Consider the following 57,671-nt stretch of genomic DNA (forward strand, 5'->3'; position numbering starts at 1 on the left):
CGCTCGGCGATGCGGCGCTGCTCGGCGAGGGGCGGCACGGGGATCAGGTACCTCTTCACCGTCTCTTGCGCAAGCTCCTTCTGCTTCGTTGAACCGCTCGCCTGATCCTCGATAACGGATTGGACCGACGGGCCCGCAAAGTAGAGGAACGCATATTCGTAGCGCAACCAGTCGGGCACGGTCCTGATGACCGTAACGTGGCTGTCGGCAACCGCCCACCCGTAAGGGTTTTGGTTCGAATCGTAGACGGCCATGCGGCCAAGGGTGCCCAGCCCCGTCGAGTTCCAGAGCAGGTCGCCGTCAACGAGCAGCCTCTCCTCGGCATACGATGCAACGCTGTTCGGGTCGACGAACTTCGCCCTCTCCAGCGAGAACCCTGACCATTGATTGCATTTCTGAGCGACAACGGGATATTTTTTTTCGAGTGAGTACTTTGGCGATTTGCCGCGCTGTATGTAGGTGGTAATGCCCTCCAGCCTTGCCCACTCCCAGCCTTCAGGGATATCGAACGGGATCTCGTCGTCGATGCAGACGGGCTCGCCCTTGCTGCGCTTCTCATAGCGGGACCCATCGGAAGTGCTTCGGCAAGAATAACGAAACTAACAGGTCAAATGCCCCTATGGGTACCAACGAGCTTAGCTGGGTACTAAATGGGTGCCAAACAAAATGCGACCTTGGCTAAATCAAGACCCTATATCGAAACTGGCTACGCGATAATTGCAGCATATAGAGAACGCACCTTGATAAAGAAATATCCTGATATTCGGTGTAATCCCAGTTCATGACGACCATAAACTCAAACGGCTTGCTGCAGAAAACCGATATGGTACAAAAAGAAAAGTGTCTCTTGATGCCACGAGGCACTACTGATAAGTAATACTCTTTTGAACGGAATCACTCGCACTCGATGAATGCATTTGCACGTTGCATATCAGTATGTGTCATCAAGTATCACCTCGTGCTACTACGTCCGAATCAATCGCGAATCAAACGTTGATTCATTTCTGTCGGGATGATGATACCGCATTTCCCGCCAAGGAGAAGCCCGTACAATCACTCCCTGTCTCTCCTGCGGGAGTAGTTGCGGGTGGCTTTGCGAACGTTCCTCTTTTCCGAATCGGTGCACGATGGAGCAGGGCGGTGCAGATTGCGCCGATATTACATAGAAACCAAGATAATCAGCTATTAACTAGTCTTGAATTTCCGTCTTATTCAGGCGATCGATGAAAGCTCTAATTTTCTCCTCGCGTTCTTTTGCAGTAGATAATTTGCCCGCTTCGTCTTGCTGCTTCTCCCGACGTTGAACGAAATCGATTAAGAACTCAGCGTATCTGCGTGCTTTCGCGCTCTTATCGTCATCCAATCCCTCTTCGATCGTAAAGCAATCTTCATTAAGATTTACATCGCTCGAGGGAGAAGTGACTTTTAGTAAGAAGTCTGAGTAATCCTTAGACACGTTCAGGTCGTAGGACAGATCATCAAGGGAAATGATTACATGCCCGTCCTTGTTAATCGTTACCATTCTGTTCTCCGATCTTGAAATTGTATTTGTTAAGCCTCATCTTCAGATAGCGCTCACCGCCATCAAGCACATCGGCGATTGACTGCTTGGTGTGCTTATCGTTTAACACTCCGCATCTATACGAAATATTGTCGTCATCGTTGTTGCATACAACTACAGTCCTTGCGTCACCGTTGACGATAATCGGAGCAGAATGGCTCACGACGAAAAACTGAACATCCAGCTTGAGCTTCTTCAGTCTATCGATAAGGAACTCTTTTATGGTTGCGACATCAAGATTGTCCTCAGGTTGATCCAAAACTATGTATACCCATTTTCCTGCTGACACTTGATCGTTGAGGAATAGCTTTAGTAACGCCTGCGCTTTCATGCCGGGGGACATGTCGTCAATCTTCTTACCAGCAATAACCACGCAGCTTTTTAGTTCAATCGAATCGCTTGCCAACTTTTCAAGTAAGTCGAAGTAATGGTTGTAGTAGGAAAGCAAGCCTTGGTTTTTTACACTCCGAAATTTTGTTCCATTAAACAATTTATGCATATCGGTCTTGTTTGATCGTTCAAGAAAAGCGTGAGCAAGAGCGTTTATTCCTGTGGGAACAAGCGCTCTAACGAGATCATTGAACGCTGCGCAATCATCGTGGACTAAGCTAACGACAATCTGCTCACCGTCATTTGTCAGTTCTACCGGCTGAATTGGATCGAGCATCTGCTCATATGCTTTTTGAGCTTCGTTGTTCAGGTGTTCGAGAGACTCCCGCAGTTCGAAAAGTTCATCGTAGAACGTATTTGCGGCCTTCGTTTTCTCGTCGTATTGATGGCGTTTGGTTGACCCGCTGGAGTTGTTGCATTCATGGAGCATTTCAAAAAACAGAGTCACGTTTTGCTCACGTTGGCTAAACCACGCCTCGTCTATTTCGCCAAGAAGCGATATGAATCCACTGACTCTTGTCGAGAGAACTTTGATGTCGCTCTCAATAGCGCGCGATTCCCTCTCCAACTCATCAAAAAGAGATCTATCTTCTGGATAATCGTCACTGAATTTGATGAGCTTGCTCTTGTCTTCCAGAGCTTCTGTCGCTTCAGATATCTCCCTAAGATGCTTGATGGCGTTTTCCACTTGCGGAAAAGCCTTGACTGGAGTTGTCGGCGCAGTAAGAGTTATGCCGGACGGCATCTCCTCCTCAAGATGGTCGATATGAACTGGGCCGGAATCATACTTTTTCTCAAACGCTGCAAGTAGGTCCTTCTCAAGTCTGAGGACGTCTTTATACCGCTGCTTTGCCGCATCGATTGACTTTGCTGCGTTCTCCTTTAATGGCGAAATTATTTCACCGAGAAAAGGAATCTCTTCGTATCTGCCATCCGCATATATATTTTCGAGCTCGCCTTGGCTAAGGTACAAGCATGGTGGACGGTCTTTTGTGGGAATGCCGCCATGGGTTAAAAATCGGACGGAATCAGAATCGACGAATGCCGCATATGTATCCAGTCCCTTGTCTGCCAATAAGCTTGCCAATAGGGTCTTTCCGCTTCCTCTTGACCCAACTATGCCGTTGTACCCAGGGCTGAAAGGCAGTGTGATTGTTTCGCTATTTTGCCTACCACCGTCTGTCCATACATTAAAGCTGACTGATTCTAAGAATTTTGTAGTGTTTGATTGTGGAAGGATGGAGCATGCGTCAGAAGTTCGAATGCGACTTTCTGGATCGCTGATTGCCAACAGGAGAGAATCGAGATCGCAATCAAAATCTATCCAGGTGTACTTTTTCCCGATATCGCCGATTTTCCCCGCATCGCTGAAAAGGAAGGCTGCCACGGTGGTATTCAGTTCTGAAGCTAGGCCGTCCGATATATATTTCCGACTCTTTTCACCGCCTTCAACCGCCATTGCATGGCTGTAATAAAACAGCCTGTCTTTATAATCCAGGTTCTTTTTCGACCTATTTGGTAGGTACTCTGACAGACTCTTGTCTTTATTCTCATGTGGAACAAAGAAATGCGGTATCGCCGCTGCCCTTTCTTGAAATTCTTCGAGATAGATCGCAGTTGCTTCCGCTGCTTTGGAGAACGATTTACAATCAAGCAATTCCAGATTTTGTATTTTTTCAGCTTTGCCGTCATCGTCGCTGTCAATGAGTTCGTTCTTGATAATCGCCGAGATGAAAAGTTCTCTTACGATAGCTGCCATCTCTTCGGCATGATTCATCGAAAACCATACGATGGCATGGAAGCGACCTTTCCCACCGGTTTCTAAGCCGTAGGCTTTGATCGTTTCGTCCTTTAGCATGACGTCTATCTCGACGCCTCCAAAGAGGACTTTCCCTTTACCCTTCATTTGGCTCTGTAGATCGGTCAGCAGTTCAACATCTATGCTGTTGTGATCCGTTATTGCAAGGACATCTAATTCGCTCTTGAGTACAGCCCGAAAAAAAGTAGCTTTGTCATATCTCCTGCTAAAGCACGAGCTTGAATGCACATGCATATCACATTTTTTGAAAGTATTGATAGTAAGGCCAGCATCACGCATTTATGCTCCTCCTACTCTTCGCTGGCATCCAGCGGCATCTCGAAGGAGAGCTCGCTGGCATCGATCTCGCAGATATCGAAGACGCATTTCAGCAAGTCGATTTTTGCCGCAGTGCTGGATGCGGTGCGAGCGTAGACTCCGTTCGCGATCTTCGAATGCCCTGCGGATTCTGTGCTGCAAAATGCCGTTCCAGGATAGTTCGATCCGTCGACGAGCGAGTGTATCTTCGCCGGCTCCAGTTCATATACCAGTTGCAGGACTTTCGCCATCATGTCGTTCCACTGCGTCGCAATATATCGAACCCCTATGAAGCTGAAAGCGGCGATCCTCCTGCCGGTGAATTCGGTGTCGGAATCGAGCTCGGCAACCTCGGGAAGAGCCTTCGAGGGCTCGTACGAGGACTCAGGCAGTGGCCAGGTCTCGAGGAACTGCTCTTCCAGCATCCTCTCGCGCACTCTGAGCTGCTCTTCGCCCCAGGTTTCCTGCTGGCCGATCCAGTGGTTCATCCTGAATCCGCTGGACCTGAAGCCGTCCCTCATATCTCGCTTCTGCTCAAAAGGCCTGTTGCTGTAGTCTGAGTTGTACGCGGTGACGGTGAGGTTGGCCATCTTGTGGCACCACTCCTCGTGGATGCGCTCCCAGTCATCGCCCAGGGTCTCCTTCCATTGGGCGTTCAGCGTCTGGGGCATGACGTGCTCGACGGAGAAGCTGCCCTCCTCGAGACCTTTGACGACAGAGACGCGCTCCTCGCTCGAACCGTTCTCGAGCCTGTCGTAGAGGTAGAGCTTGCGGTTCTGGATGCGGTAGAAGTCGCGCGTGTCGAGTGCGTAGAGGAACTCCTCGTTGTCGGGGAAGCGCCCAGTGCCGCTCTTATGGGTCAGGACGTATTTGACCACCTCGGCGTAATCGGCTCCATCGGAAACGCCCTTCAGCACGTCTCCGTGCAGCGTCTCGAACACCTTGTTCAAGGCGTTGGCAGGCACGCCGCACACCCATCTCCTGAACAGGTACGAGTCAATCATCCACAGCACCGCGGAGACCGAATCGTCGTCGATGTCGCCTTGGGCTCGGTACTCGAGCAGGTTGAGAAGGTAGGGTCTGGTGACCGACGCGTCGAAGACCCTGATGGCCTCGAGGGCGGAATCGATGCTCTTCACGCCTGTATTTGGGTGAATGCAGGTTTTGTAATGCTTCGAATAGTTCAGAAGCTCTTCGAACAGGGCCTTCGTGTCGAGGCTGAGCACTCCGCCGTCGGGATCGTGGAACTTCTTAGTTGTATACGTCCTAAACGCCGGATACACCTTCTTGATAGCGGGGGTCTTCGCCTCCATAGCAGAAAGGTAGAAGCGGATGTAGTCGCTCACCTTGTAGTCGGTGTTGCGTTCGACCGGATTCCAATAATCGTCGTAGTAAATCTCCTGAAGTTCTGGGTCGAGATTCATGAGGACGAAGTTTCTGATCTTGTCGGCCTCGGAAAGGTCGAGTCCCGTCGAGTTCAGGCTCTCGAAGATCAGCTGGGCATCGTCTTTGGGGTCGAGGGTGATGTCGATAACGCAAAGGGACTTGATAGCTTCGTAGAGCTCGTTGACGGAGATGTCCATCTTTTCGATGCGGTCGAGAAAGTACAAGTAGTTCTGGGTCACGTTCGAGCCCTGGATATATGCGTCGTCCTTGCCATCGAGAATGGCCCCGAACGCCTCGCTGTCGTTCTTCACTAGCTTCAGGCGTAGCTTGCGCTCTTTCTTGTGCCTCGCGTCGATGAGGTAATACTCGGCGATGTCTTCGGCGAGATCCTCTTCCTGCGATTTGACGACGCCTTTCTCGACCTGGGTCCTGATGGCGGCAAAGAGTAGGAATACCGTGGTGATACGCTGCTGGCCGTCGATGACGACGCGCTCTCCGCGCGGCGTCTGGGATACGATGCTGCCGAAGAAATGCTCCTCGCGTCCGGTCTTGGAGACCTCCACCAGATCGTCGAACAGCCTTCCGCATTGCTCCGGCTTCCAGTCGTAGTTTCGCTGGTAAACGGGTATGACGAAACGCGTTTTCTTGCCCTCGATGATGTCGCTCAGATATTCCTTATGGCCGTCCATTCATGACCCTTTCTTCGGTCCCGTTCTTCTGTGGTGCATCATTTTGCATTCCCTATGCGAACGATGAGATCGTTGACCCAATCGATTGCAGAATCGACGTCATCGAGAACGGGAAGGTCGGATGCCTGCTCTGCGTAGAGCTCGTCCCAGCCAGCTTTCTTCGACACGATCGGAGGCCATTCCTGAGCCTTTCTGTAAGAGAAGAGCCGCTCGCAGATCCTTCGCGTCGCGACAAGGTCGACTTCCGACCTGTGCATGATGAGTTGCAAGTCGACGAGGTCGCGGGCTCGGTCGCCCGCGCCTGATACCGCATGCAGCTTTTGGGTAACTTGGTGGTCTAGTGGCATGAGCGGCGCCTTTCCGGGAGGCGGGAATCCAATTCCCTCGAACAACTCCGCGACATCTGGCATGTCCGACCACTCGATGGTGTCAGCATCGCCGATCTCGTTGAATCCGACTTCGAGCGGAACCGTGCACCACGGTTTGCCGAGGTACGAGAGCTTCACCTCGCAGGGCTGCATGACATATTCCTCGGGAACGTCCTTCGGCGAGGCCGGATCCTTGCGGACGACGCGTCCCGTGAAGCCCTCCCAGCCTTGGCGGAGGCGGTCGTTGAGCCTTTCCATGTTGAGGTCGGCGTCCATGGCCGTCGCCATGTCCAGGTCTGTAGTGAACCTCGTCGCCGCGTCGCCGTAGCGCATCTTGATCGAGCTTCCGCCCTTCACCACGCCGTCGGGGAGCATCTGAGCGACGATGGCGTTGGCCATGCGCGTGCGCAATCTCATGTAATCCTGCGCAGCGCCTCCGCACGAGCGCCTGATCGCGTCGTCCAGGTGGCGCATGCCGTTCGGCTTCTTCGTCATCTTTCGATCTTTTCCTCGATTTCCTTCTTCTCGCCTGCGTTCAGATATCCCATGCGCAGCGCCTCGGAAGCAGCCTCGAGTGCCCTGTCGGCGCCCATGGTCTGCGCGGCGCAGGCTATCGCGGCAGCAAGCGGCTGGCAGGGAACGCCGTCGATCCAAGTCGGCTCGGCATCTGATCTGACGATCCTGACGCCTTTCCCTAGGTCCCGCCGGACGCGGTTCGGCGTGGCGACCCACATCTTGGATGGGTCCGTGGGTGCCAGCTGGAGTAGGGCGACGACGGACTCTCCGTAGAGGAAGGCCCCGACGCCTGCCGCCTTCACTGCGATCGCGAAGGGGGCTTGGGGCTGGGATGGCCAGACGGGCATACGGTACACCCCGCGCGCAACGCGGACGAGCTTTCCCGCTTTCGCCTGCTGGACGAGCTCGGCGTTGGACATCCCGAGCTTCGCCGCCTCGGATGAGGTGATGAGCCCGAAATCGTCGACTCCCTCGTATATGTCATCGATTTTTGCCATGTCAGAAGTATAGCGTATTTACTATACTTTTGACATTTGAAAATCGACTAGCATGGTTGCAAGTGCCAATGCGACCACATGGGTCAAATCAGTACCAGATTTGGGGGTATTTTGACAACATGCGAGCCTCGCCGCACGAGCCGTGCCAATCTCGGCACTCAAGGAGCCGGGAAGGAAGCATTTGATTCCCAGACGCGAAACGCGGTCATTTTGCGTCTAGTAATCAAACCGGTGACATTTGTCTCCATGGCGTCACCGCTTCCTGCATGAACCATCTGAGTACGGCTCAAAAAGCAAGGGAAAGAACACGAGAGGTGCTGATCATGCGCTGCATCCAGGCCGAAGCTCGGCACGCGGAAATGGAGTTCGACCTGGTCTAAGGTACCATCTCGCACGTCTATCCGAACTATTGCCCCGCAGCGGTCGTGGGTTTCTTCCTGAGCCTGCACAGCTGCGAAGCCATCGTCGAAGACATCGGGTGCGGCAGGGTGGGCATCCTGGTCGACGGCAACCACATCACGCGGGTCTTCGTCAAGGACGACCGCCGGGGAGAGGGTCTCGGGTGTATCGCCATGGGCATTCTCGAGAAACGGGTCTTCGAGGGGCACCCCTGCGCGAAGGTAGACTCCTCACTGCCGGAGACGCGCTTCTAAGAAAGGCGCGGGTACGTTACTGCTGGCCGCGAATCCTACAGTCTCCCCGAAGGCGCGGTCCTCGTATGGGAACTCATGGAGAAGAAGCGATAAGCTTCTCAATCGCCTAAAAATACGGGTAGTGCCAGCATGCAAACGAACTTGAATTTGATTCGAATCAAGGTGGAGACGATTGGAGCGGCAAAAGGGAGTGAACGCCGGCGGCTTTGCCGAATGCCAACGACCGCCATCGTGGCGCAAGTGTGTCCAACGACATGCAGCTTTGGGAAACCCGAAGAATGATTCGCAATCAAAATCGCAGGCGATATGCATAAAAATCACCCCCGAAACATCAACATTTCGGGGGTGATTCGCAACTGTCATTCATCAGTTTTGCAGGTGGCTTGGAGCGCATTGAACCACCTTGCGCCTCAATGCGTCGCCATGAATGATTGCAGGTGGCTTTACGCTTTTGACCTCGGATTATTCCCACTCAATCGTAGTTTTGCCCGCTAGATGTACAAAATGTGCCAAATCATGCCATGTCGTCCAACTCGTATCATTGCGTTCACCTGGTTAAACTTATTAACAGTATCGTTTTGTACTCACCCGAAATCACCGATTTACACAATCTGAAAAGGGAATAAATACGGCGCTGCAATAAAGCGCCTGCGAGCAGGTGATTTTCTCTTATTTCGATAATGCTGAGTACAAAAATGCCTAGATCCCGATTGCTTGGTCTGCAAATTTATTACCAGGAATATCTCAGGAATAAATTTGACATAGGGGTGTAAAAGCCCGAACAGGGAATATGCGAAATCCTGAGTACAAAGTGAGTTCCAAGTGAGTACAACGCCCTGTGGCCTTCTTAACGTCCAATCTGGTGGAAGAAAGCAGCACGATCACTCCACTGTGACAATTTGTCACAGTGGATTTGAACTGCCCTTTTGGGGGTCTCGCGCACCCTGCCAGCACGCGTCGCACAGGAGGCGAATCGACCCGACGGCGTCCGTCCACGCGATCGAGGAGGCATAGGGGTTCGATAGGCCGTAGGACCGCCATCTCTCCGCCATGGTCGCGCTGCCCTCTGTCTCGGCCAACGTCTGAGCGTAGCTGGATGCACTGACGCCGCTGCCCCTCTTCTCGATGGTGGCGTCAAGCGCCGCTCTCAGGTTGGACGGCTTCAGGCCCTCGTCCAGCTCGCGGAGCATGTAGACGTCGTAGAAGTCCCTCATCCTCGTGTTGAGGGTCCCCCTCGCGAGGGCGGTCTCGATCTTCTCCGCGAGCACGGTCTCCACCGGGTACGCCCATATGCCGATGTCGCGGTCCTCGAACATGAGGCGGTATCTGTGCATGACCTCAGCCGGGGTGATCGCATCCCCCGTCGATATGTCGATCTTCAGGGGAATGCGGGTCTTCTCCATGCGGGCCGTGAGCGCAATCCTCACGCCGCCGTACTCGGAGTCCTCCATGATCTCTCCCGCGCCGCCGACCTGGAACTCCATGCCGTCGTCGAGCTCGACGACGGCGATCTCCTCCACGACCTTGATGGCGTTGCCCGTATCGAGCGTCAATCCCTTGACGGTCGCGTCAATGTCCATCGTGCTGCGCTGGTCCACGCCCACGAGCGAGGACATCAGCATGCCGCCCTTGAGCACGAAGTTGTCCCGGTATGGGGAGTTCGCGAGCCTCTCCAGGAACCGCTCCATAGCGTAGTGGCGCAAGAGCGCCTGGGACCTGCTGCTGTCCCCTTCGGCCTTGTTGCGGATCAGGTCCTTCACCCTGCGCGCGCCCTTGATCACAGAAGCACCTCCATCGCCTGCTGCACCTGCCTCTCGACCCCCATCTCCCTGGCGTAGCGCCCGAGCTTGGCGAGGTCCTTCCCCCTGCTCGCCGCGTATCTGCGGAGGGCGTACCCGTAGGCGGCGGGGTCCATGGCCGCCTTCCTGCGCACGACGTCGCAGACGGTGCGCTCCCTGTCGTAGGCCCTCACGACATGGCCGCCCGGCGACTCCGCCTCGGAGATCCCGAGGCCGTACCACTCCGGCTTCACGTAGAAGATCCTCACGCCCCGGTCCTTGAGGGACCCCGAGTGGTAGCCCGACTCCACCGTGAGGGCGATGGGGACGGGCTCGCGCTCGGCCATGTCGTGGAGGTAGAGGGCCGTCTCGTGCGAGAACACGACCTTGGGGTAGCGCGCCTGGAGCAGGTAGAGCTCGTCGGGGAACACATCGGCGTCCACGAAGATGCCCGGGGACGCCTTCTCCAGCCCGCGTGACCTCGCGAAGTCGTAGACCGCGTTCCTCGGGATCCCCGAGCCTATCGCCTCCGAGGCGATGAGGACGCCGTTGTTCTCGTCGAGCAGTCGCTCGATCCTCTGTTCGCTTCTATTCGCCATAAACAATCACACTGACATAATAGCATAGATTCAGTGCAAATGTTTGCGCCATGCCGCCACGGCGAGCAGACCCGGACCGCCAGCGATCCGAAGCCTGCTCGTCGATTGCCGCCACTTCTCCCTGTAGATCCGAAGCACGCGGGAATACGGGTCGGTCCCGATCAGCTCGTCCACCATATCGTTGAACCTCTCGACGAGCACCGGCTTCGAATTGGCGGAAGTCCTCTTCAGCTCGCGCTCGACGTAATCGCAGGCCGCAGCCCCGCCGAATATCGCACGGCCCGTGAGCTCCTGGTTGAGCCAGTAGATGGCGCTGAGCAGCTCCCTGCGCGTGAGCTCGGAGGGATCGACTATATCCTCCCCGCGCGTCGCGAAGATGTGGTTTCCGTTCATGTGCCTGTCCTTTCTGCAGGGGGCGCGGCTTGGCCGCGCCCGTGGTCGTTGCGGAGCTGGAGGCTTCTACTCGCGAGGGGCGATGCGGCAGGTGCCGGCGTCGATGTAGTTGTTGCCGTTCCAGGAGTAGTCGCCGTCGTGGTCGTAGCGGTTGACGAAGGGAATACCCTTGAAGCCCCTGGGGGCATCGTCTGCGCCGAAGCCAACGACCTCGAAGAGCTCGGGGTTGGACTCGTACGCGCTCGTCCAAACCTTGTCGCCCAGGCGGACATCGGACACCGGCACCTCTTCGGCGTCCAGGAAGGCACCGAGCCTCAGGTTCTCGGGCATCGCCTCATCGAAGGCGTGAAGCATCTCGTCGAAGTCGTATCCGCTCTGCTCGGCGGAAGGGTCGATGTGCCTGAGGCCGATGGCGTTCCAGCCCTCGTCGTAATCCGTGGCGTAGCGATCGACCATCTTCCAACCGTCGATGACGTATACGCCGTTGTCGCCCTGGCCGCCAAGGTTTCGGTACCGGTCTATGCCCACCGAGAGCGACCCGCCGAAGAAGTTCCCGACCACCTGGGCCATCCGCGCCCATCCGTAGCAGTCCTGGCTCGGAGGACGGTAGCCCTGAAGCTCGCAGTACTTGAGCAGCGGCTCGACCGTGTCGCGGCCGCCGTTCCAGTGGAGGTAGAGCGCCAGGTTCTTGTCCGGCGTGGTGATGACTGCTCGATTTCCCATTTTGAAGACCTCCTTGTCTTTCGGCGGTCGCCCTGTGCCACCGCCTCGTGATCCGGGGTCGTGCGCGGGTTCCGCCTGCGCTGCAAGGAGGAAAGCGGGCTTCTTCGCAAAGGACGCACGTCCGCAACCTGCACATGCGGCAGTCAAAGGTGCGGGATGCGCATGTGCGGGTTTTGCGCAGGAAGGGCGCGCCTTGCGGCGCACATGGCGGGTTCCGTGCGAGCGTGCCTGGATAAGAGGCGGGGCAGGGCGCACCTGAGGCGACGGAGGCCACGGGAAAGAGCGCATCAGCCCAACGGATGGGAACGGCCCCGCACTCACTGTGACAAATTGTCACAGTGGCTCTGAGCTGGCGTTTTGCTCGAGAAATGCGAATTTCTAGGCGGACATGCCGTCCTTGACGACCTCTTCCACGAACCAGCGCGGATCCTCGTAGAACAGGTAGGTGACGTTGTTGCCGATTCGGACGGTGTAGCAGATGCCGTCTCCGCCCACCTTGCGCGACGAGGCACGGCGCACGTCCTTGACCTCATCGATCGGATAGGTCTTGCCGTCGTACCACTGAATGGAAAGAGGCCGCACGCGACCGTCCTCGTCCATGCGCGCCGTGACGCTGACGTACCGCTTGACCCTTCCCGAGATGCCTTCGACCATGACGCCCGCCTACCTGAGGAACCCTACGGGGTGGACGGTATTGTCGCGCTTGATGTCGAGGCCGGACATGACCTCGTCGGTAAGTTCGGCCGCCCGCTTCACGCAGGTGTTGCCGAAGCGCCCCCTCAGCGCGTCGATGGCGAGGTCCAGCCTCTCAAGGCGCTCCGTCTCCTCGGCGTCCCCGAAGAGCTCGCACTGCACGGGCACGTCCATGGGAACGAGGTTGGTCACGCGCACGTGCACGGCCCTGAGCGCATGCTCCTTGTCGAGCGGCTGGTTCGAGCGCAGAAGCCCCATGGCGACGTTCGCGACGTCCCTCGTGAGGCAGGTCGGGGTCCTCAGCGTCCTCTGCCTTGAGTAGCCGGAAAGATCGCGTGCGAACCGCGCCCCCACGGACACCGTACGGCAGCGAAACCGGGACTCGCGCATCCTCTGCGCAACGGATTCGGAGAGGAGCCAGACGAGGGCCTTCACGTCGGAGTCGCATTCGAGGTCGTGCGGGGCGGTGAGGCCGTTGCCGATTCCCTTCACAACATAGTCCACATCGGCCTTCGAGGGATCCATGGCCTTCACGGGACTCGCGTCCTCGCCTCTCGCGAACGCGCGCAGCATGATGCCGATCTTGCCGAAGCGCCTCTTCAGAAAGTGGTCCCCGGCATGTGCGAGGTCCCCTATGGTCTCGTATCCGGCTGAGTGGAGCTTGCGCATGGTGGCAGGACCGACGTAGACCATCTCGGAAGCGGCCATGGGCCATGCGACGTCGCGGAAGTTCTCGCGCGTTATGGGGACGATTCCGTCGCCCAGATCGGTGTCGCTCCCGAGCTTGGCGAAGACCTTGTTCCACGAGACGCCGATAGACACGGTGAGCCCGATCTCGGACTTCACGCGCTCCGATATCTCCCTCGCCACGAGCATGGCGTCGCCGCCGAACAGCTGTAGCGATCCGGTGACGTCGATCCACGACTCATCGAGGCCGAATGGCTCGACTAAATCGGTGTAGCCGTAGTAGATCATGCGCGCCAGTCGCGAGTAGCGTTTGTAGGCGGCGTAGTCGGGCGGCACGACTATGAGGTCCGGGCACTTCTGCTTGGCCTGCCAGATCGCCTCGGCCGTCTTCACGCCGCAGGCCTTCGCCTCCCGGGACTTCGCGAGGATGATACCGTTCCTGCGCTCCGGGTCGCCCGCCACAGCCACGGCTTTGCCCCTCAGCCCGGGATCGAGATGCTGGGCGACGCTCGCATAGAAGGCGTTCATGTCGATATGCATGATGACCCTGTCGCCCATGGCACCTCCTCGCTATATAATGGGAACATGTGTTCGATTATCGTGAATCCCTATGATGCACCCGATCGCTTATTCAGTCAATCGAACAGACTGTGGATTTTCCGAAGCGGAAAGGACGGGACTCGGAAGGAGGTTTCGCCCAAACCCGCTGCGACAAATTGTCACAGTGGCGCTGACCTGCGAACATTCGCAAGTAATCACGGCATCAACGATTTTCCCTTCGGGTCGAAGCTGCACTGATGCGAAAGCGCTGGGCGAAAATACGGGCTTGATCGAGATCCTCTCTTCTCCCGGAGACCACCTGCTCGCACGCGAGCTCCGAGACGAAGTAGCCGGAGTTCAGCCTGACAACAGTGCTGTCTGGAACCTCTAGGACGTCGCACTTCGTCGGCCCCGCGCCGGAATAGACTACCGCGAGTGTGGAGGACAGCGGAAGCGTGAGGTCGTCGATGTGGTACTTCCCATCTTTCCAAAGTGTCGTGTTGAAATGCGGAGGGAGGGAAGAGGTGATGAAGCGAGCCTCCCCCTGCGGCCTGATGAAGTGGCAGCGCAGTCTTTCGAGGTCGCTCTTGGCGAAATACGTGGGACTCCCCTTGCATCGCCAAAGCGCGAGCACCATCTGGTTCGCACCATGAGCCAGCACCTCGATCTCGTCGGCCATTCCCGCCTGGGCCAAAACCTCACAGCCCCATCTCACTTCAGGATCGCTGTACATTGCATCGTAACCTGGCTCATAGTTCGCAAGCATTGCAGGGTGCCTTGCTATCAAATGTCCGACCAGCCACGAAAGCGCCCTTCGCTCCTTTTCATGAACGCGCCCGGCATCAATCTGGATATCTATCTTGCGCAGGAGAGCCGATTGCTCACCCTCTATCTGGGAGAGCTTCTTCTCGATCTTCCCGGGAAGGAGATGACGCCCGTGCCAGCTCCTCTGGCATCTCGCCTCCATCTCATAGTGATAGTTCCGCTCGCACACATCTTCCGATCTGCTCTTGTAGGTCTTGCCCGTTTTGCGGTTGTAAACCCAGAGGCTGTCGCAATCATCCGAGAAGCGCCTCAGGTAGTACTGGGGCACGTAGTGCTGCTTCTTCGGGGTGTTTTCCTCTGCCAACCTACTCATCTCTCTTCCGCTAAACTCAACCGACCTCTCGAGCGATGACGTCGAATTGTTACAGCATGTCAACATCGCATATTACATCATCGCAATCAAGATGGGTGTCCCTTTTTGGAACAACTGTCTCTCGATATCGGGTTTATTATCAACGCAAGAAGTGTTTCAAACGGGCGTTTGCCCGAAACTGGTTCCAAGCGTCCGACGCAACAGCGCCGACAAGACCGGGAAGGAGGACCGGCATGAGAGCCGAGAGATACACGATCATGGCCAGTTCGCCGTCGGACACGAAGAAGCCAGATATGTCACCAAGAACCTCGCGCTGATTCAAGGTGCCACGATAAGCCCCAACAAACGTCGGGGCTTTTTTGTCCGAAAGAACAGACAGATGGGCCACCTCGAATCAGGCAGCTGTGTGGGTTTAGCGAATTTGTGACTATGCGGGACTGTGCGGGACTGTGCGCAGAAATCACGAAGCACCAACCCGGAAAACCTGCAATCATCGCCGCCATCAAGAAAAGTCGAGAGCATTCGACAGAAGTTGAAGAAACGAGCACAAAGAAGGCGGGATACAAATGCCAAAAGATATCAGGGAAATGAAGCGCGAGGAGCCGGTGCCCAACCAGACCAACGACATGAAGTCTCCCCGGCTCCTAAGCGTAGGAGAAGTCGCCGAGAGCCTCGGCGTCTCGACAGCGAAAGTCTACCAGCTGATCCGCAAGGGCGAGCTTGAGGCAGTGAACCTCGGCCGCCTCTACAGGGTGACGCCATCGGCGATCGAGCGGATGCTCGATCGCCTATCGGGCTCAGGCCAGCAAGGGTCTTGAGAGCCTCGGGCTGTCTGTTCGAACGAAGAACAGGAGAGTATATGCCCGAGATCTTTGACGATTCATCGAAGCAGCCGGTGCCCGTGCAGGACATCTACAACGCCTACGAGGTAGCCCGGCTCTTAGGCATAAGCAAGAACAAGGTATGGGAGCTCTCGAAGAGGGGCAACGACCCCCTGCCACTGAGGCGCATGGAGGGCCAGAAGAAGGGTTCGATCGCGTTCAGGGCCGAGCTGCTCGACTGGGCCATGCGCAACTTCTCGAAAATCGGCGTCGGGTAGGCGATGCCGATGCATGCGAAGAGAGAACCTGCGCGCCCGCGCGACGGCGACGCCTTCCTGGTCCTGCGCCCCTTCATGTGGAAGGAGCTCGGGCTCAAGGGCACAGCGCTGCTCGTGTTCGCGCGCATCTACGGATTCTGCAAGGACGGCGGGACGTTCTACGAGAGCCGCAAGAGGACCTCAACCTACCTCGGCGTGTCCGAGCGCTCCGTCATCAGGGCAGTGTCCGAGCTGGAGCAGAGAGGACTTATCGCCGAGACCGGAGGCGAATGGGCAAGGGACGGGATGACAACGAGGAGCTACGTGCTCGGCCATCGCGCGAAGAGGACGTCCTGCGCACCTGACAAGTTGTCACTCCCTGACAAATCGTCCGCTTCCAAGCATGGAGGGGATGACAGGATGTCGCCTGAGGGGGTGCCAAATTGGCACCTTAAAAGCAAAGAAGAATACAAAGAAGAAGGATAGGAAAGGAGCTGCGCGATGGCAGATGAGGAGAGCCGCATCATCACCCTGGCATCGGCCGAGGAGCGCGGCCTGGAATACGAGGAGCCCGCAGAGCGCAGATGCGAATGGTGCGGGAACCTCCTCGACCCCATCGGACTCCTCGGCTTCAACGGCAAGGTCATCTGGATCGGGGCCAAGGAATGCGAATGCGACGGCGCTTGCGAGGAGCGAGCGCTCGCAGAGGAGGCCGAGAGGAAGCGAAGGGCCAAAGCCGAGGCCGAGGCGCTAAGGCGGTGCGGCGTGAAGCCCCGATTCGCCCATGCCAAGGTCGACAGGCGAGAGATCGCCGAGTACCTGGACGCCTTCGATATGAGATCGGGCGTGGGACTCTACATCACGGGCCCCTCCCGCGCGGGCAAGTCGCACTGCGCCACTGCGCTCGCCAAGGCGTTCTTCGCGAGCGGGTACAGCGTGCTCATGACGTCGTCCCTCTCCATGCTCGACGAGATCAAGGCGAGCTACGACGCCCCATCCAAGCAGGGCGTCGAGCGCTATGCGGGATACGACGTGCTCATCATCGACGACTTCGGCAAGGAGAACGCGAACTCCTGGGTCATGGGCACGCTCTTCCAGATCATCAACGACCGCTACGAGAACATGAAGCCGACCGTGGTCACGTCGCAGTACGCGCCCGACGCCCTCAAGTCGCGCATGGGGCGCAGCGGGGAGCGCGAGAGCGCCGAGGCGATAGTCGAGAGGCTCAAGGAGACATGCCGACTGGTCGTGCTCCCGCCGAGGAAAAATGTGGGTTTGATGGATAAGTGACTATCCGTGACCATGCGGGACTGTGCGAAAAATCCCCGTCCCATCAGGGAATCGACCACGCTATAACCGTTGCAGGGCGGCGAGGAGAAGCGGGTCAGCCGAAACACTCTCACAAACGCAACCGGGCGAGGACGACTTACGGCGCCTCGCCGCCGAACCACCGAACCGAGGGGAGCCGACATGCGTCGGCTCCCGAGGAGGAGACGGAAATGTACAACATGGTGCCGGTCACGGCAGAGGAACAGGAAAGCCTTAAGGCGATCTGCCAGAAGAACGGCTGGGTCAAGCGCGGCGGATACGCTTGGCAGGACGACCCCTATCTGGAGGAGTACCCCTACGAGTTCGACCGCTGCTTCTCGCTTGAGGACCTCTCCGACTTCTTCAAGGCCGGGAACTGGGCCATCAGGCAGGGAGTCGTCTACGGCGACCTCGCGTTCATCCAGCAGGTGGACGGGGGCGACGAGTGGTGGACGCTCAAGCAGGACGGGAAGACCTGGGTTCCCTTCGAGTCCCTCAGCTTCAAGAGGATCGCGGGAGACATCTCGGAGCTCACCCGCTACGTCGCGGGGATGCGCCTCGCCACGGTCGATGAGTGCAAGCACCTGGACTACCTTCCCCCCAAATCCGACATGCAGTGGACAGGCAACGCCTTCCCCTATCACGACGACGGCTGGGTGGCCGCGAGGAACGACGACTTCAGGATCCACGTGGCGCTCAGCCACATGGGCAAGCTCCTAACCGTCAACGCCCCGACCGAGGACTACATGGTCGACCAGACGCAGGAGGGAACGTCCCTTCTCGACGTGATCAAGTCCCAGGTGGAGAGGGCGGAGCAGTACAAGGCCGAGAGGACGACGGAGAGCTTAGCTGACCGCACGCAGGCGGCGCTGCGCGCATCCGAGAACCAGCAGCGCGCCGACCGCGCAAGCGAGGCGCGCGAGACGATCCGATAGAAGAGAAGAGGAGGGCGACATGGCAAGCGACTTCGGAGACGAGAGCGGAGAGAAGCTCTTCGACTGGATGCTCAGGATGGGCCAGGACGCGAGCCAGGATGCTATCCGGGCGAGCGCCGAGAGGCTCAAGAGCGCCATCAGGAACCTGAGGGGCCAGATCGAGGAACCCGCTGCGGAAGCCGAGCGAGAGGGCGTTCGCGAGTACGCACGGCTCAACCTCTCGGAGTTCGAGGAGCTCCCCGACTACGCGACCTTGAGGGAGATCATCGGCGAGAGGCTCACAGAAGCCGCCATCGAGCACGACTTCGTCGTTGTCGAGGGGCGCGACCACCTGGTGTTCAGAGTGGCCGACGCCCCCGAGGTCGACGAGGTGTTCGGAAACCTTGAGCACGACGTCGACGCGGCGGCGGAGCGCGCCTGCGAGACGCGCGAGCGCGAGCTTTCTGAGGAGCGCGACCAGGAGCCGCTGGAGAGGAAGGCCGAGGCCGCGAAGGCCGCATCCAAGGCGGCGCACGAGGCCAAGGAGGCGACGAGGCAGATCGAGAAGGTCGAGGTGAAGACCCGATGAAGTCGGAGCTCATCCTCATCGCGGCGCTATCGGGCGCAGCCCTGCTTGTCGGCAACGCCGCCACGGCAGCCGTCATGGCCGCAGGAAGCTCCGAGGCCGACCTCGTCTCAACGGCGATGGACCTCGCGGCGAAAGGGGCGATCCCGTCGATGGATCCGCTGCCGCTCGCGATCGGATGCGCCTGCGCGTGCGCCGTCTGGCTCGTATGGGTCAGATGGTGGGAGCGCAGGGGGCGCTATCGCAAGGGCGAGGAGCACGGCAGCGCGCGCTGGGCGACGGCGAAGGAGATCGAGGCGTACTCCGATCGGAAGGACGCCGACAACAACATCATCCTCACCAAGCAGGCGAGCATTCGCCTGATTGACACCACCCATGACCAGAGGACCGAGACGAACGACAACGTGCTCGTCATAGGCGGCCCCGGCACGGGAAAGACGCGCTACTTCGTGAAGCCGAACCTCATGCAGGGAAACGCCAACTACTTCATCACCGACCCCAAGGGCACGCTCATCCACGACATGGGCCACGTCCTCGAAGGGCTCGGCTACGAGATCAAGACATTCGACACCATAGATTTCGCAAGCTCCATGCACTTCAACCCCATCGCATACATCGACGGCGAGGCGGCGACGCTGCGCTTCGTGGAGTGCCTCATCAAGAACACCACCGGCGACAAGGACCATGCAGGGGATCCGTTCTGGGAGAACGCCGAGAAGCTCCTCTACACGGCCCTCGTCTCCTACCTCCTTCTGCACTGCCCGGAGGAGGACAGGAACGTGCCGGGGCTCCTGTCGCTGCTCTCTCTCGCGGATGCCCGCGAGGACGACGAGGACTACCTGAGCCCGCTCGACATGCTCTTCAACGAGCTTGAGACCGGGGAGAGGCTCGTGAGGAGCCCATCGGCCAAGAAGTACGACCGGGCGTCCCGCGCGTTCGACAACGGCACCGGGGGCTTCGAATGGGTCAAGGTGGCAGCCCCCGTGCGCCCCGAGGACGACTTCGCGCTATCGAGCTACAAGCAGTTCAAGGTGGCGGCGGGAAAGACGCTTAAGTCCATCATGGTCTCCTGCAACGTGCGCATGAAGCCGTTCGACATCGCCGAGATGAGAGAGCTCCTTCGCTACGACGAGATGGAGCTCGAGCATATGGGCGACGCGCACAGGAAGGTGGCTCTCTTCTGCTCGATGTCGGACACCGACTCGACCTTCGACTTCGTGTTCGCGCTTCTCATGCAGCAGTCGCTCGACTCGCTCTGCGAGACGGCGCTCTCGCGCTTCTCGGGAAGGCTGCCCAGATGCGTCCACTTCATGTTCGACGAGTTCGCGAACATCGGCACCATCCCCGACTTCGAGCGCATGATCACCGTCACGCGAAGCCGCAACATCGCGGTCTCGATGATCCTGCAGTCCCTCTCCCAGCTTGAGGAGTCATACGGGGAGAACAACGCCAAGACCATCATGAACGCCTGCGACACGCTGTTGTTCCTCGGGGGCAAGTCGGCAGACACCAACCAGAAGATCGCCGACATGATCGGCAAGCAGACCGTCGCCAACGTCTCCGTGAACGACTCGCGGGGCGCGAACCCCACCTACACGCACAACTACGGCCTCATAGAGCGGGAGCTCATGCAGGCCTCCGAGGTGGCGAGGCTGCCGCGCGACGAGGCGCTCGTGCTCATCAACGGCGCGCAGGCGTTCAAGGACAAGAAGTACCCGCTTGAGGCGCACCCGAGGCACGGGGCGCTCAAGGCCGCAGAGGACGCGGGGGCGTTCGACTTCAGGGCGTATCGGGCGAGAAGGGAGGGAGCGCTTATGGAAGCGTGAGTAATGGCTGCGACAGGTGCCTAGACCCAAGGGCCGGGGCAGAACCTCCAAGTACCGCGACCGGCCGTCGCAGCCGAGATGCAAGGGAGCACGCACGTGCCCCTCGATCCGAAATTCTACCATCAGCCCGCCGCCTGGAACCTCCAAGTACCGCAGGCGCGGGCGAATCGAGATGCAAAGGAACACCCACATGCTCGCAAACATCATCAGCCTCGTATCGGGCTGCGTGACCTTCCTCGGCGGCTTCCTGGTCGTCTGGGGCGCGGTCTCGCTCGGCCTCGCCATACGAGAGCAGCAGGGAGGCAGTCAGATAGCCTCCGCCATATCCACCATCGCTGGCGGCGCGATCATCATCGCCGCAGCGGTCTACTTCGGGATGCTCGACACGTCCTGGCTGCCCGCCTAAGGCAGGTGACAGGCCATGTCGCTTCAGATCCCCGTTCAGAAGGACATCGGCGAGTACGAGGAGAAGATCGTCGGGAAGCTCTCCTTCCGCACGCTCGCATGCGTTGCGGGCGGCTTCGGGTCGGCGATCCTCGTGGCGGCGATATGCCACTTCTGGGTCGGCATAGAGGTCGCCGACGCGGCGTTCCCAGTCATGTGCGCCTCCATTCCCTTCTGGCTCGCCGGGTTCTGGCGGCCGTTCGGGATGCGCGCCGAGAAGTTCGCGCCCCTTCTGATCAACCACCACCTGAAAGACCAGAGGCTCCTCTACGAGAGCCCGGCAGACAAGTCCCTCCCGCGCATCGAGGCGGGAAGGCCCACGCGCAGGGCGAAGAGGATCGCAAGACGAAAAGGAGCGGAGGCCAATGAGCCAACGAGAGAATGCGAAAAGCGCAAGGAAAGAGAGAGCGAGCGACAAGGAGAAGCTCAAGGCTGAGAAGAGGCTCGCGAAGGAGCGCATAAGATCCGAGCGCGCGGCGCGTGCGAAGGCCAAGCGCGAGAGGTCGGGCTCGTCTAGCTTCGTAAAGCAGCTGATGGGCTCGGCCAGCAAGTCGGGCCGATCCAAGAAGGCCCACGAGGAGAAGCTCAAGCGACAGAAGAAGGCGCGCGCCCAGGCAGGCGAGATCGCCTCATACATCGGCTACGACGCCATCTACAAGGACGGCATCGCGCAGGTAGAGGAAGGCCTCTTCTCGCAGACGATCGAGTTCTCGGACATCTCCTACCAGTCGGCACGGCGCGAGAACCAGCAGAACATCTTCACCGTGCTCTCATCGCTCTACAACTACTTCGGCGCGGACTCCTGCGTCCAGCTCACCATCGCCAACGTCCCCATCCCAGACGAGGAGATCGGCAAGAAGCGCTTCTTCAAGGCGTCCGACCCCGACACGGAGAGGTACGCCGAGGAGTACAACCGGATCCTCAACGACAAGATGCGAGAGGGGGTCTCCAACCTCACGCGCCACCGCTACCTCACCTACATGGTGGGCGCTGACGACGTCTGGGAGGCGGTGCCGAAGCTATCGCGCATAAAGGGCGACGTCATCGACACGCTCTCGCGAATCCGCTGCGAGGCGCACGCCCTGAACGGCACCGAGCGCATCGAGGCGATCCAGTCGCAGCTGTGCCCGAAGTCCCCCTTCACGTTTGACTGGGAAAAGGTGAGCCCCGTCTCCAGCACAAGGACAAAAGACCTCATAGCGCCAGCGCTCATCGACTTCAAGCCGCACGGCAGGGCAGACATTTTCCGGGTGGACGACGCATACGGCTGCGTGGTCTCCATCCGCACGTTCGGCTCGATGCTCGAAGACGACTACCTCGCCAAGATCATCGACCTTCCCATGCCGCTCTCGGTGAACCTGCACATCCAGCCCATCGCGCAGTCCGACGCCCTCGCGCTCGTGAAGCGCCAGCTCGACTGGATGGACAAGGAGATCATCGACGAGCAGATGAGCGCGATGAAGAAGGGCTACGACTACACGATCCTGCCGCCGGAACTAAGGTACTCCAAGGAGGAGGCCGAGGAGCTCCTGGACTTCCTTCGCAACAAGAACGAGCGCCTCTTCACCTACACCGGCCTCATCTACACCTACGCGGACTCCGTGGAGGCCCTTGAGCGCCAAGTGGACCAGATCGTGTCGATCGGGCAGGGCAACTCGCTCGGGATAGAGCCGCTCTACTACCGGCAGCGCCAGGCGCTGAACTCGGTGCTTCCCTTAGGGATGAACCACATCGACGTCACCCGCTACCTCACCACGGGCCAGATAGCCATGCAGATGCCCTTCGCCTCGCTGGAGCTCAACCAGGAGGGCGGCGGCTACTACGGGCAGTCCAAGCAGTCGGGCAGCCTCGTCATATGCAACCGAAAGAAGCTCGCCTCACCCATGGGGTTCGTCTGCGGCAAGCCCGGCTCCGGGAAGTCCTTCTCCGTGAAGCGCGAGATCACCAACACCGTGCTCGCCTACCCGGAGGACGAGATCATCATCTTCGACCCCGCAGGAGAGTACGGAAACCTCATCGAGGCCTTGGGAGGCGTGAACGTCCGGCTCGCCCCCGACGCGGACACCGCGCTCAACCCCTTCGACCTCTCGGACGTGGAGGGGCGCGCCGACGCCGCCCAGCTCGCGTTCAAGATCGACGCGTTCCTCGCACTCTCGTCGGCGATGATGGCGGAGTCCTCGGAAGGCCTTCCCGAAGCCGACAAGTCGATCATCACGAGATGCGTCGAGGCGGCCTACTCCAGGTGCACGGGCGGGCAGGGCGTGCCGACGCTTTCCGACTTCCACGAGATACTGAGCGGCCAGCCCGAGGCCGAGGCGCGCGACATCGCCCTCAGGTACGAGCGCTACGTCACGGGCGCGCTCTCCTTCTTCAACCGCCAATCCAACGTGGGCTTCGACAACCGCATCACCAACATCGATCTGCACGACCTCTCAACCAACATGCGCGTGTTCGGCATGCTCACCGCGCTTGAGGCGGTGCGCAACCGTATGTACGCGAACTTCGAGCGGGGCATCACCACCTGGCTCTACATCGACGAGGTGCAATCGCTCTTCGGACATCCCACCATCATCGACTACTTCGCGAAGTTCTGGGCGGAGGGGCGCAAGTTCAACCTCATCTGCACCGGCATCTCGCAGAACACCTCCCGCATGCTCACCCACGAGCGCGCCCGCACCATGGTGCTGAACTCGGATTTCATGCTGCTGCACAAGCAGGCGAGCCAAGACCTCGCCGCCTGGGCCGACATGCTCTCCCTCTCGGCAGCGGAAAAGGAGTACATCGACGAGTCAATCAAGGCCGGAGAGGGGCTGCTCGTCGCAGGAGGCGCGCGCGTGCCCATCCGGGACGACTTCCCTAAAGGCGCGCTCTACGACCTATGGAACACCAAGCCCGAGGAGATCGCGCAGCTAAAGCGCGCGCACCTCTTCGAGAACAACGCGAAGAGGGGCAGAGGGTAGATGGATCCGAGAGAACTCGACAAGGACCACTGCTCCATCGCCGACATCGTCACTGCGGATAAGGTCGACGCCGTGAGCTCGGGAATAGTGAAAGACGGCGAGAGCCAGAGCCTCTCCGCGCTCGCGGGCAGGGAGGACGCCCTCGGAATGCGCAACCCGAAGAAGGGCGCAAAGGGCACGACCCGCAAGGCGAAGGCGACAGCCTTTGCAAGTGCAAGCTCGAAGGCGGGCACAGAGCCAGCTTCGGCCCAGGCTCCATCAGAGGAGGCGGCGCATGCGGCGGACGAGACCAACGGGCGGCTCAAGGTGCGCCGGGTGCTGGAGCGACAGGCGGTATCCGAGCTCGACGACACCGACGAGTTCGAGGGCGCGCAGGGCGCATACGACGCCGGGAAGGGCGCAAAGCGCGGCATCATGGCAGCACGGGAGCGCAAGGCGAAAGGAGCTGCGCGCGCATCCAATGGCGGCAAGGGCGCAGGGGCCGCGAAGGGCAAGAGCGCCGGAGCCGCAGGAGCGGGAAAGGCATCCCCATCTGCGGCGATCCCGGGACATGCCCGCGCAGCGCAAGCGTCCGCACAGGCAGCAGGCGGTGCCGCGAAGACGGCGGCATCCGCATCGGGCAGCACCGCAATCGCCGGTGCCGTCGGCGGAAGCGGGATCGCGACCGCCGGAGGCGTGCTCGCGGGCATCATCGCCTTCGTGCTCGTCGCGCTCCTCGTCGGACAGATCGTATCGGCGCTTTTCGGGTTCTGGGACGCCGAGGACAAGAAGCGCTCCATGGAGGGGCTCCCGCCCTACATCACCTACGAGATGGTCGAGGAGGCCGTACGCTGCCAGGAGGAGTTCGGGCACCCCGCCGGGTGCACGATCGCGCAGATCATCTGCGAGTCCGGCCAGGGAGAGACCATGAGCCAGCTCGCGACGCGCGACCACAACCTCTTCGGGATGAAGTGGGCGTCATCTTTCGCCTCGGCACCGGAGGTGGCGGGAAAGGCCGGATGGACCACCCACGAGGAGTACACGCCCGGGCAGATGTCCACGATCACCGCCTACTTCACGGTCTTCAAGGGAGACGTCGAGTGCATACGCTTCAGGAGCCGCGTGTTCCTTCAGGCCTCCCACTACAAGAACAATGCCCTCATCAGGCAGGCCATCGCCGAGCACTCCTCCGACAAGATGGCGGAGGGACTCAAGGACGCGGGATGGGCGACGTCGTCGTCCTATGTCGAATCGCTCAAGGCAGCGCTCGACGCGTACAACCTGCGCAGGTTCGACTCGATGAGGGCCGATGACCTTGAGAGCGGCGAGCTCTCGGCAGACGCGATCATCGCCGCCGCCTACAGCCAGCTCGGCGTGCCCTACGTGTGGGGCGGCACCACGCCCGGGGTCGGCCTCGACTGCTCGGGGCTCACCCAGTACTGCTACCGGCAGGCGGGCATCGTGATCCCGCGAAACTCCGAGGACCAGGCGGCGTTCGGCCGCAAGGTCCCGGTGTCAGAGGCTACGCCCGGCGACATTCTGTGGAGGCCTGGGCACGTGGGCATCTACATCGGGGAAGACCGCTACATCCACGAGCCTCACACAGGCGCGGTCTGCACGATTGCAAGCGGCACGTCTTACTTCACGAGCGCCATAAAGATCAGATAGGAAGGAAGAGGAAATGTCGAAGAAGAACAAGCTCATGCTCACAGCCGCCGTTATCGCCGTGCTGCTGCTGGTCGGGTCGGGAGTGGCACGCTGCTCGCTCGCCCGCGAGGATGTCGAAAGCACGAATTCTGCCATCGAGGCCATCGAGAAGGAAGAGGCACCGACGTCCCAGCAAGGCGCACCTGCAGAAGGGCACGCGGATAAGGCGGCGGGCATGGAGGCGCTCGTCGGCACCTCCTGGACGGGCATAGAAGATCCCGCCTACACGCTCTCCATCGTCAAGGGCGCGTTCGTCGAGGCGAAGGACGGCCAGACGAGCGTCACCTACTGGACGCTCGACGCAGAGGAGGCAACCGACACGACCGTAACGGCGACCGTGCTCGCCTCGAAGTCGCTGACCGAGGCCGCGAGCCCCTATCTCGTTACCGTGGCCACTGAGGGCGCTGACACCGTTCTGAGGACAGACGCGCTCTCATGCTCGTACAAGAAGGTGCTCCTCGGGGAGAGGGCGCTCTCGTTCACGGGCGTCACCTCCAAGCTGGAAGAGGCCATGGGGGTAGAGACCGCCAAGATCGAGGCGGCCGTGTCCGCGCGGGCAGCGGCGGTATCGCCCAACGCAAGCCGTGCCATCTGGGACGCCGAGGCGTGGATAGACTACGCGAACGGGGCTGCGACCACGACCTTCACGCTCGACGACGGCGCATCGACCATGATCTCGGTCACACGCTCATCCGACGGCACCATCGAGGCGCTCTGATCCCGATGGAGAAGCTAGGAAACCCCGTCTCAAGCAGACGGTTCATACTGGCCTTCGCGGCCACCTTCGCGCTGCTCACGGCGCTACTCATCCCGACGCACTTCGCGTGGGGCTCGATCGCAGACGACATCAACGCATGGCTCTGCGGGGTGCTCCGCGACTGGTGCAACTGGATCTTCGCCGCGCAGACCGACGTCATGCGATCGCTCGGTGCCACCGGCGTGCTCTCGGCTCCCTTCGAGACGATGCTCACGAGCGCTGGCGACGTGTCGATGTACGACATCGCGCGCGGCGTCTGGCAGGTGGCGGTGCTGCCCATAGGATGCGGGGTGCTCGGGCTCGTGTTCACCTTGAAGCTCATCGAGATCTCGCAGCGCATGGACGGCAACCAGTCGCTGCCGGGAGTGAAGGAGGTCGTGCTCCTCCTCGTGTTCTTCGCCGTGTTCCTGTTTCTGATCCAGCACTCCTTCGACCTGATGGCCGCGATCTACGAGGTGATAGGGCTCGCGATCGACCGCGTGGAGGGGCTGTTCGGGACGGGCGGCGCTCTCGACATGACGGCGGTGTCCATCGTGACCGCAGATGACGACCTCTCCGCGCTCCTGGCGCTTCTGATAGTCGCGGTCATCAGCTGGCTCGTCGTGCTCATCGCCTACATCGTGGCCCTCGTCGTCTGCTGGGCGCGAGCGATACAGCTCTACATCATGGCGGCCTTCTCGCCGATACCGCTGGCTTTCCTTGGCTTCGACCAGACGCGCCAGATCGGCCTCGGGTACCTGAAGAGCTTCGGGGCCGTCTGCATAGCAGGCCTCATCATCCTGATCCTGCTCATCAGCTTCCCCGTGATCCTGGGCGGCATCGTCGCCGTGAACCCCGGGACGGGGACGCCCATCGACGCCATCGCGAACGGGCTCACCTACGCGCTCCAGTACCTGGCCATGTGCATCCTTCTCGTGCTCTCGCTCGTGAAGAGCGGTGCCTGGGCGCGCGACATCGTGAGCGGCTTCTGATGGCGGAGACGACCTGAGAGGAGGTGGTGCCTATGGAATCGGGCGGAAAACGCTAAGGCAGAAGGGCGCGGAAAACCTCCAAGCAACGCCGCGCCCAGAGATCGACAAGAGATGCAAAGGAGCACTCACATGGAAGACAACAAGAAGAACGTCTACGTCACCGTGCACAAGAACTTCGTGAGGGAGAACATCGAATACCCCGACCGCAAGACCGGCGAGACCAAGACGTTCAACTCGGTGACGCTGCCGAAGGGCACCATCATCGACGGAGTGGACGTCAGCTACTACCAGTTCACGCCCCTGTTCGTGAACCCCTCACGCTTCAAGGGCGAGAACTTCCGCGACATCCCGCTTCTGGCGGACAAGGAGGTCTGGCTCAAGAAGGACGCCCTCGACGCCGACGGGAATCCTGTCCTCGACGAGGACGGAAAGCAGGTCAAGGACATCGTCAAGGTCATGCCAGCACAGCTCAAGGAGGCGATCAACAAGGGTCGCGAGGCCTACCTCGCCTCGCTCGACGACAAGGCGAAGGACGCCCGCGAGGCGTCGGCCAACCAGGACCGCGAGGCTCGCCACGCCGAGCCGGTCGCGCGCTAAGGAGGCGGAAGATGAAAGACATCACTGAAGCAGCGATGGCCTCGAAGGTCGTGCGCTGCATGCTCGCCGCGCTAATCGCCCTGACATCGGCGCTCGGAGCGCTCGGCGTCCAGGGCACTAGCGCCTATGCCGCCGAGAGCGCGAACCTGACGACTGGGGGCAAGATCCCATACGGCGGCTACTCCACCACCTGGATGGAGGCCGACGGCGAGATGGCCTACTGCGCCGACCCCCAATCGGCAACGCCTTCTCCCGGCAGCTACGCCAAGAGCTCCATCAACGCCCCCTCCGGGCGCAACGCCGAGGTGGTGGCTGACCTCTGGTTCGCCTACGGGAGCCCCGGATTCGATGCGAGCCTATGGCCGGACAAGTGGTACGACGGCACCGAGATGAATTCTGCCCGCTACGCGGCCTGCGCCCACATCCTCGTGTCCGACACGTACACCTCCGACGGCTCGTACGCGCTCTACGGCTGCAACGCCGACTTCAAGAGCTGGGCCCGGAAGAACGTCATCGGCTTCGGCACCGACGGCAGCATGATCAACTCGAACGCGTCGGGACGCCTCATCGCCGCGAGGACGGCAGACGTTCCCTCGAACTTCGAGGCGTTCCAGCTCTACACCGGAGCTGGTACCCAGATCATCCTCTCGTTCAAGTACATCCCCTACGGCAACATCGACCTGGTGAAGGTCACCGCCAACGAGGAGATGTGCGAGGGCAACCCGCTCTACTCCGTGGAGGGCGCGGTCTACACCGTGTACCGCAACTCGGGCCTCACGGACGCGGCTGGCTCAATCACGACCGACAAGGACGGGTGGGGCATCCTGGAGGAGCTTGAGCCGGGCGACTACTGGGTGTGCGAGACCAAGCAGGCACCGGGGCACGCGATCGATCCGACCGTGTACCCGGTGAAAGTGACCTCGGACGAGACCACGCGCGTTAACGGCCAGACCGTATCCGACATTCCGCAGTCGGACCCCGTCGGCATGCTCGTCGGCAAGGTCGATGCGGACACGGGCGAGAGCCGACCGCAGGGAGACGCCACGCTCGCAGGCGCTCTCTTCACCGTCCGCTACTACGCGGGAGACTACGCCGACGCGGCGGCGGCCGAAGCCTCCGGCGCGCCCGCGCGCACCTGGGTGTTCGAGACCGACGGGGACGGCTTCGCCTACCTCGCGGACGAGTACAAGCACTCGGGAGACGCGCTCTACTACCAGACCAACGGCGACGCCTCCATCCCGCTCGGCACCGTTCTCGTCCAGGAGACGAGAGCCCCGCAGGGCTACAACCTCGACGACGGGCACGGCGGAGCGCCCAAGGTGTTCTGCGTGCGCATCACGCCCGACGGCGCTCAGGGCGAGTCCGTCTACACCTACAACTCGCCCAAGGTGCCCGACACCGTCAAGCGCGGCGACTTCCGCCTCGTGAAGGAAGTGCCCGTGACCGTATACGACGAGCCCGACGGCGACATGCCCCAGGAGGTCGTGCGCGTGCTCGTGCCCGGCGTGAAGTTCGAGCTCTACAACGACTCCGAGGAGGCCATCCTCTCGCCCGAGACCGGCAAGCTCGTCGAGCCCGGCAACCGCGTGTGCACCACCACGGTCGACGAGAGCGGGCTCGCCACCACCAGAGACGGCAACGCCGACGTGAACGGCTGGAGCAAGCCCTCCGACTGGACGGGAGCGCTCGCATACGGGACATACCGCGTCCACGAGGTGATCCCGCAAGACGTGGCGGACGCCTTCAAGGCGAAGTGGGGAAAGACCCTCCTTCCCGTTGAGGACTGGAAGACCACGATCCGCGAGGAGGGCCAGTACGACCCGCCGCAGCTCGTGAACGACCGCCTCCCTCAGACCCCTCTCAAGGTCGTGAAGGTCGACGCCGAGACCGGCAAGCAGGTCCCGCTTCCCGTGAGCTTCCAGCTCGAGGACGCAAGCGGCAACCTCGTCACCTACACCTCCCATTACCCCGTGACCGAGACCATTGACACCTGGACGGCCAACGAGCGCGGCGAGCTGACGCTGCCGACGCTGCTCGAAGAGGGCGACTACACGCTCAAGGAGGTCCGGGCACCCTACGGCTACGTGAAGGAGCTCGAGGGCAAGGCGTTCCATGTCGGCGAGGACTACAACGGTTGGGACAACCCGCTCGTCATCGAGTTTGCGAACATGCCCCAGAAGGCGACCATCACCGTCGCCAAGACAGATTCCTGGACGGGAGAGGCCGTGGATGAGTCCGTCTACATCGTGAAGGCGGCGGAGACCATCCAGACGCCCGACGGCACCATCCGTGCGCACGAGGGTGAGATCGTCGCCACGCTCACGACCGGCGAGGAAGGCAAGGCGGCCACGCCCGAGCTCTACCTCGGAACCTACACGGTATACGAGGCCAAGGCGAAGGACGGCTACGCGCTCGACGTCGTCGAGAAGACGGTGGCGCTGGAGTACGCGGGCCAGGAGGTGGCCGTCTACGACCACGAGGAGGCAGTGACCGACACTCCCACCGACCCCGAGATCAAGAAGGTCGATGCGCTCGATCCCGAGACCCCCGTCGCAGGGGCGGTGTTCCGCATCTGGAACGACGAGGGAACCTTCGACGAGGAGATGACGACCGACGAGAACGGGATCATCTCGCTCGCCTACGCGAAGCACGGTAGCTACCACATCCAAGAGGTGGAAGCTCCCGAGGGCTATGTGATCGCCGACCTCGACGAGGAAGGGAATCCGACCATCACCGACTTCACGGTGAACGACCAGGGAATGATCGAGTGGGACGAGAGCGGTGCCATGGCGCAGGCGCACGAGTTCACGCTTGAGAACATGCCCAAGACCATGAAGACTACCGCCATGGACTCAGAGAGCGGAACCCATGAGGGCCAGGCTCGCGAAGTGCTCACCATCGTGGACACCATCGCCTACACGGGCCTCGTCCCCGGAAACGAGTACACCGTGAGCGGAACCCTCATGGACAAGGCCTCGGGCGAGCCCGCGCTCGACGACGAGGGCAACGAGATCACGGCGTCCACCACGTTCACGGCGGATGAGTCGTGCGGCACGGTGGATGTGACCTTCACCTTCGCGGGGGCGAGCCTCGCGGGCAAGTCGCTCGTCGCATTCGAGACGATGGAGTTCGAGGGGGCAGAGTACATGGTTCATGCCGACATCGACGACGTGGAGCAGACGGTGGCTATAGTGGACATCGCCACCCAGGCGCGCGACGCCGAGACCGGCACCAACACAGGCACCATCGGCGAGCACGTGAAGCTCATCGACACGGTTGCCTACACCGGGCTCGCGCCGGGCAGCACCTACAAGCTCTTCACCATGCTCATGGACAAGGCTACCGGAAACCCAATCTTGGGCGATGACGGCCTTCCCATCGTGGGAACGACCGAGTTCGTGCCCGAGACCCCGGACGGAATCATCGACGTCGAGGTCGAGATCGACACGCGCGAGCTCGCAGGCCATGACATCGTGTTCTTCGAGAAGCTCTCAGACGCACAGGAGAACATCGTCGCAACCCACGAGGACATAAACGACGGCGGCCAGACCGTGAGCTTCCCGGAGCCCGAGCCCGTGCCCGAGCCCGAGAACCCCGGGAAGGGATACCCGAAGACCGGAGCATTCGCTGAGGCCGATCCCGTAACTGCCAGCGTCGCGGTGATCCTGCTCTGCGGCATCGCCGGTGCGACCTATGCCTACGTCCGCCGCTCCCGCAAGCAGACCGACGCCATCGAAGAGATGGAGGAGGAAGCGCTGGCGGCAGCAGACGAGGATTAGAACCGACCCTTCGCGCAAGCGTCAAGAACCTTAGCTGAGAGCTAAGGACGGCAGGGTGGGGCGCTCGCTGGGCGTCCCACCCTTTTTCGATACAAGGAGCAAAAGATGAAGAGAATCAGGAAGGCAGTTAGGGTTACGAGCGTGATTATGGCCGCCATACTCACCGCGCTCGTGGCCACCGTCCTCTGCGCGCCGGAGGAGGATCGCATTGCGCTGACCGAGGCGTTGGACGGCCTTCATGACCAGGAAGAGTCTGGAAGGCAGATCGATTGGGACAGCCTTCCCGCAGAGGTCATCGCATGGGTGGAGGTGCCAGGCACGGGAATAGACGAGCCGGTCGTGCAGGCCTCGCCCGATTCCCCGAACGCATACCTTTACAGGGACGTGTTCGGCCAGGGGGCGTATGGGACGCCCTACATTGACTGCGAGTGCTCGATAGATTCCAGGCTCGTCATAGTCTACGGTCACCACATGTCCGACGGGACGGCTTTTGCCGAGTTCGCCGACTTCATAGACGAGGAATTCGCCCGAGAACACAGCCGCATCATCGTCTACAAGCGAAGCGGAGAGGCGCTTGATCTTGAGGTCTGCGCCATCGACGTGGTGAACGCCAGTCGGGAAAGATTGGTGATCGATCAAGAAGAGAGCTTTGAAAAGATTGTAGGAGCAGCAGACTTGCAGCTTTCAGACCCAGCAGAGGCAGAGCAGCTCTTCGCTTTCACCACCTGCTCCTATCAAACCTGGAATTCTCGGACGATAGTATATGCGCATCACGCTTAGGCGGGCACAAAGGTACCGATAAAAGCCAGCCCAACGAGCGCGGCGATCGCTATGGCAACAACTCTTATTACGTACCTCAAATTCGGGGCAAGCCTTAAATCCCTGACTAGGGATTTCGCGGATACACAGACATGCGCCGCCAAAGCAACATCCAACGTCAGCACGATTACGAACCACAGGCGAGTTTCAAAAACCGTCAAGACATGCGCCACACCCACAACTCCGACAAGAACACCGCTGATCCATTTCTTCAGCTGGTGCGCCTTCTTCTTTGCGCTAGGCGGCCTTACCTCGTCGTGGAGCATATGCCTTGTGGTACCGATACTCAGAGCCACGTGAAGCACGGCTATACAAACACCAACCCAAACTACCCAGCCCACCTCTCCCGAAGCGACGCTCCAGCAGAATAACGCCCCCATGATCGCATGGGCGGAAAATACCGCCAGCAGCAGCAAGGACACTATTCCGTTGGCATATCTGAGCATCTATCATGTGCCCTATAGCGAGCGCAGGAGCTTCACGTATTGCGAGACGTAGGATGTCTCGTTGTCGAACCATGCTGCAACCTCCACGAGATATCCTTCCTCAAGCGGCGACACCTTCGTCTGTGTAGCGTCGAAAATGGAGTAAAGGTCGGTCCCAGCGATGTCGGAGGACACCAGCTCCTCTTCCGTGTAGCCGAACATCCAGCTCTCTTGTGCGTGCATTAATTCGTTCAGCCTATCGGCATCGAGCGCTCCCTCGCCACCATAGGAGACGACGGCGTACAAGGTGCTGAGGCTGCCTCTCGTGACCGGGACTCTGATAGCATAGCCAGAGAGCTTCCCTTGCAGTTCAGGCAGCACGAGCCCCACCGCTTGGGCGAAGGCGGCTGTGGTGGGGATGATGTTCTCGGATGCCGTGCGCGATCGCCGAAGGTTGCCTTTGGGCTGCGCGTCGTCGAGCGTCATCTGTGACGGAGTGAGCGCATGGATGGTGGTGGCGATGCCCTGGCAGATAGGTGCAACCTCGTTCAGAGCCTTCGCGAATGGAACAAGCCCCACGGTCGAGCACGATGCGGCAGATATGATGTCGTCCGATTCGGTAAGGATAGAGTCGTTTATCCCGAACACCACGGTCGGTACGTCGCTTCCCGCTGCGGCGGAGATGAGCACCCTCTTAGCGCCCGCGTCTATGTGCGCCTCGGCCTTTGCGCGCGAACAGTACGCCCCGCTGCATTCGAGCACAACGTCGATCCCGAGCTCTCGCCAGGGCAGCGCGGAGGCGTCGGGCTCGCGGAATGCCCTGACGGCCTTCTCGCCGATTGTGAGCACCCCCGCTGCCTCGTCGAAAGAGACCCTCTCTCCCAAAGCGCCGTATTCCGTGCTATGCGCCAACAGGTATGCGATCGTCTCCATGGAGGCGATATCGTTCACGGCAACGAGTTCCACATCCTCGCACTCCAATAGCGAGCGCACGACCAGACGCCCTATGCGTCCCATTCCGTTCACAGCGACACGTTTCATGTGAATTCTCCTATCCTGGGTTTCCGGTGATGAAGCATATGAGGTTGATGATCTGAGGGAAGAGCGCCATCACCACGGCAGCACGTATCACCTGCATGATCACCACGTCGGTGTTCTTCACGTGCAGGTCCTCCATGATGAGCGCCATGTCGGAGGCCCCTGCGGGAGAGGCCATGAGCATGCCCTCCTTGCGCCCGTAGCCGAACAGCCTGCTCTCAAGCTTACCGGCGGCGAAGCAGTTCAGCGTGTAGCCTGCGATGAGGATGAGCGCGGGCAAGATCAGGTCGGGCAGCCCCGCAAACCCTTCTGCCGTGAGCAGGGTCCCCAAGTAGCAACCTGCGAGAAGCTGGCATCCCTTCTTCACTACCTTGGGGATGAATGCGAAGTCGAAGGCGAGCTTCAGGACGGACACGGCAACGATGGAGGCCGTGAAGGTAAGGCCGGGAATGCCGCTCGCCTTGCCGAGGGCGCCCGCGACGACGGCCACGGCCAAGGCGGCCACGGTCGAGGCGGCGGATTTCTGCTTCGACTTCACGCGCTTGGCATCCTCTCCCAGCGCCGCATCGCCCGGGTCGGGGTGGCCCTGTTTCGTTCGCAGCCGGTCGAACGCCTCGATCATGATGGGGAACACGCCGATGCCGAGCACCTGGCGTATCAGCTGCATGATGGTCACGTCTGGAGCGTTCGCGCCCATGGCGGCGGCCACGATGGGCGTGTCGTTGATGCCGCCCGGCACCGCGCACATGAGCGAGGTCACCAGGCTCAAGGGAGATGTCGCCCATATGAGGAATCCCACGACCAAGTTCAGCAGAAGGAAGATCGCGAGCAGAAGAACCATAGGCTTCAAAAAGCCGCGCATCCGCTCAATGTCGCTTCGCTCAAGGGAGCACCCCACGAACGCGCCCGCCACCATCTGCACGAGCGTGCGCGTCTCGGTAGGAAGCCACGCCTCGCCGGTTGCTATGCTCAACACCGACACGCCCACGAAAGCGCCTATCATGAAACCGGCAGGCACCTTGAACTTCTTGGCCAGAAGCCCGCAAGGGATACCAACCGCCAAGGTCAATGCTGCGCACATGATAAGATGCTCGTCCACTTACGCTCCTGTCTATTGATGCTTGGGCGAGTATAATGCAAGGCCAATCACGACGTTTCGAACGATGAAGAAGCGAAGCGAGTTATATACTGTTCCGTATCGTTTCGCACGATTTCGCGCAAGGAGCAATGTATGAACCAAGACGAGGCATTGACCGCTGAGGAAGTCGCCAGGCTGCTGAAGGTGAGCCGTGGCACCGTCTACGCCCTCAAGGACAAAGGGGAGCTGCCCTCGTTCCTGGTCGGCCGCAAGCTCCGTTTCACAAGGAAAGCCGTTCAGGAGTACATCGAGCGCGATCAGCCGCTAGGCGAAAACCCAGGGCGGGAAGTCCCATTCGTCACCGCTGCGCACCAGCCTGAGAGCTTCGTCATCTGCGGTCAGGACATAATCTTGGACGCGCTTTCGAACTACATGAACCAGGCGGGCGTGCCCAGCCTCCGCTCGTACGTGGGAAGCTACGACGCGCTCACCGCCCTCTATAAGGACGAGGTGCAGCTGGCATCATCGCACCTCTGGGATGGCGAGACCGACACCTACAACGTGCCGTTCGTGAGAAGGCTCCTCCCGGGCGTTCCCGCCGTGGTCGTGAACCTCACGTACCGCACGCAAGGATTCTATGTAGCCAAGGGCAACCCTCTTGGCTTGAAAACATGGGAAGACCTCGCGAGACCCGGGATCCGCATCGTGAACCGCGAGAAAGGCGCTGGGTCGCGCATCCTTCTCGACGAGCACCTGCGCACGGCGGGGATCAACCCGCAAGAATTGGAAGGTTATGACAACGAGGTGCAATCCCATATCGCCGTCGCCAGCACGGTGGCGCGCGGGCGGGCGGACGTCGCCGTCGGCAGCGAGAAGATAGCGCGCCAGGTGGACGGCCTCGACTTCGTACCGCTTCAGAAGGAGCGCTACGACCTCGTGTTCAAGAAGAAGGACATCGACACCAGGCCGGTGCGTGCTCTCATGGGGATCCTCGAAACCGGAATCTTGAAGGAGGAGTTCTCGTCCCTCGGCGGCTACGATACGACAGATATGGGCAAGATCATGTGGATGGGCTAAGTATTGCTAAAGTGCATGGAGGAATCTCGCGATCTCCTCGATCGTTGATTCATCCATCGAGTAATGCATCCATCTGCCCTGCTTTCTCGCTTTGACCAAGCCGGCGTCTCTCAGCAGCTTCATATGATGGGATAGCGTTGGCTGCGCGATATCCAGTTCGTCAAGAATGCGGCATGCGCAGATTTCGCCCTGGCTTGAGATCAGGTTGATAATCCTCAAGCGATTCTCGTCACCGAGGGCCTTGAAAGCTCGTGCTTCTTTCTCTGTGTCCATTCTGGACCCCTTGCGTGTCTGATGCATAGATATATCTAAATATATTCCACTACGGTTAGAGTTCGGTCAAGAGAGAAACCGGGATGCATCCTTCATCTGATGGATGCATCCCGGAGTTGCCCCCGACATGCCTAGATCAAACTTGCTATTTCGTCCGAGCTCAGCACTTTGCCCTGAGAAACAACCTTCCCGTTCACGAGCAGCGCAGGTGTGGACATGATGCCCGCGTTGGCGATGGCCGCTGGGTCAGTAACGTAATCGACGCTCACCTTCCCATTAGCCTTTTTCGCCGCTTCCTGCGCATTGTCGTTGAGCTGATGGCAGCGCTTGCAACCCGGGCCGAGGACGGTGAGCGTGACCAGATCCTCTCCGGACGCATCGCAAGCTCCTCCGCAATCACACGTCGTAGATGCTTGCTCGCCTTCGGGCACCTCCACGATTTCCATCTCGCAGCAGCTCTTCTTCTCTTCTTTGCCGAACACCTTTCCGAACAATCCCATTTCCTTTTCCTTTCTCCTATGGGTCTTCTATCCTTTTGCTACACGCATGCCGCTATGGCATGACAGGCGTGAATGCGAAGCCTGTGCCTATGGCCACCAACAGGATGCACAGCACGAACGTCACCACCATCGGCTTCTTGAATATGCTGTTCAGAAGCGACACCTCGGGGATGGAGCAACCGGCACCGCCCAGTATTAGCGCGATGACGATGCCCAAAGACACGCCCTTCTCCATGAGGATGCCCGCGATCGGAATCATCGTCTCCACACGGATGTACATGGGTATGCCAATCACGGCGGCAAGCGGGATTGCCCAGAGGTTGTCGGCACCGGCAAAACCCTCCAGGAGCTCGGTCGGCACGAACCCGTAGATGAAGGCCCCGATGCCCGCGCCGAGGAGCAGCCAGCCGACGACGCCTTTGAACAGCCCGATGGCGTCTTTTAAGGCGTACTTGCAGGCCTGCGCCTGCTTCTGCCAGAACGTGCCCTTCAGGTTCTCCCACGTTGCCTCGTCGCCCCCGCAGCAGCCGCCCTTGACGGCGACGTTCTTGATGTAGCGGGAGAACCCGAGCGCATCGAGAACGAGCCCCGCGCACACCGCGAACGCGAAGGTGATGACGGCGTAGGTCACTGTGGGCACCGGGCCGAAGAACACGAGCAACAGCGCTATGATGGCCGGGTTGAGGATGGGCGACGTCATCAGGAACGATATGGCTCCCGAGAAGGGCGCGCCGCTCTTGAAGAGCCCCACAAGAACGGGGATGGTGGAGCATGAGCAGAACGGCGTCACTGCGCCGAGCGCAGCGCCAAGAAGCGCATTTGTCACCTTGTGGGGGCGCGACAGGATGCGCTTGATGCGCTCCTTCGACACCCAGACCTGCAACAGGGCCACGAAGAAGCTGATGGCGATGAAGAGCAGGAAGAGCTCTCCGAACAGGTAGGCGAACGTGCCCAGCACATTGAGCAGGTTCTCCACCGTGAAAAGATCGTCGAACACGTTATCTCCTTTAGGTCGTTGATGATTCGGGCATACGAAGATGCCGTCCTACACCGACCTGCACCTATAGAGCCTCTTGCATCTGCACATACGCCCCTCCTCACACGAACAGGGGCTGCAGCCAGTTGAACACGTAGCCGCTTATGATCATCCCCACGAGGCAGATGCCGACGAACGCGGCGAGCAGCTTCGGCTTCACAACACGCGAGAGCATGGTGAGCGAGGGGATCGAGAGCACGGTGACGCTCATCATGAACGCGAGAATGGTTCCGAGTCCTACGCCCTTCTGGAACAGCGCCTCGGCGATGGGGATGGTGCCGAATATGTCGGCGTAGATGGGCGCGCCGACGAGTGTGGCGAGCACGACCGCGAGCGGGTTGCCGTCGCCGAGGACGGCCTCAATGATGTCCTGTGGGATCCAGTTGTGGATGAGTGCGCCCACGGCCACGCCGATAAGGATGAACGGGAAGACCTTACGAAAAGTCTGCCCAGTCTGTTCGAGAGCGTAAGAGACACGTGCTCTTTTGGTCATAGCCTCGGCCTGCTCAGCATCGACAGCTTCTCCGCGCACGAAGTCAGCCACCTGGTCGTCCATCCCCAGATGCTGGATGATGGAGCCGCCCGCAACGGCGATGATAAGGCCTACCACCGTATAGATGAGCGCCACGTGCGGGCCGAAGATGCTCATGATGAGGATGATGGAGGCGATGTCCACCATGGGCGATGATATGAGGAATGAGAACGTGACACCGAGAGGCAGTCCTGCTCGCGTGAACGCGATGAACAGCGGGATGGACGAGCAGGCGCAAAACGGCGTCACGGTGCCTAGGAGTGCGCCGACTATGGTGCCGCCGATTCCCTTGAAGCGCCCGAGGATGCGCTTGCTGCGCTCGGGAGGGAAGTAACTCTGTATGTAGCTGATGATGAAGATCATCACGCATAGCAGAATGACGATCTTGATGGTGTCGTAGATGAAGAAATGGATGGTGCCTCCCCACTGGGAGGTGACATCCAGTCCGAATGCGCCCACGAGCTTCGCCACTAAGTCCGATAGCCACTGCATCTTGAGCACCTGATCCATGAAGAAAGATCCGACCGCTTCCATTCACGCTCCTATACATTCAAAATCTTCGATGTATTCCGAAGTATATCGACATATCTAAAAGTGTCAATATGTATGACTGCGATATCCCCTTCCTTGTTGTGCAGCTCGATTAACTGTCTGTCAACATCGACACTGCTCTTAGTGAAATAAACGGCAAACGGAAGGAGTCGATGCGCGTCTTCTGGCTAAGAAGTGCATTCCGTGTTCGTTGCCGGACGAGAGATCCATTATTCCATGCTGCATCTCTCACTCAAATTGCGAGCTAAAACTCAGAGAATGGATTTAAATAGCTAACCGGCAGAAAGGCAATATCATTCATGAAATATAGCCAACCTTCCCGAATTCGATGACACCTCGCTTCGGAAAACTGACCTGGTAATTATTGGCAGACGTTGTATCGAAGGGCAAGGCATCTGGAGAAAACATATCGATAGAGGCTGAGTCTGGCATGAACCTCTCATACTCGAACACCTCGATGCCTAAAGACTTAAGCGTAGACTCTGGCAACTCGTAGTCCTGGTCAACGATACCGAAGAAAGTGATACCTCTATCGACAGCAAACGACATAAGCAAGCTTTGTCCAGCGTTGTATGTAATGCCTCCCACTGCGGAGCCGACGAAGCTGCCCAGCAAGTATCCGATCATCGGGACCATCGGAAGCGTAGCTTGGCCAACAGCGCCTCCCGCCAACGCAACAGCGGAAATGAAAGTATCCCTGACGACGGCATCGGCAAACTCGCGATTGCCCATCTCTCCCTTAGCGACTCTCACACCGTTTCTGATTGCGTTCACAGCGACAACAGTGGCGCTAGCGACTATGGAGGGGTTGAAATCTTTAACAGATTCGCCAAGAAGACCCGACCGCATCGCCTCTACGATCGCGGAGCTGATGCTTCCTGTCACGAAAGCCGAACCGCTATTCGTTGCCAAATCCGTCCCTGAATCTTGGAATCGATCCAAGTCTATCTCGCCGGTTGCAACCAATTCCTCTATACAAGAGACAAGGAGTGGCCCTGCCTTCAGGACCGCCGCTATCATCGCGGCAGACATGCCCGCCTTAAGAGAAGATGCCAGGATGTGCTTCGCTTTTATCATCTGGTCTACGGAGATACCATAATCTTCGAGATTGAGTTTTCCTTCTTTAGCGTCTCGTGCGATCTGTTTTGACTCCTCGCGAGAGAATGATTTCGACTTGATGCCCTTCTTGTCCTCGACGACCTCAGACAGCTTGCTTTTGGTCTCCGAATAGCGTTGGGCATTCGCCTTTCTCGTCACGGATTCCTTCGCAGCTTTCCTGTCCAGAAAAAGCTCAGCATCTTCTGTCTGGCCTTTCGGTATGACGCGCCCCATGCCCTCGTATATCGGACTGCTCTGATCTACGTCGCCTTGGGCGATGGCATGTGCGGCAGCTGCTTTTGTAGATGGATTGTTAGCGGCCTCCTGATAGGTCACCGACTGCGCCTTCGCGCTCTTCGCCCCATCGGCGTAGGACTTGACTTGGAATTCCTCTCCCGTGTTCAAAACGATATCCGGAGAAGCGAAAGTTGTGACCCTCGGGACAGTCCCACGATTTTCAGACTCGGATAGTATCGCGTCCACATTGAACGTATGAGCGAGCAGATACTCGGCGATATCGCCGCTGAGGAAATCCACCGACTTGTTGGTACCTAGCGCCTCTATCGCTTCGGCTAGGGCAGCGATCTCCTCCTCAGCAAGCGCAATACGCTCTGCGGCGTCGTTGGCTGCAATCTGGGCACCAGCGTTCTGCGCATAGTATTCAAACCCTTCTGCGTAACCCACGTCCATCTTATTCGCCCAAGAACTCCGTCAGCCCGTCCATATACAAGATCAGGGTCAACAGCGAATACTGCTGATCCTTCGCTTCGGCGGCCTGAAGCATATCGCCCGCTTTCGCCAGAGCCTGTCCGGCTATGTTGACCGCCGCTTGGCCATGGATGGCGGCAGCAGACGCAACCCCGAGAACAGGTGAAAGGAAGGCCAAAGGAACAGGAAGCAGGGCGATGACGTCATCCGGCTTCGCTTGCTGGTTTTGCTGCTCGGCCTCTGATGGGCTGAAGTGAAGATCGAGCTCCTTCTTGAAGGTCTTGCCGTATTTCTCGCAGAGCTCCTTGAATTCGCCGTAGTTGTCCTTGTTGAGGCTCCCGTCATCCACGAGCATATATGCCTGCGCGCCAAGCCAACCGTAGCTCATTCCAACGGCATAGAACTTGACATTCATATTGCTACGGGCTTCTCGGGCGCTCTCGTTGTCGCCGATGAAGAGAATATGATTGGTGGAGTTAAGGCAATTGAGATTGTCCCTGTAGTGCTTTTCGTCCCAAACGACCGCATCGACCGAGCCGTCCTTTGTTCCAACCTGCTTGTCATCCGAATCGTCGAATGCGCTTATCAGCTGTTGCAGGTATGTTGCGTATTTCCTGTCAGACTCATTGCTGACGATGATCAGTTTCTTCTTCATCTAGTCCTCCAGTATTATCTTAGAGACAATTGTATTCTAGGAATTATCAGGAGGCCGATGCAGCTCGGTATAATGCACGGCATCCATATCAGTTTCTATGTTATCGGATCTTACTTCGTTGCGATGTCCCATAAAGGGACATGATCTTCAAGACAATTATTCGTGGAGCAAGGGGAAGAATGTGAGCGAAGAAGACTTAAGGCGAGCTCAAATTGAGCAAGAGGCTGTCGAGTTCAGCGAGAGGTTAGCTATCGAGAACCCTGGCATGTACGAAATCGAAGAAATGAAGGAATTGATAGAGCGCCATGACAAGGTTGAAGAGATAACGGACAAGGCAATCAGGGAAGATTTCGCATCTATGCCTCCCGCTATGCAGGAGCAGATGAAGGAAATGCTCAAAGCCTCAGATGTTTCAGTGGAGGTATGGAAAGAAATCTTCGGCGAGGACTTCTGATTTACCGTAGCATCGATTAGCCGCCAGTTAATGAAAAGATAGTTCTTACAGGCTATTCTTTGGATCAAGGGAGCCGGATGTGCGACTGGCCAGACTACCGGCTCCCGTTTCCATGCTAGATCCCCGGGTAGGAAATGTCCCATTCCTCCGGGCATGTGGATACAATGCCCTCGATATCATCCTTCAGCACATTCGCGAGCATCTGGCACATGCAATAGTCAGTGGATTCGGTGCCCACGTGCGAGAGGGCTTCAGCGACTCCCGAGATGCTGGACAACGAGTTTCGGAGCTGGTCTTGGAAAGCTAGCAATTCCACTTCCGTCATAAATGTTCCCTACTTTCGCGATAACGGGGATGCTGGACATGCGAGCAATGGTAGCCCTTGGGAGCTATTCCCAGTGCCCTCCCACGACCTTTGTTTCCCAATGTCCTTCTTCCGCATAGCTCGCTGTGTCGTATCCGGTGATCTCGCGGCGCACCTCGCTGTGGTGTCCCGAACTTTCGCCGGCTTTCATATGAGCCTTCGCATGCGCAGAGGCGTTGCCCGTGACGTTCTGTCCGCAGCTGTTGCAAATCGAGACCTCCACGGTGGAGTAAACGGGAATGCTCTCGGTCCACGCGGCCTTGTCCACGACCCAAACCTGCTCGGTGTCCTCGATCCATTTCCTCTGCGGCGCGCTCTGGGCAGGGGCGGAGGCATTCGGCTTGCTCTCGCTCTTCGGTTCGGATTGCGATGAACCGGAAGCTGGTTGCCCCGGTGTCGCAGCAGTCGCATCGACGGAGCCGTCGCCTTCTTGAGATACCGTCTCATCATTTGCAGACTCGACAGCCTCCGATTCTTGTGTCGCGGAATCCTCCTCGGTCTCACCGGATTCGGTGACCTCCGGAACATCGATGCCTTCTACGGCTCCGCCCGCTGCATCTGCGACGGCACGGCTCGCCCCGATCCCCCCTGCGCTCACGTCGCTTGAGCAGGACACGAGCGCTACGCCCAGAGCCAGCATGATGGCCAGGACTGCGCAGACAGCCGCCAGCTTTCCATTATCGCTTCTGGTCGAATCGCTGATCTTCATTCATCTCACCTTCCTACATGAAGCGGAACACCGCTTTGATAAGCCAACGCAGAAAACTACCAACCAGCTTCATCCATATCGCCCCATTCCTCGGCCTGCTCGTCCTCTTCCTTTTCCCTCATCTTGCTCTCCGCCTCGATCGATGAGATGACGGCATCCACCACCTCTGCCGGTATCCCCGGCACCTTCGGGTTCGGTTTCCCGGTCATCCTCTTGAGGTATCCGAAGAGCTCCGCGATCCTCGCGTGCAGCCCCTTCGAGGAGCTTCCGATGCACTCGTAGGCCGCCTCGTCGAACGCCTGCAGGTCGACGAGCTCTCCGAACACGCGCTTCATGATCGCCTCGCCGTCCACTACGACGAGCTCCACATGTCCGAGTTCCTCGGCGTCGGCGAGGAGGAACTCCCATCCGCGCCTGCGCCTGGCTGCTGGCACCTGGCCGTCATTGTCTTCCATCTTCTCTGCCTGGTAGCTGTGGGCGGCCATCCAGAGACCGCCATCGCCTAAGGTGTCGAAGCGCACCTCGAAGTTGGTGAGCATGTTCGACTTTCCAAGGGGCGTGGCGGCGGTGAAGGTCGCCGTGTCGAAAACATCGAGCTTCTGGTCGTCGTATGTGACCTTCACTATCATCTGTCGCTCCTCTCGCGGTTGCGCCTCTGCTCGGCCTCCTGGGTCCTTGGCGCGGGCTGGTGTTGGTTTCCGTGCCGCCTCGTCGATGCGGGAGCCGACTCGCTCCTGCTCCTATGAGTCATGAGGTTGTTCTCTGCGACGTAGACGCGCGCCTCGGTCAGACGCCTGAAGCCCTCGCTGCCGAGCTGATCCCTTCGGGCGATGGTGGCGGCCCTCGCATCGAAATCCTCCAGGTAGCGGATATCGAACTTCGCGCACGTCTCAAGGACGGCTGAGAGTCTTGAGAGGTCCTGCAGGTCGTTGAGCTCAACGGCGTTCACAGCCCGTCGGCGTATCTCGCCCTCGGTCTTGCGCTCGGGGTGGTACGCCGACTGCCTCTCGAAGCGGCTTCTCAGCATCTGCTTGCCGAAGGTGAAGCCGAGCCTCTCGCCGGACACCTTCTTGGTCGGATCGTCGGCGAGCGAGAAGATCCAGTCGTCGCGCCGGGCCTTCGACGAGTTGTCGGCCACGTCGATGCCGAGGCGTCTGAGAGCCTCCATGAAGTCGGCCTCGCTCCGGGACGTGTTCTTCGCGAGCGCCACGCGCGCCCTGATGTCGCCAACCCACGAGTAGTTGCCGGAGCGCATGATCTCCTTCTCGGCGCGCCCGAAGTAGATACTCTGGCGCGTACGCGCCGTCTTGAGCCCGGCGCTCTTCTGGGATCTCTCGGGCATGACGTTAGAGAGCCCCTTAAGTCCGCGTTCGCGCGCCATGTCCTGCAGCGCCCGGTTCAAGTCCTCGGGATGCTCGGTCTGCATGCGGTAGCCGGTCTTCAGGTTCACGTTGTTCACGACCACGTGCGCATGGGGGATGCGCCCCTCGTTGTCCTCGTGGTAGACGATCGCCACCTCGTGATCCGGGAAATAAGCCCCGACCCATGCCTGCGCGAGCTCGCGCAGCGCGGGGAGGTCGATGCGGTCCTCCGGGTCGGGCGAGATGACGAAGTGCTTGAAGGTGCGCGCTTTGAGGCCTCGCCACCCTGAGTTGGTGCCGTAGGCTTCCCTCGTGGCGTCCATCTCCACGTCCCAATCGACGAAGATCGCGTTCTGGCCGCGATCCTCGCACACCCACTCTCCGTCGAGCGGCAGGTTCAGGACGTCGCGTCCGATGGCTCGGTTCTTCTTCTCAAGGTAGCGCCTGATGCCTGCCACCGACCCATGCCCCGATATCGGCTTCAGGATCGGCATCGCTCACGCCTCCATGATCGTCGAGCACTGGATGCGTGCCAGCTCGTAGACGATCCGCTCGGCGTTCTCGTTCACCGCCGCGAGCTCCGTCTCGATGGTCTCGGCCTTGGGGGCGATGAGCTCCGTGGTCGCCTTGCCGTGGACGATGTAGTAGTTGATCGAGTTCATGGCATGCACGGCCTGGTTGTAGTGGTAGCCCCAGCGCGTGAGCTCCCGCGACATCTGGCGCATCGTCTTCCTGTCGATGACGACGCCGTCGGGGATCTCTCCCTTGGCCGCCTCGGCGAGCATGGGGATGCGGATGAGGTAGCGCAGGTACTTGGACTGCGAGAGCTCCGACACGCGGCAGCGCTCGACGAGCTTCTGGTAGTCGTCCTCCGCGAGGCGGAAGCTCAAGGTCCTGGTCTTGTTCATGGGGTTCATAGGAATACCTCCTGGTTGCTGTTCCAAAGATTCGTATCAGGGGCGCGGGGGATCCCCCGCCAAGCGGAGGTGAAGGGCGCAAGTCCCGAGCGCCTGCGCTTGCCAGATCCCCGGGAGTTGGCGGAGCGGAGCCCCCACGAGGCTCAAGCGACATGACTGCTCCATCGCCTCCCGGGGCAAGTGCTATGGCGTCATCGAAGATGTAATACGCCATAGGCTACTTGCTGGATTCGGCGTCTAAGCGCCGATAAGTCCCAAGGTGGTCACTTAATGCACATCTTCGAGATTCGGGCGCTTATCCGCCGTATCTCGGAGACCGCCTCGCAGTCGGCCTTCGAGGGCTTTCCCTCCATCGAGGACATGTACGAGCGGAGGTCGTCGAGGATGCGGACGAGCCTCTTGTCGCACGGGCTCTCCAGTTCGAGCTTGCGCTTGAGGTACTCGGTCGTCTCCTTCTTGGAGAGCCCTGCGGGACGGCCCACGAAGAGGCGCGTCTGCTTCTCCCTCGGAAGGCCTTTGAGAATCTCGACGCTCGATGCCGAGAGCCTTCCCTCGTTGGCCTCGATCGCCCAGTTCCTGGAAAGGTCGCTCCGGATGGTCTTGGCCATCTTCTCGTCGCGAAGTATCGTCCTTCCGGAGACGGCCTTGCCGGTCTGCTGCTCGATCATCTCCGCCTTGATGTCCTCGGTGCGCTTCCCTTTAAGAGAGGGGTCTTCCGCGCGGAGGCGTTCCGCCTCGATGCCGAGCGCCTCCGTCGCGAATGCCCTCTCGGTCACCGTGAGCGAGCGCACGAAGTAGTTCGCCGTGTGGAGCAGCGTTATCGCCTGGGCGTCCGTGATCCCCTCGACGATCCGGCATGGAATGCGCGAGAACGCGTCGTCGTCTTTCGCGAGGAGGCGGAACGCCTCAAGGCGGCGGTGCCCCGAGATCATCTGGTAGCCGCCGTCGGCAAGCCTCCTCACGAGCGGGAGGTCGGTGAGACCGTCGCGCTTGATCGAGCTCGCGAGCTGCCTTATTGCCGACTCCTCCATCGAGTAGGCGACGTTCGCGGGATGCGCGGCGATCTCGCCGACGCCGATCTCGATGACGGGGAAGCGCTCGCGCGTCCTGGACTTCTCGTCCAGGAGCCCGGAGATCGAGAACGCCTTGGCGACGTCGCTAGCCGAGCTCATTGAGAACCTCCTCCGCCAAGGCCGCGTAGTCGCGCGCTGGCCTGCTGCCGGGCTCGAAGGATGCAACCGGCGTCCACTGCCAGCTTCCCTCGCAGACCTTGGCCGAGGCGTGGATCACGCTCGTAAACTGCGTGTCGGGGAAGAAGCGGTCGAGCACCTCTGCTCCCGTCCTCTCGGCCTTGGTCATGCGACCGGGGACGCAGGTGCGCAGGATCCGGTACTTGGGGCAGGGCATGCGCAGCGCCTCGGCGATGGATTTCGTGGCCTCCACCGTGAGCGCCGTTCCCCGCATGACCGTCGAGTCGAGCTTCACCGGGATGATGACGATGCCCCCGTCCGCAGCCGCGAGGTACGCGTTGAACGCCAGGCGCTTGAGCACCGGCGAGCAGTCGATGATCGCGATGTCGTAGGTGTCGGCGGCGTCGTCGAGCGCGAACTTGAGCCTCTGCTCGCGGAGCAGGAGCTCGTTCTGGTCGACGAGTTCGATGGTGGACGGGATCACGGATAGGTTCTCCGTTCCGGTCTCGAACGCGAGGTCGGCCACGGATGCCTGCCCGTAGAGCAGCTCGATGGAGCTTCTGCCCTCCGCCTTAGCCCTGTCGTAGAGCCCGTAGTAGTCGGTAGCAGAGGCCTGGGGGTCGAGGTCGATCAGGAGCACCCGCCTGCCCGCATCGGCGTAGATGCTGGCGAGGTTCACGGCGCTCGTCGTCTTGCCCACACCCCCCTTGTAGTTGGAGATGGCTATGGTGCGCATGCTTGTCCTTTCTCCCTTGCATCTCGCGCCCGCAGGTTGGAGGTTGGGCGCTTCGGGCTGATTTGTATTACATTCGGTATTGTACCCTAAAACAGTTCATTTGTGAACTGTTTTAGGGTACTTTGCGGTCTCTACCACCATGCGTGGTAGAAGATCTCATCCTCCTCGCCGGTCTCCTTGAGCACGCGCTCCAGCATGCTGACCGTCTCGTCGATGCACTGCGTGTAGTAGTCGTCTTCGTAGCCGAATGCCCCGAAGAAGAATCCTTCTTGCACCGGGAGGAGCTCGGGTGCCAGGAAGCGGTCGTCTTTAACGAGCCTGCAGTCGTCCATGAGGCAGACCAGATCCTGCCTGCAGACCGGATAGTACTCGCAGTTCTCGATGTATCCGTCGGAAGTGTTGCGCTCGAACCAGCCATGTATGTGGTTCGCCTTGCGCCAGTAGGCCAGGAGCTCGTGTTCGGCGTTTTCGCCCTTTGCCCTGCGGGTGAGGTACATGTCGAGTCCCATTCTCATGCGTCCTTTCAATCGTTGCCGGATACCCCGGGCTCCCGCCCGGGCCTTGCGGCCCAGGCGGGGCGGGGTTCCTCGTCTGGAGGAACGGAGGTCGTTTATTCCTCCGAGAGGCCGTAGCTCATCGCGTTGATGTGGTGGCGGATCATCGCCCTAGCCTCGCCGACTACCGTGATGGCGACGACGTCGAAGCGGACCGTGCAGTCGCAGATGTCCGGGTTCTCGGCGAGGTAGCTCATCGACATGCGCTCGAAGTCCTCGCGCTCCATGGTCGCCTCGTCGAAGCCGAACCCCTCGACCCTTCCGTCGCGCCCCTTCACCTGGACGAACACGATTGAGTCCTCTTCCTCGGCGATGATGTCGAACTTCCCGTCGCCGTCCGGGCACTCCCAGTTCGCGTCGAGGATCTCATAGCCCCGGCGATTGAGGAACATCTCTGCCGCGTCCTGTACGTGCTTGCTGAATTCCTTCATTCGAATCGACCTCCAATTCGTCTTCGGCTCGGCCCCTTTGGCCTGCCTTGTGAGGCGCATGGCGCACGGCGTCGCGGCCGTGCAAGGGAGGAAGCGAAGCGGCGGATCGAGGAAGCATCCTTGCCGTGCTGGTTTTCCTATTTGTTTTCCGGGGCATGCGAAGAGAGGTCATCCCTGACAAGAAATCGGAAAAGCATCGCGGCCCTTGCGCGGCAACGAGCGGCGCTGTGCGAGGGTGCGACGTTCAAGGAAGGCGAAGGGGCATGCGCGAGATTCGGAGAGTACGTGGATGGAGGAATTCGCACGTTCGCGTGGGCAGATGCTCCGCCCGGGAGGAGAAGTTATGCGAAAAAGGGACACCCAAAGCGGAGGTTCGGCCTCATCGCTTAGAATGAGTAATCAATGCATGTTATAGAGAAGGGGCGGGGAACATGGCAAACAACAGCAAGTCGAAGCTGAAGCTGCTGTACCTGAAGCGCATCCTCGAAGAGGAGACCGACGAGGGCCACGGGCTGTCCATGACGCAGCTCATCGACCGGCTGCATGCCTACGAGATACCGGCGGAGCGCAAGGGCGTCTACCGCGACCTTGAGACGCTGAAGGAATTCGGCCTCGATATCCGCACCTACCAGAGGAACCCCGTCCAGTACGCCGTCGTCAGGAGAGACTTCACGCTATCCGAGCTGATGCTCCTGGTGGACGCGGTGGAATCGTGCAAGTTCCTCACACGCAGGCAGTCCAACGCCCTCACCACGAACCTGAAGCTCCTCGCGAGCGACCACGAGCGGGCGCTGCTCGATCGCCGCATACACGTGCCCGGACGGATAACGTCGAAGAAGGACGGTGTGTTCGAGTGCATCGATATCCTGCACGATGCGATGCGACAGCACAAGAAGGTCTCCTTCATGTACTATAAATTCAACCTCAAGGGAGAGCGCAGGGCCACGCACGACGGCAGGCCGCACGAGGTTACCCCTGTGGGCATCACCTACTGGGACGGCTACTACTACCTGACCGCATGGAACGACGACCACGATTGCATGACCGAGTTTCGGATTGACCGCATGGAAAAGCTGCGGGTGTCCCAAAACGCGGCAACCCGCAACGAGAAGATAACGCATCATACCTTCGATGGCGACGACCACGAGAGCTTCGGCCGCTTCGGCGGCGAGCCCGTCACGGCGACGCTCCTCGTCGACGGCGACAAGGTCGAGATCATTATGGATCGCTTCGGCGATGCCGCCGAGATGTACGAGCACGACGATGAGACCGCGAAGGCGATCGTGAAGATCCGCAAGTCAGAGCCATTCTTCGGCTGGATAGCGGGGCTCGGAGGCACCGTGAGAATTCACGGTCCAAAGAGCTTGAAGGACGAATACAACAAGTACCTTAAGGGTTTGATTGAGGAATAAGAGGCATAATGAACCATTCTGCGATTTCGAGTTTCATCTGGGGCACCGCCGACCTGCTCCGTAGCAGTTACAAGCAGCACGAATACGGAGACATCATCCTTCCTTTCACGGTGATGCGAAGGCTCGATATCGTTCTCGCTTCAACAAAGCAGGCGGTTCTCGAAGAGTCAGAGAAAGAAATACCTGCTGCCTTAAAGAAGATGAAGAGCTTCGATGAGGGAGTCCTGCGTGACAAGAATCTCAAGAAAGCTGCAGGACAGGATTTCTACAACACCTCGGCGTTCACGATGGAAGACCTCGTGAAGGATGCTGACAACATCAAGGAGAACATGACCGCATACATCGACGGCTTCTCGCCGGAGATAGTGGACATCATGGAGAACTTCGATATCTACTCAGTGATTAACGACCTGGACAAGAAGGGTCTGCTGTTCCAAGTCACTGAAAGGTTCTGCAAACCGGACGTCGATCTCTCGCCTGAGAGCGTCAGCTCTGCTGACATGGGAGACATCTATGAGGAGCTTATCCGTAAGTTCTCAGAGGTGAGTAACGAAACAGCTGGTGAGCACTTCAGTCCACGTGACGGGCTGGCGCTAGCGGCAAGACTAGCTATAGCTGGAACCGAGGATGATATTGCCAAACCTAACCGCATCGTGAAAGTGTGCGATCCATGCGCGGGAACCGGCGGCGCTATTTCGGTCTTCGAGGACCTGGTTCGCGAGATCAATCCGCATGCCCATGTGATTGGCTTTGGCCAGGAGATCAATGAACAGTCATATGCCATCGCAAAAAGTGACACTATCCTCAAAGGGGGCAACGCGGCGAACATTGTCCTAGGCGATACATTGGGACCGGAGAATGAGCGTCTCGCGGGAGAAACCTTCGGATACCAAATCTCGAATCCTCCCTATGGTGTCAAATGGGAGAAATCGAAGGCATCTGTTAAAGCCGAGCATGACGAGCTCGGCTTCTCCGGACGTTTCGGTGCTGGTCTTCCGCGCATATCTGATGGTCAACTACTTTTCGTACAACACATGGTCTCGAAGATGCGCTCTCCCGAAGAGGGAGGCGGACGCATCGCCGTATTCCTGAACGGTAGCCCTCTGTTCACTGGAGCGGCTGAGAGCGGCGAGAGCGAAATACGCCGCCACCTTCTGGAGCACGACATGGTGGAGGCAATCGTCGCCATGCCGAACGACTTCTTCTTCAACACGGGCATCGCTACCTACATCTGGGTTATTACCAACAACAAATCAGATGAGCGCAAGGGCAAAGTCCAGCTCGTAAATGCTAATGGCATCTTCTCGAAGATGCGCAAGAGCCTGGGCAGCAAGCGCAAACAGTTCACCGATGAACAAATCGAAGAAATCGTTGGACTGTACGATGCCTTCGAAGAGGCGGATCCGAAGCTTTCGAAAGTGTTCGCCAACGATGATTTCGGATACACAACCATCACTGTAGAAAGACCGCTCAAAGACAAGAGCGGGAACCCTCTTACGGACAGGAAGGGCAACCCAAAACCAGACAGCGCGCTTCGTGATACTGAGAACATCCCACTTGATGAGGACATCGACGCTTACTTCGAACGCGAAGTGCTTCCTTACGCACCCGATGCTTGGATGGATCGCAAGAAGGACAAGATAGGCTACGAGATTCCGTTCACCCGCTATTTCTACGAATATACGCCATTGCGACCCAGTAGCGCGATTCTTGCTGAGATCAAAGAGCTTGAGGCGAGTATTGTCGACCAACTCCAGAAAGCTGGGTTGTAAAGATGAGAGAAGCTGCTTCGACAGAATGGATGGGCGCTTTACCACCCGAGTGGACAACAGCGAGAATATCGTCTCTGTATACTCCGAGAAACGAGAAGGTCAGCGAGGACGATTACCCCGCATTATCTGTAACAATGCAGGGTATTGTTCCTCAATTGGAAACAGCAGCAAAAAGCCAGGATACAGAGAACCGCAAGTTGGTCAGAACAGGCGACTTCGTAATTAACAGCCGATCCGATCGTCGTGGTTCCTGCGGGATTGCGCGCCAGGATGGCTCAGTCTCTTTGATTTCCAATGTACTCAATCCTATAGACGCAAATTCTATGGATCCAGAGTTTTTCGAATTCTTATTCAAAACCGAGGGTTTTGCAGATGAGTACTACAAATGGGGTACTGGGATAGTAGACGATTTATGGTCAACGAACTGGTCCAGAATGAAAAATATCATGGTCGCATACCCGTCATATGATGACCAGAAGATGATTGCTAAGTACCTAGATCAAAAGACCGCCGAAATCGATTTACTCATCGAGCAAACCGAACGCTCCATCGAGCTTCTTGAGGAATACCGCAAGTCGGTGATTTCAGAGGCGGTTACAAAAGGTCTCGATCCCGATGCTCCCATGAAGGACTCCGGCATCGAATGGATTGGCAAAATTCCAGAAAGCTGGACAACTCCTAAACTCAAATATATTTCTAGGATTGAAAGTGGTGCAACACCCGATAGGGAGAATTACTCATACTGGGACGGCACAATACCGTGGATAAAGACAGGGGAGCTTCAAAACGGAAAAACAACGAAAGCCCTCGAATCCATTACTGAAAGGGCGTTGGATGAAACGTCGGTAAAGCTATTTCCACAAGGAACTGTGTTGGTTGCCATGTATGGTCAAGGAAAAACTAGGGGGATGACCTCTCTTTTAGAGATTGAAGCTTGCACCAACCAGGCTTGTGCAGGAATCCAACCCGATCAAAAAGTTATTGTTCCTGAGTTTCTGCAGTTATTTATGATTGCATCATACAACGCGATAAGGTTAACTGCCCTAGGCTCTGGCCAGCCAAACTTAAGCTTGGACTTGATTGGAGATTGGGCAGTGTGTATCCCGCCTCTTTATGAGCAAGCGGGAATTGTTTGCAAAACACAGCAAGTGATGAGTCATTTTGATCAACTGTTGGATTGTAAGCGTGAATTACTGACTGCACTTCAAGACTATCGCAAATCCCTCATATTTGAAGCTGTCACCGGTAAGTTCAAAGTTCCGGGAGTGATGTAGGGATGGCTCTTTTCTCTGAAAGAATGGGCTTCGTTAAACCAAGGGACGCTATTCAAGTAGAATGCGCAAGCAAAGAACTGCGCATGACCTTGTACAACTTAGTGCATGGAATGCTGGGCGATTATGAACACGATTCGCCATCAGAAAGCGTGTGCAAAGAGCTTTGGATGATGAAATGGCATCGGCCCATCGACACGTTCCCTTTCCATTCTTATGACTTCTACCAAGAGCTGAACAAATGGGTGATCGATGGTGAATGGTACGCATGTTACGACTTACTTGAGTTTGTCTTCGGCGAAATGAAAGATCAAGGATTCTTTGATCCTGAGCCAATGAGCTTTGCATATGGTTTCAATAATTGGGGACCTCAGCCTGATCTTGAAAAGGAGTTCCGAGACGCCGTAAATGAACTCCTGGAAATTGAGGGATCCGGCTATCGCTTCATCAACGGAGAAATCTTACCAATTACCAATGAGCTTGAAATCGGTTCTTTGGAGCAATCGCTTGATCAAGAAAACGCCTTTGCTGGTGCAAGAAAGCATATTGAGAGTGCTTTGAAGTTGATCTCAAAAAAGCCCGACCCCGATCATCTTGGCGCATGCCGAGAATCTATCCTTGGCGCTGAGTCCGCCGCAAAGAAAGTAGCTGGCATCGAAGACGGGACTTTGAGTGATGCGGTTAAGGTATTGCAAAAGACTAAAGGTTTGCATCCTGCTCTGGCAGATGCCTGGAAAAAGATGTTCGGTTACATGAGCGACGAAAAAGGGATGCGGCATGCGGGAACCGAGGAACCGGTTAATGTCGATTTTGCTTTTGCCAAGTACATGCTCGTTACATGCTCGGCATTCGTCAATTACCTTGCGGAGGAGTTTGAGCAAGATGAACAACGTTGATCTAAACGAAAAAATCGATATCCCATTGGATGCAGACGAGATCCGCGATGGAGACGGCTTCGTGGATGGCAAGGATGTTTTTGTGGCCAGGAAGGTTGGCGGAACCTCCGAGGGAGATTTTGAGGACGATGTCGAGTTCTATCTTGGCAATGTTGGATGGAAAACGTTCGTGCAAGAACGCGCAACGGCTGAAGCTTCCGGACAGCCCAAGTGGCTTGTTGCGCAGCAAGACTACGATCGCAAGCTAGCTATCAAGACCGATTCACTCATCAGCTTCATCAAAGAGACTCAGCCGAAGGAATGGGCAAAAGTCGAAGGGCTCTACGGCGACAAGGCTGAGAGCAAGCTGCTTGAGAGAGTGGAAAGCGTTCTAGAGCCCCACCAGGACAACGATGGCCTTGTTGAGATCCTCCGAAAGGGCTTCGACATGGCACCGGGTGCTCATTTCCGCCTCGTCTATTTCAAGCCAGCAAACGACAAGAACCCGGATCTTATTGCGAAGTATAAGGCCAACCGCTTCGAAGTGGTGCGCCAGCTCGCTTATGGCAACCTCAAGACAAATGAGTTCGATACCGTGGATGTGGTGCTATTCCTCAACGGGATTCCTATTGTGACGATGGAGCTCAAGAACAACCTCACCGGTCAGCGCACAGCTCATGCCGTCAAGCAGTACAAGAACGATCGCGACCCCAAGGAAGTCTTGTTTAATCCGAACCAGCGCGCAATCGTACACTTCGCCTTGGACTCCGAAACCGTTGAGATGTGCACTTGGCTGAAGGGCAAGAGCAGCTTCTTCCTCCCATTCAACAAAGGCAACGGCATGTCCGGTGGGGGCAACCCTGCCAATGAGAACGGCTACCGAACCGAGTACCTCTACACAGAGGTCCTCGCCCCCGACTCCCTCCTCGATATCATCCAGCGATTCGTGCGCGTCGAGTACAAGGAGGACTCGAAGCGGCGCAAGGTCATGGGCAAGGTAATCTTCCCGCGCTATCACCAGCTCGATGCGGTGCGAAAGCTCACCGAGCATGCAAGAAAGCACGGGTCTGGTCAGAACTACCTCATCCAACATTCAGCAGGATCAGGCAAATCGAACTCGATCGCGTGGCTTGCCCACCACCTTCAATCGCTGCATGACGAGAACGACAAGCCGATCTTCGATACAGTCATCGTGCTCACAGATCGTCGCAACCTAGATTCGCAGCTCTCAGCCGATGTCGATGCTGTTGGCACCGTGCAAGGCGTAGTTCGCCGCATCGAGGAGAAGGATCACTCCTCCGGCCTCCGGGACGCAATAAATGAGGGCGCACAGATTATCACCTCGACCATCCAGAAGTTCCCCTACATTTGCAAGGAAACGAAAACGCAGGGAAAGACCTTCGCTGTCATCATCGACGAGGCTCACTCTTCGCAGACGGGACGTGCTCACGCCAAGATGAAGTACGCTCTGACCGACCTCAACGTTGCCGACCCGGAGAATCCGACTGCCGAAGACGAGATCGTCCGCGAGATGCGCTCCCAGGGCACGCTCCCGAACCTCTCGATCTTCGCCTTCACGGCGACGCCCAAGGCATCGACCCTGGAGGTATTCGGTACAAAGGGCGAGGACGGTAAACCGGCACCCTTCCACCTCTACTCTATGAAGCAAGCCATCGAGGAAGGCTTCATCCTCGACGTGCTTGAAAACTACACCGTCTACGACACCTACTTCAAATTGGTGAAGACCATCACGGACGATCCGCAGTACAAGGAGGCGAAGGCCAACAAGGCGCTCGTCAACATCGTGCGAAACGACCAGAGGCTCCTTGAGAAAAGGGCGGCAATCATCGTAGAGCACTTCGTGAACGACGTTGCTGGCGAACTCCACGGCAAAGCGAAGGCAATGGTTGTCACCCATTCCCGTTCGAGCGCGCTGGCCTACTACAACGCGATAAAGGCCTATGCGGAGAGCCAGGGCTACAACCTCGGCGTGCTGGCGGCATTCAGCGGAACGCTGCAGGACGGCGACAGGGAATGGACCGAGGCGAGCTTGAACGGTTTCCCTGAGAGCCAGACGGCCACCGAGTTCGACAAGGACGAGCACCGGATAATCGTGTGCGCGAACAAGTTCCAGACGGGATTCGACCAGCCGAAGCTGTGTGCCATGTACGTGGACAAGGTGCTGACGGGGGTAGCTGCAGTGCAGACACTCTCCCGTCTGAACCGTTGCTATCCCGGCAAGCGAACCTTCATCCTCGACTTCGTGAACGACTGGGAGACGATCCGTGCGTCGTTCTCGAACTACTACGAGGTCACAGAGATCGATGAGGTAACGGATCCGAGCATCATCTACGACACCAAGAGACGACTCGACCAGTTCGGTGTGTACCAACTCTCAGAGATCGAGACAGTGGCGAACGCCTGGTACGGCGAGACGGACGAGCAGAGGAAGCTGAAGAGAATTGAGGGGCTGCTCGCCCCAGAGGTCGATAGATGGAACGCGCTTGAACACGAGGATAAGGTGCTCTTCAAGGCGCTATTGAAGAAGTTCCTCAAAACCTATTCGTTCGTCACGCAGATGCTCAAGTTCGGAGACGAGAGCCTGCATCAGTTCTTCGCGTATGCGGGATTACTGGTTAAGAAGCTATATATCGAGACGTCGGACGACGTGAGGCTGCGCGACAAGGTCGACATCGAGTACCTGCGCGTGGAGGACAAGGGAACGAGGTCGATCTCGCTCGAACCGGAGAAGCTGCACAACGGAGCGGCCATCCCCGGGATCAGGCCTCCGGAGGAGAAGGAGTTCCTCTCCGAGCTCGTGCGGCAGATGAACGAGCGCTTCGGCACCGACTGGCAAGATGCCGACAAGCTCATCAAGGCCGTAGGCGACAAGATCATGGAGGACGATGACTTCGTCACAACTGCGCAGAACAACTCCATAAGCGAGGTCGAGAGCATCTTCATGGACGCCTATACGAGCGCCCTCATCGCCATCATCAGCGAGGGCGGCGAGATGGCGGATGCCATCGCCAAGAACCCCGAGGGCTACGAGGAGTTTTTAAGAGAGAACCTGCTGCCCTATGTATACAAGAAATGTCGCGGAGAGTGATCACGTGAAAAATGTACGCCAAATTGACAAGGATGTAGTAAAAGGCGTTCTGCTCGTCCTGAGCGAAGGCAGAAGCACGGTTACCTATGGCGAGCTGTCTAAGATTATTGAGGGGGCTTCAGGAAGGAGGATCAATCCCCATATGGGATTCAATGTCCCTTTGGGAAGGATTCAGGACTACTGCATCGAAAGCGACGTTCCATGCCTTTCAGCTCTGGTCGTGAATCAGGATCAAATACCCGGTCCGGGGTTTATTGAGCAATACAGAAAAACCAACCCGTTTGACAAGCGCTCAGATCAAAAGATTCTGGAAGACGAGCAGAAATCATGTCTTGAAAACCAAGATTGGTCGCATCTGCTTCAGCTATGCGACATCGCTCCCGACGAGCTCTGGAATAAGGATATGAAGCCTTTGAGCCAGGGTTTTCTCAACTGGTCTGCGCTGGTGCCCATCTTAGACCAATACGAGGATGGGTTGGCATCTCGGAGAGATGAGGAAATCTACAAATTGAGTATTGCGGCATCCTCGGGTGGTGATTCCGCAATGCGTCAGTGCGCAAATCCATTGGCCATCGGTGCGCGCTTGCGCCGACAATCGGGCTGGGAGTCATTCTGCTCCCAGCCCTTTTTCGAGCTTTCAGTCGCTCGACTTCCGCGGTCCTCGCGCTAGATTATGCCGGACATCCTCTTCCTCATGGATTCGGTGCCCTCGATGTGCATCACGTGCGAGTTGAACACCAGCCTGTCCACGACGGCGTCTGCCATGGCGTTGTCGCCGAGCTTCGCGCGCCATCCGGAGGGCGCGAACTGCGAGCATAGAATGAGCGATCCCTTCCTGTGCCTTGCCTCCACTATCTCCAGAACTTCCCTGGTCTGAGATGGAGATATCGTTTCCAGCAGCCAGTCGTCGACGATCAGCAAATCGCAAGCGATGTACCGCTTTCTCATCTTCGCCCACGTCTCGCCTTTTGCGATGCACAGCGTATCCAGCAGTTCCGGCAGCCGCACGTACCTCACTGTCTTGAACGCATTGCAGGCAGCCACTCCCAAAGCGCATGCCATCCACGACTTCCCTGCACCTGAAGCGCCCGT

56 protein-coding genes (1 of these 56 running past the window's edge) are annotated in these 57,671 nt (G+C 58.6%); 25 read left to right on the forward strand and 31 right to left on the reverse strand.

The window, feature by feature from the left end:
- The 6 genes from GT613_RS05390 to GT613_RS05415 form a co-directional block, all read right to left on the reverse strand.
- On the reverse strand, positions 1-527 hold a 527-nt coding region (locus GT613_RS05390; RefSeq protein WP_370516102.1), incomplete at its 3' end, for a restriction endonuclease subunit S.
- Positions 528-1,189: 662 nt separating this feature from the next.
- On the reverse strand, positions 1,190-1,522 hold the full coding sequence (locus GT613_RS05395; protein ID WP_009304925.1) for a hypothetical protein: 333 nt from the start codon (positions 1,520-1,522) through the stop codon (positions 1,190-1,192).
- Positions 1,509-4,049, reverse strand: coding sequence for a PHP domain-containing protein (locus tag GT613_RS05400; RefSeq protein ID WP_009304924.1), 2,541 nt, complete (start codon positions 4,047-4,049; stop codon positions 1,509-1,511). The genes GT613_RS05395 and GT613_RS05400 overlap by 14 nt, the downstream gene beginning before the upstream one ends.
- 11 nt (positions 4,050-4,060) lie before the next feature.
- Positions 4,061-6,142: a DUF262 domain-containing protein gene (locus GT613_RS05405; RefSeq protein ID WP_009304923.1), complete on the reverse strand. Its 2,082-nt coding sequence runs from the start codon at positions 6,140-6,142 to the stop codon at positions 4,061-4,063.
- 38 nt (positions 6,143-6,180) lie between these two features.
- Positions 6,181-6,909, reverse strand: a complete 729-nt coding sequence (locus GT613_RS05410) for a nucleotidyl transferase AbiEii/AbiGii toxin family protein (protein ID WP_229040925.1) — start codon at positions 6,907-6,909, stop codon at positions 6,181-6,183.
- A gap of 92 nt (positions 6,910-7,001) precedes the next feature.
- Positions 7,002-7,523 (reverse strand): type IV toxin-antitoxin system AbiEi family antitoxin domain-containing protein, encoded by a 522-nt coding sequence (locus GT613_RS05415; RefSeq protein ID WP_009304921.1) that lies wholly within the window; start codon positions 7,521-7,523, stop codon positions 7,002-7,004.
- A 425-nt stretch (positions 7,524-7,948) separates the two neighbouring features.
- Between GT613_RS05415 and GT613_RS05420 the strand changes: the two genes are divergently transcribed.
- Positions 7,949-8,176, forward strand: coding sequence for a hypothetical protein (locus GT613_RS05420; protein WP_009304920.1), 228 nt, complete (start codon positions 7,949-7,951; stop codon positions 8,174-8,176).
- Between the two features lie 902 nt (positions 8,177-9,078).
- Here the strand turns inward: GT613_RS05420 and GT613_RS05425 are convergent.
- From GT613_RS05425 to GT613_RS05455, 7 genes are all read right to left on the reverse strand, one after another.
- A complete protein-coding gene (locus tag GT613_RS05425; RefSeq protein WP_154249349.1) occupies positions 9,079-9,957 on the reverse strand; it encodes a nucleotidyl transferase AbiEii/AbiGii toxin family protein in 879 nt (292 codons plus the stop codon).
- Positions 9,954-10,553, reverse strand: coding sequence for a type IV toxin-antitoxin system AbiEi family antitoxin domain-containing protein (locus GT613_RS05430; protein WP_154249350.1), 600 nt, complete (start codon positions 10,551-10,553; stop codon positions 9,954-9,956). Before GT613_RS05430 ends, GT613_RS05425 begins: the two co-directional genes overlap by 4 nt.
- Before the next feature lie 30 nt (positions 10,554-10,583).
- The gene (locus tag GT613_RS05435; protein WP_154249351.1) at positions 10,584-10,946 is read right to left on the reverse strand and encodes a hypothetical protein; all 363 of its coding nucleotides are present in this window, start codon (positions 10,944-10,946) and stop codon (positions 10,584-10,586) included.
- A 66-nt stretch (positions 10,947-11,012) separates the two neighbouring features.
- Entirely contained in the window at positions 11,013-11,669 is a 657-nt protein-coding gene (locus tag GT613_RS05440) for a hypothetical protein (protein WP_154249352.1), read from the reverse strand.
- A gap of 378 nt (positions 11,670-12,047) precedes the next feature.
- Positions 12,048-12,323: a hypothetical protein gene (locus tag GT613_RS05445; protein ID WP_154249353.1), complete on the reverse strand. Its 276-nt coding sequence runs from the start codon at positions 12,321-12,323 to the stop codon at positions 12,048-12,050.
- Positions 12,324-12,332: 9 nt separating this feature from the next.
- Positions 12,333-13,607, reverse strand: coding sequence for a DNA polymerase IV (locus GT613_RS05450; protein ID WP_154249354.1), 1,275 nt, complete (start codon positions 13,605-13,607; stop codon positions 12,333-12,335).
- A gap of 205 nt (positions 13,608-13,812) precedes the next feature.
- Positions 13,813-14,727, reverse strand: a complete 915-nt coding sequence (locus tag GT613_RS05455) for a DUF4238 domain-containing protein (RefSeq protein ID WP_161172547.1) — start codon at positions 14,725-14,727, stop codon at positions 13,813-13,815.
- 566 nt (positions 14,728-15,293) lie between these two features.
- On the opposite strand from GT613_RS05455, the gene GT613_RS05460 reads away from it, so the two are divergent.
- From GT613_RS05460 to GT613_RS05535, 16 genes are all read left to right on the forward strand, one after another.
- Positions 15,294-15,545 (forward strand): helix-turn-helix domain-containing protein, encoded by a 252-nt coding sequence (locus GT613_RS05460; RefSeq protein WP_197745985.1) that lies wholly within the window; start codon positions 15,294-15,296, stop codon positions 15,543-15,545.
- A gap of 41 nt (positions 15,546-15,586) precedes the next feature.
- Positions 15,587-15,826, forward strand: a complete 240-nt coding sequence (locus GT613_RS05465) for a hypothetical protein (protein ID WP_079535880.1) — start codon at positions 15,587-15,589, stop codon at positions 15,824-15,826.
- 9 nt (positions 15,827-15,835) lie between these two features.
- Positions 15,836-16,291 (forward strand): helix-turn-helix domain-containing protein, encoded by a 456-nt coding sequence (locus GT613_RS05470; protein WP_161172548.1) that lies wholly within the window; start codon positions 15,836-15,838, stop codon positions 16,289-16,291.
- A gap of 15 nt (positions 16,292-16,306) precedes the next feature.
- Entirely contained in the window at positions 16,307-17,095 is a 789-nt protein-coding gene (locus GT613_RS05475) for an ATP-binding protein (protein WP_079535878.1), read from the forward strand.
- Positions 17,096-17,304: 209 nt separating this feature from the next.
- Complete coding sequence (locus GT613_RS15290) at positions 17,305-18,048, forward strand: hypothetical protein (protein ID WP_192935115.1); 744 nt, start codon at positions 17,305-17,307, stop codon at positions 18,046-18,048.
- Between the two features lie 19 nt (positions 18,049-18,067).
- Complete coding sequence (locus GT613_RS05485) at positions 18,068-18,616, forward strand: hypothetical protein (protein ID WP_154249357.1); 549 nt, start codon at positions 18,068-18,070, stop codon at positions 18,614-18,616.
- Positions 18,613-20,439 carry a VirD4-like conjugal transfer protein, CD1115 family gene (locus tag GT613_RS05490; RefSeq protein ID WP_154249358.1) on the forward strand — a complete coding sequence of 609 codons (1,827 nt, stop codon included), beginning with the start codon at positions 18,613-18,615 and terminating at the stop codon, positions 20,437-20,439. The genes GT613_RS05485 and GT613_RS05490 overlap by 4 nt, the downstream gene beginning before the upstream one ends.
- 190 nt (positions 20,440-20,629) lie before the next feature.
- The gene (locus GT613_RS05495; RefSeq protein WP_079535874.1) at positions 20,630-20,845 is read left to right on the forward strand and encodes a hypothetical protein; all 216 of its coding nucleotides are present in this window, start codon (positions 20,630-20,632) and stop codon (positions 20,843-20,845) included.
- A 15-nt stretch (positions 20,846-20,860) separates the two neighbouring features.
- On the forward strand, positions 20,861-21,319 hold the full coding sequence (locus tag GT613_RS05500; protein ID WP_154249359.1) for a PrgI family protein: 459 nt from the start codon (positions 20,861-20,863) through the stop codon (positions 21,317-21,319).
- Between the two features lie 97 nt (positions 21,320-21,416).
- A complete protein-coding gene (locus GT613_RS05505) occupies positions 21,417-23,843 on the forward strand; it encodes a VirB4-like conjugal transfer ATPase, CD1110 family (RefSeq protein ID WP_154249391.1) in 2,427 nt (808 codons plus the stop codon).
- Positions 23,844-25,490, forward strand: coding sequence for an NlpC/P60 family protein (locus tag GT613_RS05510; RefSeq protein WP_154249360.1), 1,647 nt, complete (start codon positions 23,844-23,846; stop codon positions 25,488-25,490).
- A gap of 13 nt (positions 25,491-25,503) precedes the next feature.
- Entirely contained in the window at positions 25,504-26,247 is a 744-nt protein-coding gene (locus GT613_RS05515; RefSeq protein ID WP_154249361.1) for a hypothetical protein, read from the forward strand.
- A 5-nt stretch (positions 26,248-26,252) separates the two neighbouring features.
- Positions 26,253-27,257 carry a conjugal transfer protein TrbL gene (locus tag GT613_RS05520; RefSeq protein ID WP_154249362.1) on the forward strand — a complete coding sequence of 335 codons (1,005 nt, stop codon included), beginning with the start codon at positions 26,253-26,255 and terminating at the stop codon, positions 27,255-27,257.
- A gap of 129 nt (positions 27,258-27,386) precedes the next feature.
- Positions 27,387-27,854, forward strand: a complete 468-nt coding sequence (locus tag GT613_RS05525; RefSeq protein WP_154249363.1) for a DNA gyrase — start codon at positions 27,387-27,389, stop codon at positions 27,852-27,854.
- Between the two features lie 11 nt (positions 27,855-27,865).
- A complete protein-coding gene (locus tag GT613_RS05530; RefSeq protein ID WP_240132867.1) occupies positions 27,866-31,633 on the forward strand; it encodes a VaFE repeat-containing surface-anchored protein in 3,768 nt (1,255 codons plus the stop codon).
- A gap of 105 nt (positions 31,634-31,738) precedes the next feature.
- Positions 31,739-32,413: a class B sortase gene (locus tag GT613_RS05535; RefSeq protein WP_154249364.1), complete on the forward strand. Its 675-nt coding sequence runs from the start codon at positions 31,739-31,741 to the stop codon at positions 32,411-32,413.
- On the opposite strand, the gene GT613_RS05540 is transcribed toward GT613_RS05535, so the two are convergent.
- The 3 genes from GT613_RS05540 to GT613_RS05550 are packed head-to-tail and all read right to left on the reverse strand — an operon-like array spanning position 32,410 to position 35,014.
- Complete coding sequence (locus GT613_RS05540) at positions 32,410-32,868, reverse strand: hypothetical protein (RefSeq protein ID WP_161172549.1); 459 nt, start codon at positions 32,866-32,868, stop codon at positions 32,410-32,412. The genes GT613_RS05535 and GT613_RS05540 overlap by 4 nt on opposite strands.
- Positions 32,869-32,910: 42 nt before the next feature.
- Complete coding sequence (locus GT613_RS05545) at positions 32,911-33,918, reverse strand: type I glyceraldehyde-3-phosphate dehydrogenase (protein WP_154249366.1); 1,008 nt, start codon at positions 33,916-33,918, stop codon at positions 32,911-32,913.
- Between the two features lie 10 nt (positions 33,919-33,928).
- Positions 33,929-35,014, reverse strand: coding sequence for an AbrB family transcriptional regulator (locus GT613_RS05550; protein ID WP_161172550.1), 1,086 nt, complete (start codon positions 35,012-35,014; stop codon positions 33,929-33,931).
- A 132-nt stretch (positions 35,015-35,146) separates the two neighbouring features.
- On the opposite strand from GT613_RS05550, the gene GT613_RS05555 reads away from it, so the two are divergent.
- Positions 35,147-36,070, forward strand: a complete 924-nt coding sequence (locus GT613_RS05555; protein ID WP_154249367.1) for a helix-turn-helix transcriptional regulator — start codon at positions 35,147-35,149, stop codon at positions 36,068-36,070.
- 6 nt (positions 36,071-36,076) lie between these two features.
- Here GT613_RS05555 and GT613_RS05560 read toward each other — a convergent pair whose 3' ends face one another.
- From GT613_RS05560 to GT613_RS05585, 6 genes are all read right to left on the reverse strand, one after another.
- Complete coding sequence (locus GT613_RS05560) at positions 36,077-36,343, reverse strand: helix-turn-helix transcriptional regulator (protein WP_154249368.1); 267 nt, start codon at positions 36,341-36,343, stop codon at positions 36,077-36,079.
- Between the two features lie 131 nt (positions 36,344-36,474).
- The gene (locus GT613_RS05565) at positions 36,475-36,843 is read right to left on the reverse strand and encodes a thioredoxin family protein (protein ID WP_154249369.1); all 369 of its coding nucleotides are present in this window, start codon (positions 36,841-36,843) and stop codon (positions 36,475-36,477) included.
- Between the two features lie 52 nt (positions 36,844-36,895).
- Positions 36,896-37,840, reverse strand: coding sequence for a permease (locus GT613_RS05570; RefSeq protein ID WP_204987382.1), 945 nt, complete (start codon positions 37,838-37,840; stop codon positions 36,896-36,898).
- Positions 37,841-37,940: 100 nt separating this feature from the next.
- Complete coding sequence (locus GT613_RS05575) at positions 37,941-38,945, reverse strand: permease (RefSeq protein WP_154249370.1); 1,005 nt, start codon at positions 38,943-38,945, stop codon at positions 37,941-37,943.
- A gap of 315 nt (positions 38,946-39,260) precedes the next feature.
- Positions 39,261-40,745, reverse strand: a complete 1,485-nt coding sequence (locus tag GT613_RS05580; protein WP_161172551.1) for a hypothetical protein — start codon at positions 40,743-40,745, stop codon at positions 39,261-39,263.
- A gap of 7 nt (positions 40,746-40,752) precedes the next feature.
- On the reverse strand, positions 40,753-41,424 hold the full coding sequence (locus GT613_RS05585; protein ID WP_154249372.1) for a hypothetical protein: 672 nt from the start codon (positions 41,422-41,424) through the stop codon (positions 40,753-40,755).
- Between the two features lie 181 nt (positions 41,425-41,605).
- Here GT613_RS05585 and GT613_RS05590 point away from each other — a divergent pair, with 181 nt between their 5' ends.
- Positions 41,606-41,878: a hypothetical protein gene (locus GT613_RS05590; RefSeq protein WP_154249373.1), complete on the forward strand. Its 273-nt coding sequence runs from the start codon at positions 41,606-41,608 to the stop codon at positions 41,876-41,878.
- 389 nt (positions 41,879-42,267) lie between these two features.
- Here GT613_RS05590 and GT613_RS05595 read toward each other — a convergent pair whose 3' ends face one another.
- From GT613_RS05595 to GT613_RS05630, 8 genes are all read right to left on the reverse strand, one after another.
- Positions 42,268-42,951, reverse strand: a complete 684-nt coding sequence (locus GT613_RS05595) for a hypothetical protein (RefSeq protein WP_154249375.1) — start codon at positions 42,949-42,951, stop codon at positions 42,268-42,270.
- Between the two features lie 56 nt (positions 42,952-43,007).
- Positions 43,008-43,580, reverse strand: coding sequence for a hypothetical protein (locus tag GT613_RS05600; RefSeq protein ID WP_154249376.1), 573 nt, complete (start codon positions 43,578-43,580; stop codon positions 43,008-43,010).
- Positions 43,577-44,806 carry a relaxase/mobilization nuclease domain-containing protein gene (locus GT613_RS05605; RefSeq protein WP_154249377.1) on the reverse strand — a complete coding sequence of 410 codons (1,230 nt, stop codon included), beginning with the start codon at positions 44,804-44,806 and terminating at the stop codon, positions 43,577-43,579. The genes GT613_RS05600 and GT613_RS05605 overlap by 4 nt, the downstream gene beginning before the upstream one ends.
- 3 nt (positions 44,807-44,809) lie before the next feature.
- Positions 44,810-45,229 carry a CopG family transcriptional regulator gene (locus GT613_RS05610; RefSeq protein ID WP_114557387.1) on the reverse strand — a complete coding sequence of 140 codons (420 nt, stop codon included), beginning with the start codon at positions 45,227-45,229 and terminating at the stop codon, positions 44,810-44,812.
- A gap of 263 nt (positions 45,230-45,492) precedes the next feature.
- Entirely contained in the window at positions 45,493-46,401 is a 909-nt protein-coding gene (locus GT613_RS05615; protein WP_154249378.1) for a ParB N-terminal domain-containing protein, read from the reverse strand.
- Complete coding sequence (locus tag GT613_RS05620; protein WP_154249379.1) at positions 46,388-47,155, reverse strand: ParA family protein; 768 nt, start codon at positions 47,153-47,155, stop codon at positions 46,388-46,390. Before GT613_RS05620 ends, GT613_RS05615 begins: the two co-directional genes overlap by 14 nt.
- Positions 47,156-47,286: 131 nt before the next feature.
- Positions 47,287-47,664: a hypothetical protein gene (locus tag GT613_RS05625; RefSeq protein ID WP_161172552.1), complete on the reverse strand. Its 378-nt coding sequence runs from the start codon at positions 47,662-47,664 to the stop codon at positions 47,287-47,289.
- Positions 47,665-47,765: 101 nt separating this feature from the next.
- Positions 47,766-48,140 (reverse strand): YraN family protein, encoded by a 375-nt coding sequence (locus GT613_RS05630; RefSeq protein ID WP_154249381.1) that lies wholly within the window; start codon positions 48,138-48,140, stop codon positions 47,766-47,768.
- 431 nt (positions 48,141-48,571) lie between these two features.
- Here GT613_RS05630 and GT613_RS05635 point away from each other — a divergent pair, with 431 nt between their 5' ends.
- The 6 genes from GT613_RS05635 to GT613_RS05660 are packed head-to-tail and all read left to right on the forward strand — an operon-like array spanning position 48,572 to position 57,249.
- Complete coding sequence (locus GT613_RS05635; RefSeq protein WP_154249382.1) at positions 48,572-49,552, forward strand: YafY family protein; 981 nt, start codon at positions 48,572-48,574, stop codon at positions 49,550-49,552.
- A gap of 8 nt (positions 49,553-49,560) precedes the next feature.
- On the forward strand, positions 49,561-51,324 hold the full coding sequence (locus GT613_RS05640) for a class I SAM-dependent DNA methyltransferase (RefSeq protein ID WP_154249383.1): 1,764 nt from the start codon (positions 49,561-49,563) through the stop codon (positions 51,322-51,324).
- A gap of 2 nt (positions 51,325-51,326) precedes the next feature.
- Positions 51,327-52,598: a restriction endonuclease subunit S gene (locus GT613_RS05645; protein ID WP_154249384.1), complete on the forward strand. Its 1,272-nt coding sequence runs from the start codon at positions 51,327-51,329 to the stop codon at positions 52,596-52,598.
- A gap of 2 nt (positions 52,599-52,600) precedes the next feature.
- Entirely contained in the window at positions 52,601-53,491 is an 891-nt protein-coding gene (locus GT613_RS05650; protein ID WP_161172553.1) for an AbiJ-NTD4 domain-containing protein, read from the forward strand.
- On the forward strand, positions 53,478-56,579 hold the full coding sequence (locus GT613_RS05655; RefSeq protein WP_161172554.1) for a type I restriction endonuclease subunit R: 3,102 nt from the start codon (positions 53,478-53,480) through the stop codon (positions 56,577-56,579). Before GT613_RS05650 ends, GT613_RS05655 begins: the two co-directional genes overlap by 14 nt.
- A gap of 4 nt (positions 56,580-56,583) precedes the next feature.
- Positions 56,584-57,249 carry a hypothetical protein gene (locus GT613_RS05660; RefSeq protein ID WP_154249387.1) on the forward strand — a complete coding sequence of 222 codons (666 nt, stop codon included), beginning with the start codon at positions 56,584-56,586 and terminating at the stop codon, positions 57,247-57,249.
- Here the strand turns inward: GT613_RS05660 and GT613_RS05665 are convergent.
- Positions 57,246-57,671, reverse strand: the 3' portion of a protein-coding gene (locus GT613_RS05665; protein WP_154249388.1) for an ATP-binding protein. It continues 201 nt past the right edge of the window; only the last 426 of its 627 coding nucleotides appear in the window; the start codon falls outside the window, past its right edge — the gene reads right to left on this strand; its stop codon occupies positions 57,246-57,248. The two genes, GT613_RS05660 and GT613_RS05665, sit on opposite strands and share 4 nt — an antisense overlap.

Source organism: Eggerthella sp. BIOML-A4, assembly GCF_009875575.1.
GTDB classification, from domain to species: domain Bacteria; phylum Actinomycetota; class Coriobacteriia; order Coriobacteriales; family Eggerthellaceae; genus Eggerthella; species Eggerthella lenta.

Coding starts and splice junctions, on each gene's coding strand:
- GT613_RS05450 (WP_154249354.1), bottom strand. CDS start 13,607: ATGGGCGACAGGGTCATCATGCATATCGACATGAACGCCTTCTATGCG.
- GT613_RS05475 (WP_079535878.1), top strand. CDS start 16,307: ATGGCAGATGAGGAGAGCCGCATCATCACCCTGGCATCGGCCGAGGAG.
- GT613_RS05530 (WP_240132867.1), top strand. CDS start 27,866: ATGAAAGACATCACTGAAGCAGCGATGGCCTCGAAGGTCGTGCGCTGC.
- GT613_RS05495 (WP_079535874.1), top strand. CDS start 20,630: ATGCTCGCAAACATCATCAGCCTCGTATCGGGCTGCGTGACCTTCCTC.
- GT613_RS05585 (WP_154249372.1), bottom strand. CDS start 41,424: ATGAAGAAGAAACTGATCATCGTCAGCAATGAGTCTGACAGGAAATAC.
- GT613_RS05655 (WP_161172554.1), top strand. CDS start 53,478: ATGAACAACGTTGATCTAAACGAAAAAATCGATATCCCATTGGATGCA.
- GT613_RS05460 (WP_197745985.1), top strand. CDS start 15,294: ATGCCAAAAGATATCAGGGAAATGAAGCGCGAGGAGCCGGTGCCCAAC.
- GT613_RS05510 (WP_154249360.1), top strand. CDS start 23,844: ATGGATCCGAGAGAACTCGACAAGGACCACTGCTCCATCGCCGACATC.
- GT613_RS05575 (WP_154249370.1), bottom strand. CDS start 38,945: ATGGAAGCGGTCGGATCTTTCTTCATGGATCAGGTGCTCAAGATGCAG.
- GT613_RS05415 (WP_009304921.1), bottom strand. CDS start 7,523: ATGGCAAAAATCGATGACATATACGAGGGAGTCGACGATTTCGGGCTC.
- GT613_RS05600 (WP_154249376.1), bottom strand. CDS start 43,580: ATGATAGTGAAGGTCACATACGACGACCAGAAGCTCGATGTTTTCGAC.
- GT613_RS05395 (WP_009304925.1), bottom strand. CDS start 1,522: ATGGTAACGATTAACAAGGACGGGCATGTAATCATTTCCCTTGATGAT.
- GT613_RS05620 (WP_154249379.1), bottom strand. CDS start 47,155: ATGCGCACCATAGCCATCTCCAACTACAAGGGGGGTGTGGGCAAGACG.
- GT613_RS05470 (WP_161172548.1), top strand. CDS start 15,836: ATGCATGCGAAGAGAGAACCTGCGCGCCCGCGCGACGGCGACGCCTTC.
- GT613_RS05520 (WP_154249362.1), top strand. CDS start 26,253: ATGGAGAAGCTAGGAAACCCCGTCTCAAGCAGACGGTTCATACTGGCC.
- GT613_RS05405 (WP_009304923.1), bottom strand. CDS start 6,142: ATGGACGGCCATAAGGAATATCTGAGCGACATCATCGAGGGCAAGAAA.
- GT613_RS05635 (WP_154249382.1), top strand. CDS start 48,572: ATGGCAAACAACAGCAAGTCGAAGCTGAAGCTGCTGTACCTGAAGCGC.
- GT613_RS05610 (WP_114557387.1), bottom strand. CDS start 45,229: ATGAACCCCATGAACAAGACCAGGACCTTGAGCTTCCGCCTCGCGGAG.
- GT613_RS05455 (WP_161172547.1), bottom strand. CDS start 14,727: ATGAGTAGGTTGGCAGAGGAAAACACCCCGAAGAAGCAGCACTACGTG.
- GT613_RS05490 (WP_154249358.1), top strand. CDS start 18,613: ATGAAGTCGGAGCTCATCCTCATCGCGGCGCTATCGGGCGCAGCCCTG.
- GT613_RS05435 (WP_154249351.1), bottom strand. CDS start 10,946: ATGAACGGAAACCACATCTTCGCGACGCGCGGGGAGGATATAGTCGAT.
- GT613_RS05615 (WP_154249378.1), bottom strand. CDS start 46,401: ATGAGCTCGGCTAGCGACGTCGCCAAGGCGTTCTCGATCTCCGGGCTC.
- GT613_RS05500 (WP_154249359.1), top strand. CDS start 20,861: ATGTCGCTTCAGATCCCCGTTCAGAAGGACATCGGCGAGTACGAGGAG.
- GT613_RS05515 (WP_154249361.1), top strand. CDS start 25,504: ATGTCGAAGAAGAACAAGCTCATGCTCACAGCCGCCGTTATCGCCGTG.
- GT613_RS05410 (WP_229040925.1), bottom strand. CDS start 6,909: ATGGCCAACGCCATCGTCGCTCAGATGCTCCCCGACGGCGTGGTGAAG.
- GT613_RS05565 (WP_154249369.1), bottom strand. CDS start 36,843: ATGGGATTGTTCGGAAAGGTGTTCGGCAAAGAAGAGAAGAAGAGCTGC.
- GT613_RS05400 (WP_009304924.1), bottom strand. CDS start 4,049: ATGCGTGATGCTGGCCTTACTATCAATACTTTCAAAAAATGTGATATG.
- GT613_RS15290 (WP_192935115.1), top strand. CDS start 17,305: ATGTACAACATGGTGCCGGTCACGGCAGAGGAACAGGAAAGCCTTAAG.
- GT613_RS05445 (WP_154249353.1), bottom strand. CDS start 12,323: ATGGTCGAAGGCATCTCGGGAAGGGTCAAGCGGTACGTCAGCGTCACG.
- GT613_RS05485 (WP_154249357.1), top strand. CDS start 18,068: ATGGCAAGCGACTTCGGAGACGAGAGCGGAGAGAAGCTCTTCGACTGG.
- GT613_RS05630 (WP_154249381.1), bottom strand. CDS start 48,140: ATGAAGGAATTCAGCAAGCACGTACAGGACGCGGCAGAGATGTTCCTC.
- GT613_RS05505 (WP_154249391.1), top strand. CDS start 21,417: ATGGGCTCGGCCAGCAAGTCGGGCCGATCCAAGAAGGCCCACGAGGAG.
- GT613_RS05605 (WP_154249377.1), bottom strand. CDS start 44,806: ATGCCGATCCTGAAGCCGATATCGGGGCATGGGTCGGTGGCAGGCATC.
- GT613_RS05640 (WP_154249383.1), top strand. CDS start 49,561: ATGAACCATTCTGCGATTTCGAGTTTCATCTGGGGCACCGCCGACCTG.
- GT613_RS05645 (WP_154249384.1), top strand. CDS start 51,327: ATGAGAGAAGCTGCTTCGACAGAATGGATGGGCGCTTTACCACCCGAG.
- GT613_RS05650 (WP_161172553.1), top strand. CDS start 52,601: ATGGCTCTTTTCTCTGAAAGAATGGGCTTCGTTAAACCAAGGGACGCT.
- GT613_RS05625 (WP_161172552.1), bottom strand. CDS start 47,664: ATGGGACTCGACATGTACCTCACCCGCAGGGCAAAGGGCGAAAACGCC.
- GT613_RS05535 (WP_154249364.1), top strand. CDS start 31,739: ATGAAGAGAATCAGGAAGGCAGTTAGGGTTACGAGCGTGATTATGGCC.
- GT613_RS05465 (WP_079535880.1), top strand. CDS start 15,587: ATGCCCGAGATCTTTGACGATTCATCGAAGCAGCCGGTGCCCGTGCAG.
- GT613_RS05525 (WP_154249363.1), top strand. CDS start 27,387: ATGGAAGACAACAAGAAGAACGTCTACGTCACCGTGCACAAGAACTTC.
- GT613_RS05545 (WP_154249366.1), bottom strand. CDS start 33,918: ATGAAACGTGTCGCTGTGAACGGAATGGGACGCATAGGGCGTCTGGTC.
- GT613_RS05560 (WP_154249368.1), bottom strand. CDS start 36,343: ATGGACACAGAGAAAGAAGCACGAGCTTTCAAGGCCCTCGGTGACGAG.
- GT613_RS05430 (WP_154249350.1), bottom strand. CDS start 10,553: ATGGCGAATAGAAGCGAACAGAGGATCGAGCGACTGCTCGACGAGAAC.
- GT613_RS05595 (WP_154249375.1), bottom strand. CDS start 42,951: ATGAAGATCAGCGATTCGACCAGAAGCGATAATGGAAAGCTGGCGGCT.
- GT613_RS05440 (WP_154249352.1), bottom strand. CDS start 11,669: ATGGGAAATCGAGCAGTCATCACCACGCCGGACAAGAACCTGGCGCTC.
- GT613_RS05555 (WP_154249367.1), top strand. CDS start 35,147: ATGAACCAAGACGAGGCATTGACCGCTGAGGAAGTCGCCAGGCTGCTG.